Source organism: Clostridium sp. AF19-22AC, assembly GCF_003479085.1.
In the GTDB taxonomy this organism is placed as follows: Bacteria; Bacillota; Clostridia; order Lachnospirales; family Lachnospiraceae; genus Faecalicatena_A; species Faecalicatena_A orotica.
Genome location: NZ_QUGN01000010.1, coordinates 115,343 through 173,013 on the forward strand (window position 1 = coordinate 115,343; position 57,671 = coordinate 173,013).

At 45.3% G+C, this 57,671-nt stretch carries 47 protein-coding genes and 2 riboswitches (2 of these 49 running past the window's edge); of the genes, 37 read left to right on the plus strand and 10 right to left on the minus strand.

What is annotated here, in order from left to right:
• From DWX43_RS13155 to DWX43_RS13210, 12 genes are all read left to right on the plus strand, one after another.
• Window positions 1-1,112, plus strand: partial view of a glycosyl hydrolase-related protein gene (locus DWX43_RS13155; RefSeq protein WP_118620589.1) — the 3' portion only. It extends 1,615 nt beyond the left edge of the window; 1,112 of the gene's 2,727 nt are visible here — the last part of the coding sequence; the start codon falls outside the window, past its left edge; it ends in the stop codon at window positions 1,110-1,112.
• A gap of 1 nt (window position 1,113) precedes the next feature.
• Window positions 1,114-2,193 (plus strand): trimethylamine corrinoid protein 2, encoded by a 1,080-nt coding sequence (locus DWX43_RS13160; RefSeq protein WP_118620590.1) that lies wholly within the window; start codon window positions 1,114-1,116, stop codon window positions 2,191-2,193.
• 2 nt (window positions 2,194-2,195) lie between these two features.
• The gene (gene yicI / locus DWX43_RS13165; RefSeq protein WP_118620591.1) at window positions 2,196-4,241 is read left to right on the plus strand and encodes an alpha-xylosidase; all 2,046 of its coding nucleotides are present in this window, start codon (window positions 2,196-2,198) and stop codon (window positions 4,239-4,241) included.
• On the plus strand, window positions 4,241-5,356 hold the full coding sequence (locus DWX43_RS13170) for a uroporphyrinogen decarboxylase family protein (protein WP_118620592.1): 1,116 nt from the start codon (window positions 4,241-4,243) through the stop codon (window positions 5,354-5,356). Before yicI ends, DWX43_RS13170 begins: the two co-directional genes overlap by 1 nt.
• A gap of 14 nt (window positions 5,357-5,370) precedes the next feature.
• Window positions 5,371-6,636: a hypothetical protein gene (locus tag DWX43_RS13175; protein WP_118620593.1), complete on the plus strand. Its 1,266-nt coding sequence runs from the start codon at window positions 5,371-5,373 to the stop codon at window positions 6,634-6,636.
• A gap of 75 nt (window positions 6,637-6,711) precedes the next feature.
• Window positions 6,712-8,037: an ABC transporter substrate-binding protein gene (locus DWX43_RS13180; RefSeq protein WP_118620594.1), complete on the plus strand. Its 1,326-nt coding sequence runs from the start codon at window positions 6,712-6,714 to the stop codon at window positions 8,035-8,037.
• Between the two features lie 56 nt (window positions 8,038-8,093).
• Window positions 8,094-8,981: a sugar ABC transporter permease gene (locus DWX43_RS13185; protein ID WP_118620595.1), complete on the plus strand. Its 888-nt coding sequence runs from the start codon at window positions 8,094-8,096 to the stop codon at window positions 8,979-8,981.
• 11 nt (window positions 8,982-8,992) lie between these two features.
• Entirely contained in the window at window positions 8,993-9,823 is an 831-nt protein-coding gene (locus DWX43_RS13190; RefSeq protein WP_330582253.1) for a carbohydrate ABC transporter permease, read from the plus strand.
• A gap of 15 nt (window positions 9,824-9,838) precedes the next feature.
• Window positions 9,839-12,514, plus strand: coding sequence for a hypothetical protein (locus tag DWX43_RS13195; RefSeq protein WP_118620596.1), 2,676 nt, complete (start codon window positions 9,839-9,841; stop codon window positions 12,512-12,514).
• A complete protein-coding gene (locus DWX43_RS13200) occupies window positions 12,507-14,582 on the plus strand; it encodes a beta-galactosidase (RefSeq protein WP_118620597.1) in 2,076 nt (691 codons plus the stop codon). Before DWX43_RS13195 ends, DWX43_RS13200 begins: the two co-directional genes overlap by 8 nt.
• A gap of 44 nt (window positions 14,583-14,626) precedes the next feature.
• Window positions 14,627-16,825: a glycosyl hydrolase family 65 protein gene (locus DWX43_RS13205; RefSeq protein ID WP_118620598.1), complete on the plus strand. Its 2,199-nt coding sequence runs from the start codon at window positions 14,627-14,629 to the stop codon at window positions 16,823-16,825.
• On the plus strand, window positions 16,806-17,960 hold the full coding sequence (locus DWX43_RS13210; protein WP_207666092.1) for a glycoside hydrolase family 172 protein: 1,155 nt from the start codon (window positions 16,806-16,808) through the stop codon (window positions 17,958-17,960). The genes DWX43_RS13205 and DWX43_RS13210 overlap by 20 nt, the downstream gene beginning before the upstream one ends.
• A gap of 77 nt (window positions 17,961-18,037) precedes the next feature.
• Here DWX43_RS13210 and mgtE read toward each other — a convergent pair whose 3' ends face one another.
• Window positions 18,038-19,369: a magnesium transporter gene (gene mgtE, locus DWX43_RS13215; RefSeq protein WP_118620644.1), complete on the minus strand. Its 1,332-nt coding sequence runs from the start codon at window positions 19,367-19,369 to the stop codon at window positions 18,038-18,040.
• 157 nt (window positions 19,370-19,526) lie between these two features.
• Window positions 19,527-19,696: riboswitch (M-box (ykoK) riboswitch) on the minus strand.
• Window positions 19,697-19,865: 169 nt separating this feature from the next.
• On the opposite strand from mgtE, the gene DWX43_RS13220 reads away from it, so the two are divergent.
• From DWX43_RS13220 to DWX43_RS13290, 15 genes are all read left to right on the plus strand, one after another.
• Window positions 19,866-20,654 carry a class I SAM-dependent methyltransferase gene (locus DWX43_RS13220; RefSeq protein WP_118620599.1) on the plus strand — a complete coding sequence of 263 codons (789 nt, stop codon included), beginning with the start codon at window positions 19,866-19,868 and terminating at the stop codon, window positions 20,652-20,654.
• Window positions 20,654-21,529 (plus strand): Hsp33 family molecular chaperone HslO, encoded by an 876-nt coding sequence (gene hslO / locus DWX43_RS13225; RefSeq protein ID WP_118620600.1) that lies wholly within the window; start codon window positions 20,654-20,656, stop codon window positions 21,527-21,529. The genes DWX43_RS13220 and hslO overlap by 1 nt, the downstream gene beginning before the upstream one ends.
• A 25-nt stretch (window positions 21,530-21,554) precedes the next feature.
• Window positions 21,555-23,477, plus strand: coding sequence for an NAD(+) synthase (locus DWX43_RS13230; RefSeq protein ID WP_118620601.1), 1,923 nt, complete (start codon window positions 21,555-21,557; stop codon window positions 23,475-23,477).
• Between the two features lie 21 nt (window positions 23,478-23,498).
• Window positions 23,499-24,518, plus strand: a complete 1,020-nt coding sequence (locus DWX43_RS13235; protein WP_109729792.1) for a molybdopterin-binding protein — start codon at window positions 23,499-23,501, stop codon at window positions 24,516-24,518.
• Window positions 24,519-24,789: 271 nt separating this feature from the next.
• Window positions 24,790-25,527, plus strand: a complete 738-nt coding sequence (locus DWX43_RS13240) for a phosphatase (protein ID WP_118620602.1) — start codon at window positions 24,790-24,792, stop codon at window positions 25,525-25,527.
• 259 nt (window positions 25,528-25,786) lie between these two features.
• Window positions 25,787-26,629, plus strand: a complete 843-nt coding sequence (locus DWX43_RS13245) for a MurR/RpiR family transcriptional regulator (protein WP_118620603.1) — start codon at window positions 25,787-25,789, stop codon at window positions 26,627-26,629.
• Between the two features lie 365 nt (window positions 26,630-26,994).
• A complete protein-coding gene (locus DWX43_RS13250; protein WP_118620604.1) occupies window positions 26,995-27,774 on the plus strand; it encodes a PTS sugar transporter subunit IIC in 780 nt (259 codons plus the stop codon).
• Window positions 27,767-28,597, plus strand: coding sequence for a PTS system mannose/fructose/sorbose family transporter subunit IID (locus tag DWX43_RS13255; RefSeq protein WP_109729788.1), 831 nt, complete (start codon window positions 27,767-27,769; stop codon window positions 28,595-28,597). The genes DWX43_RS13250 and DWX43_RS13255 overlap by 8 nt, the downstream gene beginning before the upstream one ends.
• Window positions 28,598-28,658: 61 nt before the next feature.
• On the plus strand, window positions 28,659-29,141 hold the full coding sequence (locus tag DWX43_RS13260) for a PTS sugar transporter subunit IIB (protein ID WP_118620605.1): 483 nt from the start codon (window positions 28,659-28,661) through the stop codon (window positions 29,139-29,141).
• Window positions 29,142-29,149: 8 nt separating this feature from the next.
• Complete coding sequence (locus DWX43_RS13265; protein WP_109729786.1) at window positions 29,150-30,070, plus strand: sugar phosphate isomerase/epimerase; 921 nt, start codon at window positions 29,150-29,152, stop codon at window positions 30,068-30,070.
• Window positions 30,071-30,096: 26 nt separating this feature from the next.
• The gene (locus DWX43_RS13270) at window positions 30,097-30,513 is read left to right on the plus strand and encodes a PTS sugar transporter subunit IIA (protein ID WP_118620606.1); all 417 of its coding nucleotides are present in this window, start codon (window positions 30,097-30,099) and stop codon (window positions 30,511-30,513) included.
• Complete coding sequence (locus tag DWX43_RS13275) at window positions 30,497-31,123, plus strand: HAD-IA family hydrolase (protein WP_118620607.1); 627 nt, start codon at window positions 30,497-30,499, stop codon at window positions 31,121-31,123. The genes DWX43_RS13270 and DWX43_RS13275 overlap by 17 nt, the downstream gene beginning before the upstream one ends.
• Window positions 31,120-31,947 (plus strand): sugar phosphate isomerase/epimerase family protein, encoded by an 828-nt coding sequence (locus DWX43_RS13280; protein ID WP_118620608.1) that lies wholly within the window; start codon window positions 31,120-31,122, stop codon window positions 31,945-31,947. The genes DWX43_RS13275 and DWX43_RS13280 overlap by 4 nt, the downstream gene beginning before the upstream one ends.
• A gap of 13 nt (window positions 31,948-31,960) precedes the next feature.
• Complete coding sequence (locus DWX43_RS13285; RefSeq protein WP_118620609.1) at window positions 31,961-32,710, plus strand: MurR/RpiR family transcriptional regulator; 750 nt, start codon at window positions 31,961-31,963, stop codon at window positions 32,708-32,710.
• A 66-nt stretch (window positions 32,711-32,776) separates the two neighbouring features.
• A complete protein-coding gene (locus DWX43_RS13290; protein WP_118620610.1) occupies window positions 32,777-33,310 on the plus strand; it encodes a hypothetical protein in 534 nt (177 codons plus the stop codon).
• Window positions 33,311-33,425: 115 nt separating this feature from the next.
• On the opposite strand, the gene DWX43_RS13295 is transcribed toward DWX43_RS13290, so the two are convergent.
• Complete coding sequence (locus tag DWX43_RS13295) at window positions 33,426-35,510, minus strand: 3'-5' exonuclease (protein ID WP_118620611.1); 2,085 nt, start codon at window positions 35,508-35,510, stop codon at window positions 33,426-33,428.
• Window positions 35,511-35,587: 77 nt separating this feature from the next.
• A complete protein-coding gene (locus DWX43_RS13300; RefSeq protein WP_118620612.1) occupies window positions 35,588-36,421 on the minus strand; it encodes an AraC family transcriptional regulator in 834 nt (277 codons plus the stop codon).
• Window positions 36,422-36,552: 131 nt separating this feature from the next.
• A riboswitch (purine riboswitch) is annotated at window positions 36,553-36,648 on the plus strand.
• 49 nt (window positions 36,649-36,697) lie between these two features.
• Here DWX43_RS13300 and DWX43_RS13305 point away from each other — a divergent pair.
• From DWX43_RS13305 to xdhC, 4 genes are read left to right on the plus strand one after another with little or no spacing between them, the layout of a single operon-like run.
• Window positions 36,698-37,978: an amidohydrolase family protein gene (locus DWX43_RS13305; RefSeq protein WP_118620613.1), complete on the plus strand. Its 1,281-nt coding sequence runs from the start codon at window positions 36,698-36,700 to the stop codon at window positions 37,976-37,978.
• An 18-nt stretch (window positions 37,979-37,996) separates the two neighbouring features.
• On the plus strand, window positions 37,997-40,294 hold the full coding sequence (gene xdhA, locus DWX43_RS13310) for a xanthine dehydrogenase subunit XdhA (protein ID WP_118620614.1): 2,298 nt from the start codon (window positions 37,997-37,999) through the stop codon (window positions 40,292-40,294).
• A gap of 54 nt (window positions 40,295-40,348) precedes the next feature.
• On the plus strand, window positions 40,349-41,236 hold the full coding sequence (gene xdhB / locus DWX43_RS13315) for a xanthine dehydrogenase subunit XdhB (RefSeq protein WP_118620645.1): 888 nt from the start codon (window positions 40,349-40,351) through the stop codon (window positions 41,234-41,236).
• Window positions 41,229-41,720 (plus strand): xanthine dehydrogenase subunit XdhC, encoded by a 492-nt coding sequence (xdhC, locus tag DWX43_RS13320; RefSeq protein WP_118620615.1) that lies wholly within the window; start codon window positions 41,229-41,231, stop codon window positions 41,718-41,720. Before xdhB ends, xdhC begins: the two co-directional genes overlap by 8 nt.
• Before the next feature lie 85 nt (window positions 41,721-41,805).
• Here the strand turns inward: xdhC and DWX43_RS13325 are convergent, their stop codons facing one another.
• From DWX43_RS13325 to DWX43_RS13355, 7 genes are all read right to left on the minus strand, one after another.
• Window positions 41,806-43,161, minus strand: a complete 1,356-nt coding sequence (locus DWX43_RS13325) for a nucleobase:cation symporter-2 family protein (protein ID WP_109729775.1) — start codon at window positions 43,159-43,161, stop codon at window positions 41,806-41,808.
• 14 nt (window positions 43,162-43,175) lie between these two features.
• Window positions 43,176-44,123, minus strand: coding sequence for a carbamate kinase (gene arcC, locus DWX43_RS13330; RefSeq protein WP_109729866.1), 948 nt, complete (start codon window positions 44,121-44,123; stop codon window positions 43,176-43,178).
• Between the two features lie 45 nt (window positions 44,124-44,168).
• On the minus strand, window positions 44,169-44,549 hold the full coding sequence (locus tag DWX43_RS13335) for a RidA family protein (protein WP_109729774.1): 381 nt from the start codon (window positions 44,547-44,549) through the stop codon (window positions 44,169-44,171).
• 60 nt (window positions 44,550-44,609) lie between these two features.
• Window positions 44,610-45,803, minus strand: coding sequence for a knotted carbamoyltransferase YgeW (gene ygeW, locus DWX43_RS13340; RefSeq protein ID WP_109729773.1), 1,194 nt, complete (start codon window positions 45,801-45,803; stop codon window positions 44,610-44,612).
• Between the two features lie 70 nt (window positions 45,804-45,873).
• A complete protein-coding gene (locus DWX43_RS13345) occupies window positions 45,874-47,184 on the minus strand; it encodes a YgeY family selenium metabolism-linked hydrolase (protein ID WP_118620616.1) in 1,311 nt (436 codons plus the stop codon).
• A 58-nt stretch (window positions 47,185-47,242) separates the two neighbouring features.
• Complete coding sequence (gene dpaL, locus DWX43_RS13350) at window positions 47,243-48,448, minus strand: diaminopropionate ammonia-lyase (protein ID WP_109729771.1); 1,206 nt, start codon at window positions 48,446-48,448, stop codon at window positions 47,243-47,245.
• Between the two features lie 74 nt (window positions 48,449-48,522).
• Complete coding sequence (locus DWX43_RS13355; RefSeq protein WP_347559303.1) at window positions 48,523-49,179, minus strand: helix-turn-helix transcriptional regulator; 657 nt, start codon at window positions 49,177-49,179, stop codon at window positions 48,523-48,525.
• 327 nt (window positions 49,180-49,506) lie between these two features.
• Here DWX43_RS13355 and ssnA point away from each other — a divergent pair, with 327 nt between their 5' ends.
• From ssnA to xdh, 6 genes are all read left to right on the plus strand, one after another.
• Window positions 49,507-50,838 (plus strand): putative aminohydrolase SsnA, encoded by a 1,332-nt coding sequence (gene ssnA, locus DWX43_RS13360; RefSeq protein WP_109729770.1) that lies wholly within the window; start codon window positions 49,507-49,509, stop codon window positions 50,836-50,838.
• Window positions 50,839-50,910: 72 nt separating this feature from the next.
• Window positions 50,911-53,904, plus strand: coding sequence for a putative selenate reductase subunit YgfK (gene ygfK, locus DWX43_RS13365; protein WP_118620617.1), 2,994 nt, complete (start codon window positions 50,911-50,913; stop codon window positions 53,902-53,904).
• Window positions 53,905-53,975: 71 nt separating this feature from the next.
• Complete coding sequence (hydA, locus tag DWX43_RS13370) at window positions 53,976-55,346, plus strand: dihydropyrimidinase (protein ID WP_118620618.1); 1,371 nt, start codon at window positions 53,976-53,978, stop codon at window positions 55,344-55,346.
• 72 nt (window positions 55,347-55,418) lie between these two features.
• A complete protein-coding gene (gene yqeC, locus DWX43_RS13375) occupies window positions 55,419-56,168 on the plus strand; it encodes a selenium cofactor biosynthesis protein YqeC (RefSeq protein WP_118620619.1) in 750 nt (249 codons plus the stop codon).
• 31 nt (window positions 56,169-56,199) lie between these two features.
• Window positions 56,200-57,558: a selenium-dependent molybdenum cofactor biosynthesis protein YqeB gene (yqeB, locus tag DWX43_RS13380; protein WP_118620620.1), complete on the plus strand. Its 1,359-nt coding sequence runs from the start codon at window positions 56,200-56,202 to the stop codon at window positions 57,556-57,558.
• A 77-nt stretch (window positions 57,559-57,635) separates the two neighbouring features.
• On the plus strand, window positions 57,636-57,671 hold the beginning of the coding sequence (gene xdh, locus DWX43_RS13385; RefSeq protein ID WP_118620621.1) for a selenium-dependent xanthine dehydrogenase. It continues 2,529 nt past the right edge of the window; only the first 36 of its 2,565 coding nucleotides appear in the window; the start codon lies at window positions 57,636-57,638; the stop codon falls past the right edge of the window.

Sequence of the window (57,671 nt, forward strand, 5' to 3'; positions counted from 1 at the left end):
TACATTTAACGCTTTTGGATAAACGTACAGGGAGAGAACTGGACGGGTTTGCCAGATTGATTGACAGGGGGGACGCAGGGGATGAGTATACCTATTCCTGGCCACAGGAAGACAGGGAGTATACGGATATGTTTCAGGAACTTGAGGCAGAAAAGGTGATACAGGAGGGTATCTGTCAGAGTCTTTGTTTGCGGGGAACTATGATGCTTCCTGAATCTCTCAGTACTGACCGGAAGATGAGGAAAACAGAATTGGCTGCCTGTCCCTTTTTTATGAAATTTACCTTAATAAAAGATATCAATAGAATTGACTGTCACATTGAGTTTGACAATCATGCAAAGGATCACAGGCTGCAGATACAGTTTCCGTCAGAGATATGTACAAAAACAAGTGAATCCTATCATATCTTTGGTTTGGCAGAAAGACCTGTTGAACCGGAGATACCTGTTGACTGGATGGAATATCCCCAATCGACACACCCGGCGCAGGGCTACATCAGTGTGCACGATGAACAGGAAGCAATGAGTGTTGGAACGCTTGGACTGCCGGAATTTGAAGCTGTCCAGACGAATGCGGGAACTGCCCTGAACATTACACTGCTTCGGTGTGTAGGCTGGCTGTCGCGGACGGATCTGCTTACAAGACATGGCAATGGGGGCTGGACTATTGAAACGGAAGAGGCACAGTGTCAGGGAGAGAACAGCTTCGATTTGTGTGTCATATATCACTCAAATGAGATGGAGGAGGCTTTCGGTATGATAGAGAAATTCAGATATCCATCTTACACGCATCCGATGAAAATTCATGAGAAGATCCGGTTCATGCAAGGGGACATGGCGGGCTTTCTGGATACGCTTCCCCGGGGGGTTCAGCTTTCTGCATTAAAAACAGCAGAGGACCAGCAAGGAGTCATACTCCGGATTTACAGTATCTATGATAAGAAGCAGAATATAAATCTGGACATACCAGGCAGAGTGAGAAGCGTGTACCTTGCAAATCTGGCGGAAGAAAAGAAAACGGAATTAGAAATTGTGGATGGAATGGTTGCATTAGAGATCAGTCCATACCAGATAATCACCATATATATGGGGACTGCGGCAGGGGAGGCTTAAAATGAGATTTAAAGAAGATATAGAAACAGTAAGAAAAAGACTGTATGCGTTTTGGGACAGAGAAATCATAGACAGGGTCCTGATATCTGTAATCGCACCTAAAGAAAAGGGCAGGAATATCTCTATGTTCCATAATCCCAGAGATCTTGCCAGGCAGCCGGAAGAGCTTGTGAAGTATTGGGAAGACCCGGAAACAATTTATAAAAATAATATGGAAAGGCTTGAGAATACATTCCTTGGAGGGGAAACCCTTCCAGTCATCTTTCAAAATTATGGGACGAGCGGACATTGTAATTATTATGGAGCTGTACCATCATATGGAAATGATACGATTTGGTTTGATCCTGTCTGGAAGGATCTGAATGAGGCTGGGTACAGTTATACTGAAGACCGGTTGAAAAAACATCTGGAGATTACAAGATATCTGACGGATCGTGCAAAGGACAGTTACTTTATAGGAATGCCGGACAGCTGTGGGACTCTGGATGCCCTGGGGCATCTTTATGGTACGGAAAATGTTCTGGTGGATATGCTGACAGAGCCGGAAGCGGTAAAAAAGGCTGTCAGCTATCTGAATGAAGGATGGATCAGGACCAATGAGATGTTTTATAGAATAACGGAAAAACTGAACAGTGGCGGCGCTCATGCCTGGATGCACCTTCTGGCTCCGGGACGGCTCACACATATGCAGTGTGATATGTCTGTGATGTTCTCGAAGGAGATGTATCGTGAGTTTGTTGTTGATGAGCTGAAACAGCAGATGGAGTGGCTGGAATATCCGGTTTATCATTTCGATGGTATTGAGCAGGAACAACATCTGGAACATATATTAAGCCTTGATAAACTAAAGGCTGTTCAGTGGACTCATGTGGCAGGGCAGCCATCAGCATCACATTATCTTCCAGTTCTTAAGCGCATACAGACAGCAGGAAAAGCACTCATAGTCATGGCTCCGGCAGACGATGTTCCAATATTACTGGAACATTTATCCGGGAGGGGGCTGTATATACATACTGAGACAGATGATGTGCAGTCTGCAAAAGAAATTTTGAAATATGTAGAGAAGAATGGAAGGGAATAAGTATGGAGAAAAAATATAAGGAATATCAGCATCATTTCCCAATGGTCTTAAAGGATCTGAGACAGGAAGGTAATCAGTTTACTGTTGAGGCATTTGATCAGTATATGAAACCAATCATATTTGAATTTACAGTCTTTGAATCTGGAATCATCCGGTTCAGGCTTGCGCATAAACATTTTCATAACACTTCTTACCCGGTAGTTTGCGAGGAGATTCTACACGAAGCGCAGGTCAAAATGAAAGAAACAGAAAGTAGATACTGTATTAGGTGTAAAGAATGTCTCATTGAGATTGAAAAGGAGAACTATGCATTTCGAATTAAACATTCAGACGGAAGACTTGCGGTGGAAGAAAGTATGGGGGATGTGGATTCTGTAGGCGACGGATATAATCAGGTCCCGCCGATGGGGTACAGTCTGGATGGGAATGAAGTGATGGGGATGAACTTAGGTTTCCAGCTTCATTATGACGAAAGTATTTACGGTTTTGGGGAACATTTTACAAGGTTTAATAAGGTTGGTCAGACAGTTACAATGCGTAATTTTGATACTCTTGGCTGCAGGGATGAAACATCATATAAAAATATTCCATTTTATATAAGCAGCTATGGTTACGGTCTGTTTGTACATCATCACGGGATTTTTGACTTCCATGTCGGGAGTGAATCGACTGCAACACTGAGTGCGCATATACCAGATACATCACTGGAATATTACCTGATTGTAAATGATTCCCTGAAAAAAATAATATCAACTTATGTTAAGCTTACAGGACCTGCCGCACTGCCCCCGAAGTGGTCATTTGGGCTTTGGTATTCTACAGGATTTAAAGGGAACAGCAGAAAAAATGTGGAAGAGGATGCACAGCGCTTTCGAACGGAAGAGATACCATGTGATGTAATGCATTTCGACTGCTACTGGCTGCGGGAAGATAAGTGGTGTGATTTTGTGTGGGATGAAGAGCAGTACCCGGACAGGGCAAATATGATTAGACAGCTGAAGGATAACGGGTATAAGATTTGTCTTTGGATCAATCCGTACGTGACCATTACCTCAGAAATGTATCAGGAAGGTAAAGTAAACGGGTATTTTGCCAGAACAGAGAATGGTGAACCTTATCAGGCAGATTTGTGGCATGGTTTATTATCTCCTTGTGTCCTGCTTGATTTTACAAATCAAAATGCAGCAGAATGGTTTCAAAATAAAGTAAAAAGGCTTCTCTTGGAAGGCGTGGATGTTCTCAAAACGGATTTTGGGGAAGACATTCCATATGATGCCATATTTGATAACAAAATGACAGGAAAAGAACTGAGAAATGTGTATTCAAGGCTTTACAATCAGGCAGTATTCGAAGTTTCGCGTAAATACCGTGGAGAAGGAAATGCACTCGTTTGGGCAAGGAGTGGATGTGCCGGTATGCAGCAGTTTCCAGTGTGTTGGTCAGGAGATCCTTGCTCCAGTTATGAAGGAATGGCCGGTACCCTCCGCGCAGGTCTGTCAATGGCAATGTCAGGTGTATTATTCTGGAGTCATGATATGGGCGGATTTTATGGGAATGTGACAAAAGAGGTCATGATCAGGTGGGCTCAGTTTGGTCTGTTTACGTCACACAGCAGACTGCACGGGACGACTACAAGACAGCCGTGGGCATACGACGATGAGACAAAAAAGATTCTCAGAGATTTTATAAGACTCCGTTACAGTATGATGCCGTATATCTGGGATACTGCCAGGAAATGCGTTGAAATGGGAGTTCCGTTTATCCGGCCAATGGTGCTGGAGTATCCTGATGACAGAAATGTCAGGGAAATGTACGATCAATATTTCTTTGGAGATGACATACTGGCAGCCCCTGTCTTTGGAGGCGCAGGAGCGAAAAGGCAAGTATATCTTCCTGAAGGGGTCTGGGTGGAGATGCTTGGTGAGAAACGAACATATCAGGGAGGGGAGTGGTACACTTTTATATGTCCATTGAATTATTTCCCTTTATTTAGAAAGCATGGATCGGTGATTGAACTAGAAGATGCGAATCTATATGTGGAGGATTAATGATGACATCGAAAGAAAGAATGCTCTGTGCATTAGAGAGAGGAATACCGGACAGGCTTCCAGTGACAGTCCATCAGTGGCAGCCCTATCACCTGAAAAAGTATATGGGCGGGATGAGCGATATAGAGGCTAATAAGGTTTGTGGACTGGATGCATCTATCAATATATATGAAGTAGGTAAAGATACATGCAATACATGGAAGGTAAGCAGTACCTCGAATATGGAGAAAGGCTGCTTTGTGACACACTATACAATAAAAACTCCCGGGGGGATATTGACTACATCAGAAGGATCTGACCCTATGACAACATGGGTGTTGGAACCTCTAATCAAAAACGAAGAAGACATCCGGCTGATCCAAAAATACCGTCCCGTTCCCAGACTAAACCGAAGGATGGTAATGGATACTTATACTGCTCTGGGAGACGGGGGAATATTAAGGACATTCGTATGGGGCAAGCAGAGTGGCTGCTGGCAGGATGCTTGTGAATTGTACGGTGTGGAGAATCTGATTCTGCAGACGTATGATGATCCGGACTGGGTGCATGAACTGCTGGAAATTCTTTTAGAACAAAAATTAGAATATATAGAGGAAAACCTTCCGGGGCTCCCGTTCGACCTTGTTGAAACCGGGGGAGGGGCATCCAGTAATACCGTGATATCACCCAGCATTCATAAAGAATTTTGTCAGCCTTATGACAGAAGGATGCATGATGCTTTGAAAAAACATGGGTTCAAATCGGTATATCATACATGTGGAGGAATGACACAGATCGCAGATCTGGTTGCAGGAAACCACTGTGATGTATCGGAGACACTTTCTCCGGCAGCAGTAGGCGGTGATATAAAAAACCGGGCAGATGAAGAGAAGGTATACAATGCTCTCCATCAGACTGTTGGTCTGATCGGAGGAATGGAGCAGTTTCATATTCTGGAAACCGGAACCAGAGAAGAGATTGAGTCGGAAGTAAGCAGATTGTTTGAGAGTTTTGGAAAAGACGGAGGCTATATTCTTTCAGCCTGTGACCATTTCTTCGAAGTCCCGCCTATGAATTTAAAATACTTTGCAGAAGCTGCGAAAAGAATAACTTATAGTACAACGGACAGGTCTTAGAACGGAGGAGGAAGATGCACGATTATAAAAGTCAGACTGCCTATATCCGTGAACTTGCAAAAAATCTTGCCGAGTTACCGTTTACGGAAGAAAATATGAAAAAGAAACAACGCTGGGCTGACCACAATGAATTGAAATCCCGGCAGCAGCCTCTCATATGGGTATGCCCTGATGATGACGGAGGATGGCTGGAGCTATTGCCGGAGTCTTCTCTCAAATGTGAAGACCCGCTGCTTCGTGTTATAGAAAGAAAAATAAAAAAATATCTTTATCAGAACAAATATTTCAAAGATGATTTTGTATTTGAGAAGTGCCTTTATTTTAATTACCCCGGGACTTATACCGGTTATCTGTACGGAAATACCGGGCAGAAAACTGCGTGGGGAATACCTATTGAAAAACCTAAAATAGGGAAGAAAGCATATCATCTGAACAACTTTCTGAAAACAGAGCAGGATTATGAGCTTCTTTTCAATCATGAGGTGGACTTTATTCCTGATGAGGAAAAGAAATATGCGCTTAAAAAGGAAATAGAGGAAGCACTGGACGGGATACTGGATTATGAGTTTCAGCTTCCATACAGTGTATTGGTCCAGAGCCATTTGATTGAGATGGTACATCTCAGAGGTCTGGAAAATCTGATGTTTGACCTGTATGATGAACCTGAACTGCTGAATAAAGTATTCCGTCATATGGGCGAGAGTAAAGCGAGACTCCTCAGGCGTCTGGAAAAGAAAAAGCTTCTCTTTGATAACAGGACAAATATTTACACAGGTTCAGGGAGTCTGGGGTATACAAATGACCCGAAGAAGAAGCCGGAAGATGTCAGACTCAAAGATATGTGGGGATTTGCAGATGCACAAGAGTTCAGTAGTGTTTCTCCGGAGATGTTCGAGGAATTTGCCATAGCCAATCAGAAGATCGGGCTGAACCTTTTTGGAAAGGGATGCTATGGATGCTGCGAACCTTTGGACCATAAGTATGAGGCTGTCTACAGGCACATTACTAATATCAGGAGACTTAGTGTAAGCCCCTGGTCAGATATAGATGAAGCCGTGGAGAAAATTGGCAGAAAGGTCATATTTTCCTGGAAACCAGATCCCGCTAAAATCTGTACAGGATTTGATGAAGACGACTTAAGACAGTATTTAAGAACTGTAGCTGAAAAGACACAGGACTGCTTTGTAGAAATCATCCTGAAGGATATTCGCACATGTAAAAGCACAAATACATATCTTGTGAAATTTATTGAACTAGCCAGAGAGGCATTTGGAGAATAGAATTGATAAACAATTCTGAAAATGGAGCGCAAAGGGGTCTGACCCCCTTGCAATATAAAAAAGGAGGATTCAGTTATGAACAACAAGAAAAAGAAATGGATCGCGTTAGGACTTGCAACATTGATGACGGCATCCCTTGCAGGCTGTGGTGGCGGCTCGAAGGAGGCAAAGGAAAGTAAAGGTGGGGAGGAGTCAGGAGGAGAAGTGGTTGTTACAATGCCGACTTATCGGTCAGGAGAAGATGTCGGTGCGGTTTTCTTCCTGCCTCAGGTAGAAAGATTTAATGAGAAGTATAAGGGACAGTACAGGATTGAGATTGAAGAATCACCATCTAATTCACACACGGAAAGAATTAAACAGCTTGCACTGCAGGATGATCTTCCGGCAATTTTCCAATGTTCTGATTCTAAATGGGTGGAGGATTACCTCATAGCAAACGATAAACTTCAGGATCTGAGCGAATTCATAGATTCTAAACCGGAGATAAAAGATTTGATGATTCAGGATTCTACAGACTTCTGTACGAAGGACGACGGAGTTTACGCCATGCCGCTGACCGTACTGAAACCTACTGGTTTATATTATAATTCTGCGTTATTTGACCCGGAAAAGGCAATTACTGAAATGTCCTGGGATGAATTCTCTAAAGCGCTTGGCGATAACAAGATTGCATATCAGACAGCAGAGGGTGGCTGGACTGTGAACCTTATGCTGACAGCAATCCTCGGTTCTCTGGACGGCGGAGCAGAGCTTCTCCAAAAAGGTGTTCAGGAAGGCGGATTGAAAGATTTTACAGATCCGGCAATGGTCGAAGCGTTTACAATTCTTCAGGAGTCGTTCTTAAAGAATGGGACAGACAACGCAGTAGGTGCAGTATATGCGGATGCAGCCAATACTTTTTATGCAAATATGACAGCTGTGCTTCCTGACGGAACATGGATTATCGATAAAATCAACGATCCTACAGACTGGGCAAATGGATTTGACGGAGCAAAAGTTGTCGGCGATTACTATCCGGGAAATGTTGCAATTGCAAATCCGTGTGTATATGACTGGATGGTTCCGGCAGGACTTCCGGAAGAAGAATTAAATCTGGCATATGCATTCCTTGAATTTATTAACAGCCCTGAAGAAATAGAAGCCTATATACTTGCAGAAGGCGGAAGCGCACCGAAACTGACTTACTCTGAGGACTTTACGTCAGCCCTCTCAGAGAAAAAACTTTTGAATGATTTTGCTACGAAATTAAATGATGATACAACATACGTTCCGTATTTTAACAATGCTATAACGGAAAGCCTGTTCCTTGGAGATTTTACAAATCTGATGACAGAGTTATACAATGGAAGCAGCACACCGGAAGAATTCTGCGAGAAGCTGACAGCGGCGGCCCAGCAGTAATAACAGACAGGGCGGGGGAGGGGATATCCCCCGCCTTTTAATAGGAGGTGTTTGCAATGAAGAAGAAAACAGCAGCCACTAGGAACTCACCAAAGGTAAAGTTCTGGATATGCCTGTTTATTTTACCCAGTCTTGTAATATTTGTAATGTTTTATATGATGCCGATTATCACGGCAGTACTTACTTCATTTTGTGAATGGGACGGCTTTAACGATCCCCAATTTATCGGGGTCCAGAATTATATCAAGTTATTTTCAACGCCTGCATTTGGTGAGTCTCTGAAAAATCTTCTGGGGTGGTCGTTGATCGCGGCTACACTTCATGTGGGATTTGGAGTACTGGTAGCTCTTGTATTGTATCAGAAGCCTTTCGGCTGGAAAATTACAAGAACTGTTTTTATGATTCCGAATGTAATATCAATTGCCGCGTGGGCTATGATTTATAAATATTTTTTCAGAAACGATATAGGGATGCTCAACACATTTCTGAGAGTATTTAATCCGAAAATCAATATCAACTGGTTCTTTGAGGAACCATATGCATTCTGGGCGATAACTTTGACTTGGATTTTCTATTCTGTGGTGGTCACACTGCTAGTTATGGGGGATTTGATGGCGATCCCGGATTCTATACATGATGCGGCAAAAATCGACGGTGCCTCATGGATACAGACGACACTCCGGATTGATCTGCCACTTTGCAGAAATGCGATAGGAACAGGTGTGATCTGCTCTATAACAGCGAGAATAGCTATGTATGAAAGTATATATCTGACGACCAACGGAGCAGGCGGAACAATGAACTTCCCAATGATCCTTGTACGTGCCGTGCAGGATTCGAGGTACGGTTATGCCAATGTCAGTGCTGTAATTATGATTATCATCGGTCTGATTACCCTGGCACTTGTCAATAAACTGTTCAGAATGAACGAGAGTGTATATTAGGAGGGATAACTGTGAAAGGGAAAAAAATAGCAGGAAATATTTTTAAATACTTTATCATGATTTTTACAATAGCAGTATCTGTCTTCCCGATCTTGTGGGTAATCATGTCCTCCTTTAAAAGCAATGGAGAGATATTAAGCGGACCATTCACGCTGCCGTCACAGATTAATTTTGACGCGTATGTATATTTGTTTGAGAAATATGACTTCCTTACATATACGCTGAATTCTGTGATAGTCTCTATCGTACCGACACTGATCTCCCTTTTGTTTTTTACAATGGGAGCATATGTGATTGCGAAATACCAGTTCAGGGGAAAGGGCCTGTTCTATGCGCTGTTTACTGTTACACTTCTGGTGCCGGCTCATTCCAGAACCCAGCCGATCTTCTCTCTGATCTCTAACATGGGGCTCTATAACACGAAAACAGGGCTGATGCTCGTTTATCTTTCCAGTGGAATGGCAATGTCCATGTTCATCCTGAAAGCAGCTTTCCAGTCTGTACCTGATGAACTGACTGAAGCAGCGAGGCTGGATGGTGCCAGCTTTTTTAAGGTATTCTGGAAAGTGAATCTCCCTCTGGCAAAGAACGGACTTGTTACAGCCGGAGTATTGATGTTTTTAGCAAACTGGAACGAATTTTATTATGCAAATCTACTGATAACATCTCCTGAGAACAGAACGCTTCCGGTCATTACAATTTTATTTAATTCCATGTTTGCATACAACTATACGAATACATTTGCAGCACTTACAGTTGTTGTAATACCCGGTATCATTATATATGCTTTTGCACAGAAACAGGTACAGCAGGGCCTGGCCTCTTCTGCGGTTAAAGGCTAGCAAAGGAGGAAAACTATGGAACTGAATCTGAATGGAAACTGGAAGTGTGGTTTTTCGGATGGACGTGAACTTATGATACAGGTCCCGGGCTGTTGGGAAACATATATACAGGAAAAGGATATTGCAGATAAGGTGCGTCTCATCAGGCTGTTTGAAGTGGAAAAACTCCCGCATGGCCGTTCCCGCCTCTGTTTTGGGGCGGTCAGCTATTACTGTGATATCTTCCTGAACGGAATATTGATCGGGGCCCATGAAGGCATGTGGGACGAGTTCTCTGTCGATACTACAGAAACCCTGAGAGAAGGATGCAATGAATTGATACTTGATATATGGAAACCGGGATATCACGCAGGTGACAGATATCCCCTCCGGGAAGTGCTGTCCGGCTTTCTGCCGGACGTTTTGTGCACATTTGGCGGTATTTGGAAAGGAGTCCGACTGGAGACTAATGAAACAGCCAGAGGGTATTTCATTGACAGGCACTGGGGTGAGGGTGACGGACAGGGAAATGCACAAATTACCATAGCTGCAGATCTTGTGGAAAAGCTAAATACGCTTCATCTGACGGGAGAAATACTGGATCCAGATAACATTTGTGTGGCACAGATTAACCAGAAGGTAACAGCCGGAAAAGAATTTACTGTCCGTGCGAAAGTAGCCCATCCTGTGCTGTGGTCTGCTGGAAGACCTGTTCTTTACCGGTATAGGATTACAGTGGACAATGGGGTAGAAAAAAGAACAGTGGCAGGAACTCTGGGGTTTCGGGAAATATCTGCAGAAGGGACGAAGATTCTGTTGAATAAAGAACCTGTTTATGCAAGAGGAATCCTTCACTGGGGATATTATGAAAAGATCATACCAACACCTGATGATATGACCGTCTTAAGTGAGATTCAGAATGTGAAGCAGTACGGCTTCAATATGATAAAACACTGTCTGTACCTACCGGGGGAAAATTATCTGAGAATTGCCGATGAAACCGGGATGCTGCTGTGGATAGAGCTCCCACTCTGGCTGCCTGAGCGGACAGACAGGCTGGAAGGTAGAATTCGCAGGGAATTTCCGGCCATGCTGGATCAGCTTGCGGGACACCCGTCAGTGGTGGCGGTAAGTCTGGGATGCGAGCTGGACTCAAAAGTTGACAGTCATGTGCTTCGGGATATGTATATGCTGGCAAAAGAGAAGCTGCATGTACTGGTGAGGGATAATTCCGGCTCAGGTGAATGCTATGGAGGCCTTGCTGTAGACTATGCGGATTTTTCTGATTATCACTTTTATGCGGAACTGCAGAATATGGAAAATCTTCTTGAGACATTTACCCCGGTATGGAAACGGAACAGGCCCTGGGTATTCGGTGAATTTTGCGACAGTGATACGCTTCGGGATATGCAGGTTCTGAGAAATGAAAAGGGGGTTGGATGTTTCGATTGGGAAAAGCAGGATGAAGTCATAAACCCTGTAAGTTTACTTAAGCCGGATTTCTTTCTGGGAAGTCATGATGAAAGAATGGTCAAAAGCGGAATCAGAGAGGCGTATCCGGAGCTTAAAAACCTGTCCTATCATCATTCTATGGTCCACAGGAAAACAACACTGGAACAAATCAGGGCATTCCCGGAGATTGGCGGTTATAATATCACATCAATCCGAGATGTGCCGATTGCGACAAGCGGACTGTTTGATGATTTTATGAGGAATAAGTTTGACCCGCAGACATTTAGGACATTCAATAATGAAGTTATGCTTCTGCCGGCCTGGGATTTGACCAGAATCTGGCTTAACTCTGACCGGGTAATGTCTGTAGAACGTTATGGATTCTTTAGCGGGGAGCGATACGGGCTTCACCTTCTTGTATCAAATTATGGAGCAAATGACTTGAGGGAACCGGTCATTACTTATGAACTGAAGAAGAACGGGAAAAAGACCGTCAGGCAGGGGACTATATCAGGGGAAACAGCAGAAAAAGGAAAGGTTGTCCAGACATGCTATATGAACTTTCACCTGCCGCCGGCTGAAAAGGCGGATAATTATATTTTATCGGTTGTTCTGGAGTGCGGCGGAGAAATTTTCAGGAATGAATGGCCTGTTTTTTTGTATCCGAAGCCTGCAAAAAGGAACCGGAGGATGGGTGTGTTTGACCCTGTACATGTATTTGATACCATAGAAAACATTTATGAAGGCATAGAGAAAACTGACGGAAGAAACAATCTTGAACACTATGAACTCTTTCTTTGCTCCATGCTTACACCTGAGATAATCCGGTATGCAGAAAACGGAGGGGCGGTTTTTTACGTCCAGCGCGGGGAGGGGAGTATTCCGGTTTCCCATATTGCATTCTGGAGAGAGGGGATGATACGAAGATTTCCACATCCCTTGTTTAAAGAATTGGAGGAAGGAAACTGGATGGAGGATCTCAGATATTTTTCCTGTGCAACAGATACGGCATTTTCCGATATAGCAGATACAAGATTTCATACACGCAGGCCGATTCTGCGCCGGTATGACTGCCGTGAATGGCGGGCAGATGATTACCTGATGGAATTAGGGTGCGGGAAGGGCAGAATCATTGCGACAACACTGCGTCTGGAAGGGGGGATGGGAAAACAGCCCATGTTCCTTGAAAACAACAGATTTGGCAGATACTTATTGGATAAAGTATGTGACTGGCTTCTGACAGGAGGTGCAGATGAATAAGGAGTGGGATTTTAGAATATATAAAGAAAGGTTTTATATAGACGGGAAATGGTCTCCTTTTTTATGTGGGGAGATTCATTATTTTAGGGTCCCCAGACAATACTGGGGGGAAGTACTGGACCGTCTTAAAGAGTCTGGATGCAACGCCGTTGCATATTATGTTCCCTGGTTTGTACATGAATATGAAGAAGGGAAGTTTGATTTCCGCGGAGAGATATGTCCTGAAAATGATCTGCATGCCTGGATTCATATGACGATGGAACGGGGGCTTCTGGCATACTTTCGTCCGGGACCGTATGTATATGCAGAGACTGCCGATCTTGGAATTCCAAAGTGGTTTACAGAAAAGTATCCGGATGCCCGTGTAAAACGTTATCGAAACGGCGTTTATGAAGAAACCTGTTTTGCCAACAGTGCGGCACATAATCATCCGGACTTTCTGCATGCCGTAGAACGCTGGTATGAAGCTGTATGTGCAGAGATAAGGAAGTATCAGGCTCCGGCAGGTAATATTGTCATGTTTCAGCTCTGTAACGAGATTCCGGGAGATGACCACGACGATGAAAATCCGGTTACCCTGGGCATTGGAAGCCCTGACGGCCTGTGGCCGTCTTATTTAAGAGAAACGTATGAAAATCTGGAACACTTGAATGAAGCGTATCATGCTGATTTTAAGAACTGGGAATTCATAGAGCCTTATATGCTTAGAGCGGCGGATGCCGGCAGATACGCGCAGGAGCATCTCCGTTATTATTACGAAACATACTTTCCTGTCTACTTCAGGCGCCTTTATGAGATAGCCAGAGGAAATGGAATCCATGTACAACTGACTCATAATGCTTATAATCCAAGAGCCGTATCTCTTCATTATCAGAATAAACAACAGAATCCGTGGCTTCTGGTTGGTACGGACTGCTATTATTCTCTGAACGGCAGACTGGGGATGAAGGATGCGTCCTACTACTGTGAATTCGGGGCCGGGTATTTGAAACAGTTTCTGCATAATACGCCCTGGGTGATTGAACAGGAGAGCGGGTACTGGCAGGATTATCCTGTGGTCTATGGCCCGGAACTATATATATGGAATATCTGGACGATGGCATGTGGGTATCAGGGAATGAATATGTATATGTTTGCAGGAGGAATAAACAGGCCGGGAATGGGTTTCTACGGGACAGAACATAACTGGCAGGCACCGGTTGATTTCCGGGGGATTCCAGGGGAAAACTATGAGTATATCTGCAGATCAATTTCTGACATCCGGAAATATCAGAACGTATTTTTGGAGGAAACTCAGCATGACATCGGTCTGGGAATTAAACATAGTCCGGGTTTGATCTGGAAACCGGTTGCCAAGGCCGGTAATGAAGCCTACTTTGCACTGAAGGAGGCCGGATTCACACCGCTTATCTGTGATTTCGAAAGCATGACAGCGGCAAAACTGGCGGAGTACTCTGCTTTGTGGGTAGTATCAGATGAGTATATGGATGGAAAGGTCCAGATGAATCTGGAGGAATATGTAAGAAACGGAGGCAGGCTGATTTTAAATGGCCGTATACCGGACCGGACGGAAGAGGGAGAACCATGCATGATTTTGGCGGAAGCTCTGGGGATGCGGGTATACCGAACGCCGTTTCAGGATGAATGTCAGCAGCGGATTGTTCTGGAAGAAAAAGAATATTTTATCGGTAAGAATATACAGAAGTTTGAGAGTGTTTCTATGCGTACACTTGCAGTAGATAAAGATGGAAAGGCGGCAGTGCTGGCGGGGAAACTAGGGGCGGGGGAAGTATTGGTTCTGCCGTTTGCACTCGAGGTGAACTTTATAGGACTCTCAGAAGCAGTTAAAAATCTGCTTGGCGGGATGAACATTATTCCCTTAATGGAATATGCAGCCCGGCTGCGGGTAATCCCTAAAAAGAATGGTGAATATATCATTTTGAATCTGCACCCGGTAGAAGTAAGAGAGGAAATAAAGTGCCGGACAGGCGGGAAAGAATGTATACATAAGGCTGTACTTGCACCGCATTCATTTCAAATATTCTCTTTTGACACGACGGAGACTTAAACAGTAACAAATACCGATCAACAAAAGAACAGCGGGGATAAGATATGATGCAGAAAAAACAGACAGACTATATAATTGAAGAGAAACTGGATTCCGGCCTGACGAAACATTATGAAGGGGTATTTGCCCAGGGGTCGGGATACCTACAGATCCGAGGAACATTTGAGGAAGGCATCTCAGGTGTAAGGCAGGATGAGGAATATATGCGTCTTCCGGCCAATGTAACGCTTGAAACACCAAGACATGCAAGGTCAAAATGTGGAACCTATATTCCGGGAATAACAGGAAATCACCCACTGTTAAAGGAAGAGATTGTAAATCTTCCAAATCCGTTAGCCTTTACAGTCGAAGCAGACGGCACTTTTCTGGATATGGATCAGTGCCGGATCAGACAGTATGTCCGCAGACTAAATCTGAAAAATGGAATTCTGGAGAGGAAATTCGTATGGGATATCCCACATGGTAAAAGCTTGAAGTGCTGTTACAGACGGTATGTATCCAGAACAGAGGATCACCTCATTGTCCAAAAGATTTCTTATACGGCTGAGCGGGGGGACATTACCCTGAGTATGGTAAATGATATTGATGAAAATGTAAGGACAAACGGATACCAGCATTTTACAAGCATAAAGAAGCAGGCGGTAAACGGAGGTTGTTTTGTTGAAACCATGACAGATAACAAAGACTGCATAAGGATGCTGAGCAAAGCGGCCATACAGGGCAGTCTGTTTGATAAAGAAGAAAACAGAGCTGTTAAAACATTGGTTCTTCCAGAGGGAGAATCTCTTGAAATACAGAAGATGACCGTTGTTTCTACTTCCCGTGATCCTGAGGGGCTTAGGACTTCGGAGGAACTGGGGGAGATGGCGGAGGAGTATCTGAAAGCAGAACCAAAACTGTTTAATGAGCATACCCGTGAATGGGAACGGCTCTGGACGAAATCGGGGGTAGAGATTACGGGTGATGAGCCGGTGCAGAGGGCTGTGAATTTTTCTATTTACCACCTTTTGCGCTGTGAAAGTGGGAAAGACAGCAGAGCCGCTATCTGTGCGAAAGGATTTGCCGGGGAGGCATACTTTGGACATTTTTTCTGGGATACAGAGATTTATATGCTCCCGTTTTTTCTATATACTCAACCGGAGCTGGCTAAAAAGCTGGAAGAGTTTCGGGTTCGTACACTTAGGGGGGCCATGACGAATGCCAGTGAATATGGGTATCCGGGAGCACGTTATCCCTGGGAATCGGGAGTAACCGGATTGGAGCAGTGCCCAAACTGGCAGTATGCGGATCATGAGGTCCATGTTACAGCCGACGTGACATTCGGGCTTTGGCATTATTATGAGAATACAGGGGATATCCGTTTCTTAAAAGCTGCTGCACCGGTTTTTACGGAGACTGCACGCTACTGGATGAAGCGGATGTACAGGGACAGGGATGGAGGCGTTCATATTAACGGAGTTATGGGACCAGATGAATATGTCTGTATTTGTGATGATAATGCATACACCAATTATATGGTGGCACTGTCACTGAAAAACACAGGCCGGATTCTGGAAATATTAGAGCAGGTGTATCCGGAAATCGGTATGGAACTGAATGTGGACAGTTCATTTATCCGGGAAGTGAAAGAGACGGCTGAAAAGATTATCATATGTAGGAATAAAGAGGGGATAATACTCCAATGCAGACACTTTGAAGAACTTGAGGAACCGGACTTTGCATCTGTCTGGAAGGATCCCGGAAAACCATTTGGCCGGTTTATTTCCCAAGAGAGAAACTATAGGACGAAAGCACTTAAACAGGCTGATGTATTAATGCTGTTTTATCTATTTGAAAAAGGATTACAAGGCGACTCCCTGAAGAAAAATTATGAGTACTACCTCCCCTATACGACACATGATTCCTCTCTGTCCAGTATCATTCATGCAATCCTTTGCTGTAAAACCAAAGATCTGGATGAAGCATACAGGTTTTTTGGGTCAGCGGTCCGGATCGATACGGATGAAGAATTAAAAGGTGCTGCGGAGGGAATCCATATCGCGAACTGCGGAGGTATCTGGCAGGCAGTTATATTTGGATTTGCAGGTCTTCGCTGGGCTTATGAATGTGACGGTCCCCGGTTTTCCCCAGCCTTACCAAAGCATTGGGAAAAAATCAGCTTCCCGCTTTTTTTCAGGGGAAAAGAATATTTTGTAAAGGTAACCAAGGAAGGGGTGTGGGTGAATGATGAAAGATATGAATAGAGGTCATGGAATTGACGGTCTGTATGAATTAAACAGCGTAAAGAGTAAAAGAATTTCCAGCTATGACAGGAGTGGAGGCAATCATGACTGGATGGATCTGGAAGCAGGAGAATGCCGGACCTTTGCGGACATCAGTGGAGCCGGTGTTATACGGCATATCTGGTGTACAAACTGGACCGCCGGGGAAGACGGGAAAGAGGAAGCTTATGCCCTGCGCCGTCTGGTGCTGAGAATATATTGGGATGAAGAAACAGAACCAAGTGTAGAAGTACCTTTGGGGGACTTCTTTGGAATCGGTTTCGGGATGCACAGGAACTATAGCAGTGCAGTCCTTTCTATGAATCCAGCTGACGGAAGGGGAATGAATTGCTACTTTCCTATGCCATTTTTAAAAAGGGCTAAAATGACAATAGAGAGTAACTGCATCAGCCATACAAATTTTTATTTTTATGTTGATTACGAAGAATGGGAGCCTGATACGGATAAGGGAGACCTCGGCTACTTTCATGCACAGTGGAGAAGAGAGGCTGACACCAGGGGGTGGGCGCCTAAAGAGCCGGGACTGCTTGACAGAGAAAAGGCAAATGTGGAAGAGGAACCTGCATGGTTTCCAAAGGCATGGCTTAAGAAGAATACAACAGGAAAAGATAATTATATTGTGCTGGAAGCCGTGGGAAAAGGAAAATATGTGGGATGTAATTTAAACATTGATGTTTTCACGCCGCAGGCTAACGAATGGTACGGGGAAGGGGATGATATGTTTTTTATTGATGGAGAGCCGTGGCCCCCGTCCCTGCATGGAACCGGTACGGAAGACTACTTCAGTACAGCTTTCGGACCGGCCGAAGAGTACTGTACTTTGTACAGCGGTATTACTGTTTACAGCGGAGAGAAAGCGGGATTCAAGTATGGCGGGAAGAACAGCATGTACCGATATCACGTGCACGATCCGATTTCATTTGAAAAGTCTCTGATATTCAGCATAGAGCATGGGCATGCTAATAAGCTGTCTAATGATTACAGCAGCACTGCATATTGGTATCAGACGGAGCCGCATGCCCCATTTCATAAGTTACTGCCTGTTGAGAAGCGGATTCCCAGAGTACACCCTTGGGAGCTTAAGGATCAGATATAAATAAGAAATGCTCCTGAATAATAATGATTCTGTTCGGATCAATATTATTCAGGAGCATTTTACAGGGCTGAATACATTCATAAAGCAAATACATGTGTCGCAATGTTAAAGTATACAAGTATAGAACAAGTATCTACCATCGTAGTAATCAGCGGTGCTGCCATGATGGCCGGGTCCAGATTTACCTTTTTTGCAAGGAGCGGCAGCATGCAGCCGATCAGTTTTGATATAACGATTGTCACAGAAAGGGACAATCCAATGACCAGTGCCAGTGACACATCGTGGTACATAATCAGGATACGCACTCCGTTAGCCAGCGCCAGTACGACTCCGACTATAATCGAGACGCGGAATTCCTTAAACATGACGCGGAAAATATCCCGGAACTGGATTTCGTTCAGCGCGATACCGCGGATAATAAGTGTTGAACTCTGGGAACCACAGTTACCGCCGGTGTCCATCAGCATGGGGATAAATGATACAAGCAGGGGAATCGCGGCGAACGCATCCTCATACTTCGTGATGATGGTTCCTGTGAGTGTCGCGGAGAACATCAGGACAAGCAGCCATGCAATACGGTGTTTTGCGTGGCTGAACACGGATGTCTCAAAGTAACTCTGCTCACTCGGGCTCATAGCGGCCATCTTTGTGATATCTTCAGTTGCCTCTTCTACCATAACGTCCATTGCATCGTCGAAGGTAACGATTCCGACCATCAATCCCTCTGCATCCAGAACGGGAATTGCCAGCAGGTCATACTTTCTGAAAAGCTGTGCAACTTCTTCCTTATCTGTATGCGTGCTGACGGAAATGATCTCTGTTTCCATCAGGTCGCTGATCACGGCATTGTCATCGGAGGTCATCAGTTCTTTTGCAGTGACGATTCCGATCAGTTTTCTTTTATCTGTTACATAACAGGTATAAATGGTTTCCTTGTGGATCCCGGTTCTCTTAATATGGGCCATCGATTCATCAACAGTCATTGACTGTCTCAGCCCCACGTATTCTGTTGTCATGATACTTCCTGCGCTGTCGTCCGGGTAATTTAAGAGAAGGTTGATCATATTTCTCTCTGACTGGCTGACCGTATCCAGAATACGGGTAACCAGATTTGCCGGGAGTTCCTCCAGCAGGTCCACGGTATCATCCATATATAAATCGTCCAGCAGCTCCCGCAGTTCCTTTTCTGTAAACATTTCCACAAGATAAGTCTGCATGGAATTATTCATGTTAGCGAAAACTTCCGCTGCCTTATCTTTGGAAATCAGGCGGAATGCGAGTGCCAGCTCTTTGTCATCTAATTCTGAAAGAAGGGAGGCTATGTCCACTTCGTTCATGACATCCAAAATACTCCTCACAGCCTTGAACTGGTGCTGGATAAGGAGTTCTACAAAAATATTTTTGTCCATCATTATTACATCTCCAATCTGTATTCAATTCTATTAGTTTCTGCGAATGATAACTGGCGCCAGCGTCCATAACCTCACCACCTTTCTACTGATTAAAAAAAGAGTTAAAAAAGCTCCGTCACTGCCTGAACAATGACGGAGCTAAATATGCACTCCAAAAAAATTACTCACCGTTCAAGCTTTAGCATCACAGGGCATATCAATTGCATTAGGTTATGCCTTCACGACATAGCCTGCTAACCAACTTGTTGTGTCTCCACAATCTCGCGGCAGCAATCTTAAGGAAAATCCCAATCCCTGTGGTAGCCTCACCTACCGAAATGATTCTATTCGTACTCATTGTAGAGCAAAGAGCGGGATGTGTCAAGAAAAAAATGATGATGTACCATAAAGCAGTTCTGCCGTGTTCACAGCTCTAAAGCTTTTGCTCAGGTGTTGTTTTATCTGCATGGTATGTGATATACTGAATAAGCCGTGGAAAGAGGTGTGGTGAAGAATGGAAAATACGAATGAATCCAGTGCATACAGCAGTTTTGCCGCTGTTTATGATACGTTTATGGACAACGTGCCATATGATGAATGGGGTGACTATCTGTATGGACTGTTGAAAGAATATGGCATATGTGACGGACTTGTGCTGGACTTGGGGTGCGGTACGGGGACGATGACGGAATATCTTGCCGGTCGCGGATATGATATGATCGGGGTGGACAATTCTGAGGACATGCTCGAGATTGCGATGGAAAAAAGAGTGGAATCCGGGCATGATATTCTGTATCTTGAGCAGGATATGCGTGAATTTGAATTGTACGGGACTGTGCGTGCGATTGTGAGCATCTGCGATTCGCTGAATTATATAACAGAACCTGAGGAACTAAAGCAGGTTTTTCACTGGGCGGATAATTATCTTGATCCGGACGGGGTTTTTATTTTTGATTTTAACACAGAATATAAATACAGAGAGATCCTTGGGGACCAGACAATCGCGGAAAGCAGGGAAGAATGCAGTTTTATCTGGGACAACTATTATTATGAAGAGGAGCGCATCAATGAGTATGAACTGAGCCTGTTTATCCGGGATGAGGAGCTGTCAAAAGGCGGCAGTGAGATTTACCGGCGTTATCAGGAAACTCATTATCAGAGAAGCTATACACTGGAAGAGATGAAAGAACTGCTGTCAGCAGCAGGCCTGCGTTTTCTGGCTGCATATGATGCATTTACCAGAGAAGCACCATCTGAAACAAGTGAAAGAATCTATATTATTGCAGGAAAAGGAGAAGAATAATGGCAGACTATATTGTAAGGGCAACCGCTGCGAATACACAGATCCGTGCATTTGCAGCATCGACGACGGAGCTGGTGGAGCAGGCAAGGCGGCACCATAATACAAGCCCGGTAGCGACGGCGGCATTGGGACGTCTTTTGACAGGCGGTGTGATGATGGGAAGCATGATGAAAAACCCGACTGATGTACTGACACTTCAGGTGCAGTGCGGCGGACCGATCGGGGGGCTGACGGTCACTGCTGACAGTCAGGGAAGTGTCAAGGGATATGTAAATAATCCCGATGTGATGCTTCCTGCAAAGAACGGCAAGCTGGATGTGGGAGGCGCGCTGGGGCCAGGTTTTTTGAATGTTATTAAAGACATGGGATTAAAGGAGCCTTACTCCGGACAGACGATCCTCCAGACAGGGGAAATCGCAGAAGACCTGACTTATTATTTTGCAACATCCGAGCAGGTCCCGTCTTCAGTAGGACTCGGTGTACTGATGGAAAAGGATAATACGGTGAGATGTGCGGGCGGATTCATCGTTCAGGTCATGCCGTTTATAGAGGATGAGGTACTGGACAGGCTGGAGAAAAATATCCAGAATATCCAGTCTGTGACGGCAATGCTCGACAACGGGCATACTCCGGAGGAGATGCTTGAACAGGTGCTGGAAGGGCTGAATGTTGAGGTTGTGGATACACTGCCTGCACAGTTTTCCTGTAATTGTTCAAAGGAACGGATTGAAAAGGCGATCATCAGTATTGGGAAGAAGGATATCCAGTCTATGATTGATGACGGCGAGGACATTGAAGTGAAATGTCATTTTTGCAATACTGCCTACAATTATACAGTGGATGAGCTGAAAGAACTTTTGAAAAAGAGCAGATAGAGGTTATTGAACCAGGAGGTAGGAAATGAATCAGGGATTTGTAAAAGCAGCGGCAGCGACACCGGATATCCGGGTAGCGGATGTCAAATATAATACGGAGAAAATCTGTGAGGCAATCGAAGCAGCCGCAGGGGAAAAGGCGAAGATCGTGGTGTTCCCGGAATTGTGTGTCACAGGGTACACATGCGGGGATTTGTTTACGCAGGATGTGCTGCTGCGCGATGCAAGGGCCGCTCTTCTGAAAATAGCGGATTTCACAGCGGATAAGGATATTCTGGCGTTTGTCGGGGTTCCGCTTTCTGTTGACGGTGAACTCTATAATGTGGCGGCGGCGCTGAACCGCGGGGAGATTCTGGGACTGACGACAAAGACATTCCTGCCAAATTATGCGGAATTCTATGAGATGCGCCAGTTCACGCCCGGCCCGGAAAAGGCCCGTGAGATTTTATTTGAAGGAAAACGGGTCCCGTTCGGTCCCCAGATTTTGTTTCAGGCATCTTCAATGGAAGAACTGATCGTTTCCGCTGAAATCTGTGAGGATGTCTGGTCACCGATTCCGCCGAGTATTCAGGCGGCGATGGAAGGGGCAACTGTGATTGTCAACTGTTCTGCGAGCGACGAAACGATCGGAAAAGACAGGTACCGCCGTGAGCTGATTGCGGGACAGTCTGCGCGGCTCATTGCAGGATATGTATATGCCAACGCAGGGGAAGGCGAATCTACAACTGACCTTGTTTTCGGCGGGCATAACCTGATTACGGAAAACGGCGCTGTACTGAGTGAGGCAAAGCGCTTCAGAAACGATATTATTTACTCCGAAATTGATATATATCGTCTGCTAGGCGAAAGGCGCAAAAATACGACATTTAAAACGTCAGAGGATAGAAAGTTAATCCGCGTTCCGTTTTATATTGAGCGGGAAAAAACTGTGCTGACAAGACATTTCCCAAAGCAGCCGTTCGTTCCGGCAAATGAGGAAGAGAGAGCAAGGAGGTGTGAGGAAATCCTGACGATTCAGGCAATGGGACTGAAGAAGAGGATTGCCCATACCCACGCCAAGAGTGCGGTAGTCGGTATTTCAGGGGGGCTGGATTCTACGCTTGCGCTGATTGTGACGGCGCGTGCGTTCGAAATGCTTGGACGTGACAAGAAAGACATTACTGCCGTTACGATGCCATGTTTCGGGACAACAGACAGGACCTATCAGAACGCGTGCAAAATGGCGGTACAGCTCGGGGCAGAACTCATGGAGGTGCGGATTGCAGATGCGGTCAGCGTACATTTCAGAGACATCGGGCATGACCCTGGGGACCATAGTGTGACCTATGAAAATTCTCAGGCAAGAGAAAGGACACAGGTATTAATGGATATTGCAAATGAGAGGGGCGGTATGGTCATTGGTACGGGCGATATGTCTGAGCTTGCTTTGGGATGGGCGACTTACAATGGAGACCATATGTCCATGTACGGAGTCAATGTATCGGTTCCGAAGACGCTTGTGCGGCATCTTGTAAAGTATGCAGCCGATGTGACGCCGGACGAGCAGCTGAAAGCAGTGCTCTATGATGTGCTGGATACCCCGGTCAGCCCCGAACTTCTGCCCCCTAAGGACGGCAATATTGCACAGAAGACGGAGGATCTGGTGGGACCTTATGAGCTTCATGACTTCTTCCTTTACTACATGGTACGATTCGGCTATGAGCCGAGTAAGATATTCAGACTGGCGGAGGAGACTTTTGAGGGCAGCTATGATAAGGCAACCATATTAAAGTGGCTGGAGATCTTCTGCAGAAGATTTTTCTCACAGCAGTTCAAGCGTTCCTGCCTGCCTGACGGCCCGAAAGTAGGTACGGTTGCACTCTCACCGAGGGGGGACTGGAGAATGCCGAGTGACGCGTGTGCGGCAGTCTGGCTGAATGATCTGGAGCAAATAGCACTGGCAGATTGAAAATAGAAGGAGACTTATCTTATGAAGCTGATCAGAACGGAAGAAGCGGAAGGCTGCGTGCTGTGTCATGACATCACGCAGATCATCCGCGGTGTGACAAAAGATGCGGTATTCAGAAAAGGACATGTTGTAACGAAGGAAGATATCCCAGTCCTGCTTTCTGTGGGAAAAGAAAATCTTTATGTATGGGAAAAGCAGGAAGGGATGCTCCACGAAAACGACGCGGCGGAGGTACTGCGCCAGGTGTGTCAGGGCGATTATATGGAACCTTCCGAGGCAAAAGAAGGGAAGATTGACCTGAAGGCTGCCTGTGACGGGCTGCTGAAGGTAGACCGGGAAAAATTAAATATGCTCAATGCAATGGGCCAGATCGTGATTGCCTCCCGCCACGGGAATTTTGCGGTTAAGAAGGGCGATAAGATCGCAGGGATGCGGGTTGTTCCTCTGGTCATCGAAGAAGAAAAGATGAACCGGGTGAAAGAATCCTGCGGTGAAACACCGGTATTCCAGATCCTGCCTTTCAAGAAGATGAAGGCGGGAATTGTAACAACCGGAAGTGAAGTATATCACGGACGGATTCAGGACAGTTTTACACCGGTCGTGGTTGAAAAACTGGAAGAATGCGGCGTGGAGGTGCTTGGGAATACTGTATGTAATGATGACTCGGATATGGTGACAGGAGCGATTAAAAACTGGCTGGAACAGGACGTGGATATGGTAGTCTGTACAGGTGGGATGAGCGTTGACCCGGATGACAGGACGCCTCTTTCCATACGCAATGCAGCCGACGAAGTGATTACATATGGCGCACCGGTCCTGCCGGGGGCGATGTTCATGCTGGCATACGCGGGAGAAGTCCCGGTGATGGGACTGCCGGGCTGTGTCATGTACGCAAGACGGACGATATTCGATCTGGTCCTGCCAAGAATCGTGGCAGGAGAACGTCTGGGGATCGGGGACTTTACCGTACTGGGACAGGGCGGTCTGTGCCTGAACTGCGAGACCTGTACATATCCCAACTGTGGGTTTGGGAAAGGCTAAGCGACGTCTGGAAGAAAGGAAGAGGATATACTATACATAGTCAAAATATTAAAATTTACGAATGCCGTGGATGGTTCCACGGCATATTTTGGCGTGAGGCTTGTGTATACTGAAACGAGTTTCATTTTTTTAGTATTTTGAAAGATATATATTACCCTTTGAAGGTTTTTGTGAAACAGGAACCAGTCTCGGAGAATACTATTGAAATAATCTTTTAAGCACATATACTTAAAATCAATATAAATAGTATCAGAAAAAGAGAGGGAAAAATATGTCATACATCAAAAAAATACACACGTTAGTTGGAGATTTTCATTGCCATAGTTTAGCATCTGTTCATGCATATAGTACCATTGGTGAAAATATTAAGGCAGCAAAAGTGAAAGGGCTAAAGGCCCTGGCAATCACTGACCATGCAATTGGGACTGAGGATTCCCCCAGTCTTAGCTATTTTGAAAATTTACCTTCACTGCCTAAAGTTGTGGACGGGATTAGAGTCTTAACAGGAGTTGAAGCAAATATAATGAATTTCAAAGGCGAAGTAGACATGCCTGTAGAAACGTTAAAAAAACTAGATATAGTTATTGCATCCTATCATACATCATGTACCAGGCCCGGAACTGTACAGCAGCATACAGAGTCGTATCTGCAATTAGCCAAAAACCCTTACATTAATATTATTGGCCATGCCGGAACTGAAAATTTTGCATTTGATTATGAAAAGGTGGTCCCCGTATTAGGAGAAGCAAAAAAGGTTTTTGAAATTAATGACCATACATTTAAATGCAGAAAAAAATCAATTAGCAATTGCATTACAATAGCTAAATTGTGTAAAAAATATGGGTTCAGAATCATGGTGAATTCAGACGCACATTCCCAATACGATGTGGGATCATGCGATAATGCCTTTGCAATGCTCGAGGATATAAAATTTCCAGAGGAATTGATAATTAACATTAATGAAGATCGAATTGCCGAGTATTTGAATTCGATTAATGTATTGTATTAGTAAAATGGACGTTTTGAAATTCAATATTAAGAAATATTTATTAAAGTAAATACAAGCTATACAGCCCTATTTTGCATATAAAGTGAAATAGGGCTGTATTTATTTAAAAAATTAACATTAGGATACAAGAAAATATAAAATTATTTATTTACAATTTGTATAACATGTGCTATTCTTTAAACAACGGAAGAATAAAATATTCCAAATTAAAAGAAAGAAGGATATTATATTCTAAACAAGCATTAGGAAGGAAAAAAAGATGGGTATTGATATCAGAAAAGAATTATCAAGAAAAGACTCAGAATTTACTCAGACAGAGAAGAAAATTGCAACATATATTTTGAATAAGGGGCACAATTTCTCTCAGATGAGTTCGACAGAAGTAGCAGAAGAATTGGGTGTTGGTCAATCTACGATTATAAAATTTGTTAAGAAATGCGGATTCAACGGATTTATGGATTTCAAAATTCAGTTGAGCCAATCTTTTGTAAGAGATGAAAATATTCTTCCGTTAACCCACGATGATATATCATTGGAGGCACCACTGGAGGATGTGGCAAAAGCAATTGTATCCGAATCTATATCTGCCTTGACAAAATCTTTCGACATCATGGATTTAGACTCGTTTAATCAGGCAATCGAATGGATAGACAGTTCACCAAGAATTTATATTTGTGGAAAAGGTTCATCAACCCTGCCTGCACAAGATTTATCTAGTAAACTGATGAAGCTGGGATTACCTGTATTATGGTATCAAGATTTGGAGTCGGTAGAAGCAGCATCCTTGTCAGCAGACAAACAAGCACTATTCATTGTGTTTTCTTTTAGCGGGGAAACCAAGGAAATAGTCAGGATATTACAGAATGCTAAAAAAAATAATGCAAAAATAATTCTAGTAACTAAAAATGTAAAAAGTACGATGGGAAAGCTTGCTGGTTTAACGCTGGAGATAATCTCTAATGAAACTATATTCAGAACCGCGGCAATGAGTTCCAGAATAGCATTTTTCTCAATTGTTGATATCTTATTTTTAGGAATAATCAAGAAAGATTTAAAGCATCGTTTGAAAATGATAAGGGATGTTTACACTTCTATTGGATAAAAAATGAAAGACTGGGCGGATTCTTAAGCCCTCTGGTAACCATTATAAAAGATGTAGATTAATCACTTATACTATTCTAAAAATTGTAGTACCATGTTGGCCCATGGATGAACACCTTAGAGATAACATCTTTATTTCCGATAAGAAAAGGTTTGGGAACAGATCCGCCCAACTGTACAGCTATAAGACTCAATAAGCAGGAAACACTATTTACTTATAGCTATAGAGCAAAATGTAGCACTTTTTGATACATTTGTCAAGTTTTCATATGCAGAGTTTCGTATGCAGGGGCGGATAAAAATGTCGTTTAAAAATTGAATAATTCAAATTATGAAGGATTCAAAAAGGAAGAGTAGGAGGAATTTATGCATATTCAGGTTTGGCAAATTATATTATTAACTTTGTATTCTATCATTGGTATATATGATGGACTGAATACGAAATTTGAATTGAATAAACCTATGATGGCAGGCGCTTTTGCAGGCCTTGTCATGGGGGATCTTGCAACAGGGCTGATTATTGGGGCCACACTCCAATTGATGATTTTAGGTGTCAGTAATTTTGGCGGGGCCACGATTCCTGATTATACTTCAGCAGCACTTATTGCCACTCCACTGGCGATTGTGGCTGGAAAAGATGTTGACTTTGCAATTGGCCTGGGAGTTCCTATTGGGCTTTTGCTGACACAGCTGGATATCATAGCTAGGACTGTAAATATCTTCTGGAATAAGAAAGCTCAGGCAGCGATAGAGAAAGAGCAATATCATCTATTAGACAGATACAATTTTTGTGGTATGATCGGCTGGGGGGCATCCCGTGGGCTTCCTGTTTTTCTGGCCCTTACCTTTGGCTCTTCATTTGTACAGGCCATTTTGGATGTATCGCCGGACTGGCTGCTCTCCGGACTTAAATTTGCAGGAGTAGTTTTACCGGCAGTAGGTATATCGATGCTGCTTAAATTTATGCCAGTGAAGAAATATTTTCCATATTTAATTTTGGGATTTGTATTGTTCTCTTATGTAAACATGCCAATGTTGGGGGTAGCTTTGATCGGAATTGTAATAGCAGTAGTTACTTATCAGAGGGATTCAGAAAGGGAGCCGGCAGTAGTTCAGGCGAATGCAGGAGGTAATGAAGATGAATAATACAAATGATAATAATCGGCCTCAGGAAGAAATTGAAATCACAAAAAAGGATATTGACAGAGCCTGGTTTCGATGGATAACGAGATCACAGGCAGGATGGAACTATGAGACAATGCAGGGATTGGGATATTGCTGTACAATGCTGCCATTCTTAAAGAAAAATTACAAGGATCCTGCTGAATTAAAAGAAATGGTTAAGCTGCATTCACAGTACTACAACACGAACGTTACGACCGGAGGTTTTGTTATTGGTGCTGACATGGCAGTTGAAGCAGAGCAGGGATACAAAGCCAAGGATATGATTCCGGCACTAAAAACGGGACTCATGGGTCCTTTGGCGGGTATCGGAGACACATTTTTTTCTGTCACTATTAATACAATTCTTGGTTCCATTGCTACATACATGGCTTTGGAAGGAAACCCCATCGGGGTTATTCTGTGGCTGTTGGCTGGATTTGTAAAATTAGGGTTTGCAAGATGGTTTACACATTTAGCATATGCGCAGGGAAAGAAAGCAGTATCTACAGTTAGCGGAGCGTTAAAGAAAATCACAAATGCAGCTACTATTCTGGGGATAACTGTAGTTGGAGCATTAGTCCCCTCAGTAATAAAAGCAACAGTTACTTTGCAGCCCCAGATTGGAGAAAATGTTATTAATATTCAAGAACAAATATTTGATCCAATGATGCCGAACATCATTCCTGTTGGTATTGTCTGTTTTGTTTATTGGCTGCTGGGGCGTAAAAATATGAATTCTACACGTGTTATTTTCATTGTTATGGCCCTATGCGTGATTTTGAATGCATTAAACATTATGGGATAGCTTTCAAAATAAGCAGATTTCATAGAAAACAGAATATACCAAAAAAGAGAGGGATAAAAGAATGGAGTTAAAAGGTTTTGTGCACATTAGAATTGATACAAGACTTATTCACGGACAGGTTGCGGGATTCTGGACAGGCTATTTACAGGCATCCAGAATCATGGTGATAGATGATGAGGTTGCTGTTGATGATATGCAGAAAGAGCTGCTCCGCATGGTGGCACCGGCCGGAGTAGCTACATCATTGTTAGCCAAGGAGAAAGCACTTGAAAATATCAAAACGGGCAAATATGCAAATCAGAGGGTCCTCCTGTTAATTAAAACGCCGTATTACTTAAAATACCTTATGGATAATGGTATTGATATTAAGGCAATTAATGTTGGTAACATGGCTACGCGTGATAATACAAGGGTAATAACCTCTTCTATTAGTATTACACAGGAGGAAGAAGAAATTTTTAAAGAATTGTTAAGCAGAGGGGTAGATATAACTGTGCAGATGGCGCCTGAAGATAAAGCGAAAAAAATTAAAGATCTATTGTAGGTGGCCCTATGAAAACACAATTTGATATCTCATTACATTTTGATTTTAAAGAAGAAGTAAATGGAAATAAAATGTTTTCTGAAAAACGGGCATTAGAAGCATTTACATTAATGAAATCACTTGGAATTAAATATTTTAATACTTGGTGCAATGACGACGTTTATCCCCAGTCTGATGAAGACGATATCCTATTTGCAAAAATATTATCGCGGCGAATGAAAGAAATGGATATCAAAATGTCATCGTTTCATTTTGTCGGATCAGTACTGGATTGTTATGACGAATCACAAAATAAAGTAAGATTTTATATGGAAAGAACACTGAAGATTTTTGCGGATTGTAAACCAGGCAGTATTGTGGTTCATCCGGGAACATATGGTGAAGGGGGCTTTAAATGTAACAAAATAGCTCATCAAAAAGCTGTTGATAAATGGGGGAGAGAAAAAACTCATGCCATGCTAATTGAGAATCTTCGCCATTTTGGAAAATTAGCAGCCAAATATGATATAAAAATAGCTGTTGAAAATTTATTTCAGGGTCGTTTTTATAGCAATGTAGAAGAATTAATTGGCCTGGTTGAAGGAGTTGCCTTAGACAATGTCGGATATTGCTTGGACAGTGGGCATGCCAATCTTGATCATGTGGATATACCGGAGACCATCAGGAGAATGGGTAGTAAACTATTTGAAGTACATTTACATGACAATAATGGAAAGGAAGATCAACATTTGCCTATAGGCTTCGGCAATTTAGAATGGATTAGTATCATCAGGGCTTTAAAGGACATTGGTTATCAAGGGACAGCAACGTATGAATTCTTTAGATGGCCTTATGTAGACCGGGTCGTGGGAATAAAAAATTCTATTATGTTCTGGGAAAGCCTAGAAAAAATTCAGGAAAATGGGTACTTTACGTCGGATTGGAAGTAGGAAATGTTAGATGAAGGAGCAATCGAATGAGTATAGGAGTTATAGCAGTTACACATAAGGAGGCAGCCCAGTCATTACTTGATTCTGTAGAAATGATCTTTGGAAAACAAGAAAACGTTAAGGCGGTGCCATTTTTTGAGAATGAGGACGGACAGATGCTAAAGATAAAACTTGAAGAAGCAGTTGGAGAACTGAATTCGGAGGATGGTGTTTTATTTTTGGTTGACTTGTTCGGAGGCACGCCTTTTAATGCCTCGTTCATGATAGCACAGAAAAGTCATGCAGCAGAAATCGTAACAGGTCTAAACCTGCCCATGCTGGTAGAAGCGCTTATGTCAAAAGGAACAATGGATTTATTAAGCCTTGCAGAAACTGTAAAAAAAGCCGGGATTGATGGAATAAGGAGCGGAAAAGCGGAACGACAGAATGGGGACGATGAATAATAATTCACAAACAAAGTATGTTGTATTTGATATTGGAAATGTTCTTTTAAAAGCGACACACAGAGAGTATTTACAACAGATTTATGAGAAAGATACTGCGGAACAACTCGTTAGTGAAGTATTCCATCAGCCAGAGTTTGCAGAGTATGAAAAAGGGATGTACACCAATGAAGAATTGATTGATATATATGGTAAGCGATTCCCAAGCCATATAAAGGAAATTAAAAGAACAGTCAATCATTGGGAGGAACTTACCACTTATATGGATGAAAGCTGGGAGATGCTTAAAGAATTGAAAGAATATAAAATTCCAGTATATATTCTATCTACGATGGGGAGGGAATGGAAAGAACAAATATTTGATAAGTTTAAAGATTTCGAACTTATTGACGGCAGTGTATTTTCTTATGAGGTTCACTCCAATAAACCTGATTCAAAGATATATTTAGCTCTTTTTGAAAAATATCATTTAGATCCCGGAGAAGGTATCTTTATAGACGATAAAAAAGAGAATATCGACAAAGGAATTCAACTTGGGATGAAAGGGATTGTATTTACCAATATTATTACAGTAAAAACAGAATTGTTTAAGGAGCTGAATTTGGAATGAATTATGGTTTTAATATAAGCATGCGTCATAGCAGAAATGAAATTCTGGAGTTGGGAAAGCTGCTGCTTAAAACGAATGAATTTCAGGCTATTGAGGTGACATACTCAGAGCATATGCGGCATATTGATACTACTTCATATAATCAGGCAATCTTCGAATTAGTTGATATGTATAAAACCAAAGTACTGGTACATATTTCTGATTTTAATCTGTCGGAAGAAAATATAATATTGCAAAATGCTATTTTGGATGAGTTTGAAAATTGCTGTAAATATATTAAAGCATTCAACGGACATGAAATAATAATGCATTGTGGAAGCAGAAAGTTGATGCATATTTCTATAAGGCATAAGGATGGATCAAGGCAGACACACAGAGAAGTATATGAAAAAATGTGGAAACTTTCGGTGGAGACAATGAAAAAAGCATGTCAAATTGCAGCAAAGTATAATATTTTAGTCTACACAGAAAATTTAACGGATAATATGTTAATACAAAATGCAGAACAATTACAACGTTATATCAGGGATGTAGATGAGAAAAATCTTTATATTGTATATGATACCGGGCATGGACATCTCACAAGTCATAATGTGTCAGATGAAATTTTAAAGTGCAATAAATGGTTAAGACATCTCCATCTTCATGACAATCATGGTTCAAAAGATGAACATCTTGCAGTAGGGGCCGGAACGATTGACTGGAGGAGTTTTTGTAAGGCATTAAAGGATGTTAACTATCAGGGGATTTGTATGATGGAGTTGTATCATAGTACGTATGATGAGCTGGTTAAAAGCAAGGAAATTTTAATGAGATATTTATAGAAAGAGTGATAAAATGGAATATTATTATAGCTCTGTTCTGTCGAATATTAAGGAACATTATGAAAACTTTACATCAGTAGAAGAAAAAATAGGTGATTTCTTTCTTTATAACCAGGAAAAAATAGATTTTTCCTCCAAAGCTGTGTCAAACAAATTGTATGTATCAAAAGCATCACTTTCTAGATTTGCACAAAAGTGTGGCTATCATGGATATAAGGAATTAAGATATCAATATGAAGCAGCTTTTAGAAATTATGGAGAAACTGCGAACCAGAATACCTACAAAATTTGCCGTGTATACCAAGAATTATTAATCGAGATATGCAGTAATATTGATAATAAAAAATTGGGGCAAATTCTAAAAAAGATCAAATGTTCTGAAAGAGTCTTAGTTTGTGGAAAAGAGAGCTCTGAGTTTTCTGTAAAGGAAACCGCCCTGCGTTTCATGCAGGAAGGGTTTAATGTGGTTATGCTTACAGGTACAGATATGATTAAAACGCAAATAGCCCGCTTAGATAAAACGGCTATGGTAATTGCATTTGATTTTGAGGGGAACGATCAAGATGTGTTTAGATTGCTTCAAGAGGCAAACTATAAAAAGGCAAAGACTGTACTATTTACCGGAGGTAATACTGGAAATTATAAAAACTTGTGTTCTGAAATAATAGAACTTCCAACAATAGATTGCATCGGTTATAATTATGCGGGTTCATTACAGATTTCAACGTTGGTTATGCTTGATATTTTATTCACAGAACTGTGATTATATTAGAATGTGCGGATATTTCTTCTCATATATTATAAAAGGAGTAATGAAGGGAGAGGATTTATGAACTGGTGCACGGTCTATTATGATGACACGAAGAGCAGCTGCAGGGAATATGCAAAGCTGTTTGGACAGTATGAGGGAATCTTATGCAAACCGGCTTCTGAATATATTGGGTACCCTCTGATTTATGAGGAGAATTCCGCGGTGGGATTTGTTTTTGAGAGCGATAAGGATAATGTACCCTATGCTGTCAGACACATTATATGGCGGATCATCATGAATAAGAAGGGGCAGTACTTTCTGGCTGTCACGGGAGGGAACCGGGAGCTTACGGCGATCCGCTGTGCCGTAGAAGACCTTGAGGTACGCGGGTATGAAGTCAGCAACGTCTATTCGAAGTATATGTTTGAGAAGTACCATATGGAACTGGGAATAAGCGCAGGAAAGATCGTGTCAGATCTGGAAAATGGGGAGGAACAGTTTCGGATTTATGCAAAGGCTGCACAGGGGATGAGCAAAAAAGAGCTTCGGAAAATGCTGCGTAATGAGCTGAAGGAATATAAGAAGCATAAGAAACACAGAAGGACAACATGAGCAGACAGAGGCAGTTACTGCGTAAACCAAGGCGGAAAACAGTAACAGTGAAACAGGCGGCGTTACAGTTTACAGACTTTTCTGTGAGCTTAAGCGCCGCCTGCCGTGTTTCAGGTTATGCGGTTTTGTCGGGAATCAGAGCTGAGAGTTCTTTTGTGTACAGCAGTGTCAGCCGGTGCATCGCCCGGGTACAGGCTATATAAAGGAGATTCCTGTCACAGTCCGTGAAATAGCGGGACTGGTCTGTATCAGGAATGATTACCTCGTCGAATTCCAGCCCCTTCGACATCTGAACAGATATGACGGACACACCGTTCTGAAAACAGCTGCTTTCCGGCGTGATCAGGTGAACTTCCGGTTTCGGCGGCAGCATATCAAAAAGCTCTCTGGCATCTCTGTTCGTTTTCAGTATGATACCCATTGATGTATGTCCGCTGTGGTAAAAATCCTGAATGGCCTTTGAAATTTCCCTAAGCTCTTCCTCTTTACTGCCGCAGTAAATAACGTCCGGTGCATCTCCGTAACGTCCAATCGGTTCAGGTGAGTCCGTGTTTAGGATGCGCTTTGCAAAAGTGATAATCTCGTATGTAGAACGATAGCTTTTTTTCAGCTCTGTAAACCGGGCATCTGTATAAAGGTCCAACAGGTCATTTAGAGTGTGAGAGTGGTTTGGATTCAGAAGCTGGCCGAAGTCCCCGAGAATGGTTTTCCGGCATGGAAAGATTTTGTTGATCACGGCATACTGTATGGGGGTGTAGTCCTGCATTTCATCGATAACCAGATGCTTTGTGCTCCGACTTTCTTTTAACCCTTCAAATTCTGAGTTCAGATACAGGAACGGGAAGACATCGGCCCATTCCAGCGTCTTTTTTGCCGGCAGGCACAGGAGTTCGGGTTTCCCTATGCTTTTATAAAAATATTGATATAGAGTAATCGGTGTTTTAACTGTGAGCATGGAAGTGAGTGCTTTCAGAATCTGTCTTTTTCCGGGCAGGGGGTCTCCCATGATGTTGCCGGATTCAAAATGGCTGCGGATATCCTCTGCCGTCATTGCAAGTCTCTGTTTAACCGGGTATGCTTTGTATGCCAGAAAACGCTTCTGTATCCAGCTTTTGTCCGCGTTAAACCTGCCAAATGTGTAATCCGCAGGCGAAAATATCCTCTCGGGCAGTGTCTCCATAAATGTATTCATCAACCGGACAAAACCGGCAGTAGATTTGAACAGTACCCGCTGTGCCCACGCCCTGTCTTCCGATTCCAGCGGGTCCTTATCCGGCTCGAAACGGAGTGTATTTTGAAGCTGGATTTCCGCAATATCCGGGAAACTTAGCTCATAGACCGGTTCCTCCCCAAGTTCAGGGATGACGCCGGAGATATAGTCTCCGAATACTTTATTTGGGGAGATGATGGCGACATTTTGGGAATTCAGCTGGTTCCTGAACCGATAGAGCAGGAAGGCAATCCGGTGCAGGGCGACAGAAGTCTTTCCGGAACCCGCCGCTCCCTGTATAATCATTGTTCCTGTATTTTCACTGCGGATAATCTGGTTTTGCTCCTTCTGAATGGTCGAGATGATGGACTTCATTCTTTCATCCGAAGTATGGGAAAGCTCCCGCTGTAAAATGTCATCCTGTATATGGGAGGCACTTTCCAGCGCGTATTCCATAATGCCGTCCTTGATTTTAAACTGCCTTTTCCGGATAAGTTTCCCGTCAATCCTGCCCGTTGGTGCGTCATAACCCGCCGGTCCCGGTTCATAATCATAAAACATGCCGGCAGCGGGCGCGCGCCAGTCAATGACTAGCATTTCCTCTTCAAATCTGAATGTAAAACGTCCGATATATAACCGGTCGGCTTCTTTTGATTCCTCCTGAAAATCGATCCTTGCAAAATAAGGGGATTTCTTCAACTTTGCCAGCCTGTCCCGGACACTCACGGCAAAGGCACCTGTACGGTCTGTCTGCCTGAGAAGCAGTTCGTTTTGAAACATTTCATGAGGGTCGATTTCCCCTCTGTATTCCGCCATATACCTTTTTGAATCCCTGTATTCCGTGTCAATCCGGCTGACATCCTCTTCGGCTCTTTTAAGCGCGGTATCCAGTTTCTGCATGGTCTCTTCCAGATGAATGACTTCATCAGGAAAGGGGACCGGGTCTTTTGCTATCTCTTTGTCTTTTGATGGTTGCTGTTGCTCATTCATAGTAGTGCTCCTTGCTGTCTTTGATTTTTAAGTTCAAGTAGGTTTCGGTAAATCTACGGTGGCACATATGTTTTGCTTCATTTCAGGACAAAACGCTGGGTTGGATAACCATACTCCACAAGCATCTCCGCCTCTGCAAAGCCGAGTTCTTTAATCTCACTGCGGTGCCCTGTATCTGCCCGGTCGCCTTCGCGGTAGGTTGTGATGCTGATTTCCTTCCCCTTCAGCAGTTCCCCCATGACCTTATCAAGAAATGCCTTTGGAATCCCCTTTTTCCGATAAAGAGGGTGGGTACCCATGAAATCAATACTGCCGCTGTTTTCAGAAAAAATCATAATCCCGATGGCAGTGTCCCCATCCTTTAAAATCAGGGCCTGCCTTTTTCGGATCATTTCTCTCAGGACATGGATATATTCTTCTTCATCCAGATTCGGAAAACCATCGACCACAAGCCGTACCAGCTCCATCCAGCAGGGAATGTCCTTTTCTTTAGCAAATGCAATATCCTGTTCTGTAAACTCCCGGTTGTCCAGCATATGATAACTCCCCTCTAATTTATATTTAAGCTGCAAGGGATAAAACTTCTCATTTTCCCGGTATTTATTTGGTGGAAGCTTGTACATGGCCGTAAAAATCTTAGTAAATGCCTGCTGGCTGCCGTAACCTGCCGCCATCGCCACATCAAGAACCGGTTTATCAGAAAAAACAAGCAGCTTTGCGGCTTCCGTAAGCCTCCTGCGCAAAACATATTCGTGGATAGTAAGGCCCACAGTATCCGTAAACATCCGGTGTAGATGATATTTGGAATAGTGGAGCGCTTCCGCGGCCATATCAAGATTCGGACAATCAGTTAGATGCGCCTCCAGATAATCAATTGTTGAAATAATATTCTGAATATTTTGGACTGGCATACATATTCCCTCCTTCCAGACTATTATTATAGCCGCAATTAGGGGGATATGTTTAATCTTTCTTGCGGTTTTAAAAATAAATTTGGTTGACATCAATTTTAATAAATGTTAGGATAAAATTAACAAAAAATATATCAAATTTTACTAATACTTATATAGGTTCATAATCGGGTGAACGTTTCTACCAACTACCGGAATAGTTGACTATAAGTATCTGCAGAGGCATCTCTGTAGTTACTTGTGGGCACAGGGATGTAAGGAAGGAGGCGTCAGCAGATGAATGAATCTATTTTTATTTTGAAAGGAAACTTGATCTACAGTAAGAGCGCGAAAGAACTTGAGGTATGTGAGAACAGTTATCTCGTGTGTGAGGATGGCGTGGTAAGGGGGATTTATAAGACACTGCCGTTCGAATACGGAGGATACCCGGTCGAGGATTACGGGGACCGGCTGATTATCCCGGGACTGGTGGACCTGCACGTGCATGCGCCGCAGTATTCATTCCGCGGACTGGGGATGGATATGGAGCTTCTGGAATGGCTGGAGACGAATACATTTCCGGAGGAATCCAAGTTTTGTGATATGGAGTACGCACGCAAAGCTTACGGGATCTTTGTTGAGAATTTAAAGAAGAGTGCAACTACGAGGGCCTGTATTTTTGCGACGATACACAGGCAGGCCACGCTGCTTCTGATGGATATGCTCGAAGAAGCGGGACTCGACACAATGGTTGGAAAAGTGAATATGGACAGGAACAGCCCGGATTATCTGAGGGAGGCATCGGCAGAGGAATCTGCGGCGGAAACGGTGGAATGGATCAAGGATGTTCTGCATAAGAAGTATAAGCATACAAAACCAATCCTGACACCGCGCTTTACACCGAGCTGTACGGATGAGCTGATGGAGAAACTGAAGATGATACAGATGCGCTATAGTCTGCCGTTACAGTCACATTTGTCAGAAAACCCGGGTGAGATATCATGGGTAAAGGAGTTGTGCCCGTGGTCTGAATTCTATGGTGATGCATATGATAAGTTCGGATTATTCGGTGCGGACTGCCCGACGGTGATGGCCCACTGTGTTTATTCCGACGACAGGGAGATTGCAAGGATGAAGGAAAACGGTGTTTTCGTTGCCCATTGTCCGGAATCCAATATGAATATTGCATCCGGTGTAGCCCCGGTCAGGAAGTTTCTGGATGAAGGCGTCCATGTAGGAATGGGAAGTGACGTGGCAGGAGGTTCCACGGAGAGTATTTTCACGGCAATGGCACATGCCATTCAGGCATCGAAGCTGCGCTGGAGGTTACAGGATGAATCGTTAAAGCCTCTGACAGTTGAAGAAGCCTTTTTCATGGCAACGAAAGGCGGTGGGGAATTCTTCGGTAAAGTCGGCAGTTTTGAGCCGGGATATGAGCTGGACGCAGTCGTTCTGGATGATACGCGTCTGAGACACCCGCAGGATCTTGATGTGAAAAAAAGGCTCGAAAGAATGATCTATTTTTCAGATGACAGAGAAATCCGTGCAAAATATGTGGCAGGTGTACAGATTTTATAAATAAGAGGAGATGGGAAAATGGAAGAAAGGGAACATGCAGTAGGTAAAAGTGTGAAGCGTGTGGATGCCTTTGAAAAGGTGACCGGACGCGCGAAGTATACCGATGACCTGTGTGATAAGAGCGCCTATGTAGTCAGAATCCTGCATTCTACGGTGGCACACGGGATTGTGAAGTCGGTGGATACCTCGGAGGCGGAAAAGATCCCCGGAGTTGTGAAGGTCGTGACTTGTTTTGACGTGCCGAAGAATTACTTCCCGACGGCAGGGCATCCCTGGTCTACAGAGCCGGCACATCAGGATGTGGCTGACAGGCTGCTTCTTCAGGAACATGTGAAATTTTATGGTGACGATGTCGCGGCTGTTGTCGCTGAGAATGAAGTGGCAGCTGCACAGGCTGTGCGTGCGATGAAGGTGGAATACGAGGAACTGCCCTTTGTGCTTGATGTACAGAAGGCAATGGAGGATACCGCACCCCAGATTCACGAGGAATATCCGAATAATATCCTAAAACATACGACGATCCGGAACGGCAGCTATGAAGAGGCAAGAAAAGAGCCGGGCCTGATCAAGGTCGAGGGATGGTATGACACGCCAACCGTACAGCACTGCCATATTGAGAATTTTATCTGTTATGCTTATATGGAACAGGGCCGGATTGTTGTCGTATCATCCACGCAGATTCCCCATATCTGCCGGAGAGTTGTCGGGCAGGCGCTTGGCATCCTCTGGGGCAAAGTCAGGGTGATCAAGCCTTATATCGGCGGTGGATTTGGAAACAAGCAGGATATTCTGTACGAACCTCTCTGTGCATATTTAAGCACAGTAGTGGGAGGGAGACTGGTGAAGCTGGATGTCTCAAGGGAAGAGACATTTGTATCCAACAGGGTACGCCATGCTGTCCGTACGCATATCATTTCTTATGTGAGGCCGGACGGGAGTTTTGCGGCAAGGAAGATTGAATGCTTTTCCGACCAGGGGGCATACGCGTCCCACGGGCATAGTATCGCCGCAAAGGGGCTGGGAGCATTTCCACAGCTGTATCCATGCCCGAATGTGGACGGAGACGCCTATACGGTATTTACAAACAAGCCGGTATCCGGGGCCATGAGGGGGTACGGTATCCCGCAGGCAATGTTTGCACTGGAAAGCCACACGGATGATGTGGCAAAGGCCGTGGGCATGTCACCATATGAATTCCGCTGGAAATATCTGATGCCGGTGGGGTATACGGATGGATTTTCAAAGAACGTTAATTATTATGATACCTTCCATCAATGTATGGAAAAGGGAAAGGCTTACATAGATTACGACAGGAAAGTAAAAGAATATGAGAACCAGACCGGGGAAGTCCGAAAAGGAATCGGTGTGGCTGCATTCTGGTACAACACTGGTGTATGGCCAATTTCACTGGAGACTTCTTCCTGCCGTATGGTACTGAATCAGGACGGTTCTATTCAGGTGCAGGTAGGTGAGACCGAGATCGGCCAGGGGGCTGACACCGCATTTGCACAGATGGCGGCCGAGACACTCGGTATTCCCGTGGACCAGGTCCATGTGATGACGGTACAGGATACGGACATTACGCCGTTCGGCACCGGGGCATATGCTTCCAGACAGACGTACATGGCGGGATTTTCCATCAATCAGACAGCGGCCCTGTTAAAGAGCCATATTCTGGATACCGCACAGGAGCTGACGAGACATACAAAGGAAAGTCTGGATATTATCAATGGTAAAATCATACGCAGAGGGGACGGAGAGGTTCTGATGAGCCTTGCCGATCTGGCGATGGAGAAGCTGTACAGTCTGACGAACAACGGTCATCTGACGGCGGAGAGTACTTATCAGGCGAAAACCAATGCTTATTCCTTCGGATGCACGTTTGCCGAGGTAGAAGTCGATATTCCGGCATGCAGGGCAGAGCTTACGAATATCATCAATGTACACGACTGCGGGCAGCTGATTAACCCGTCACTGGCGCTGGCTCAGGTACATGGCGGCATGAGCATGGGTATCGGGTATGGTTTGACCGAGAGACTGATCTTTGATGAGAAAACCGGGAAACCGCTGAATAATAACCTTCTGGATTATAAGCTGTCGACCTTCATGGATCACCCGCATCTGGAAGGGCAGTTTGTGGAAAACTATGAGCCGACCAGTGCATACGGCACAAAAGCTCTGGGAGAGCCTCCGGTATGTTCTGTTGCCCCGGCCATCCGCAATGCCGTTCTGCAGGCGACTGGTGTAGCAGTAGACGAGATACCGCTGACACCGCACATATTGTTTAAACGATTCAAAGAAGAGGGCTTAGTATAGAAAGGGGCAGCCAGTGTGATGCACTGGAATGCCCCGGAAGGGAGGAAAGAAAACATGTATGATATGAAAGCATTATACGAGGCCGAAAGCGTGCCTCATGCCATACAGCTGCTTAAAGAACACCCAGAAGCCCAGATTATTGCCGGCGGAAGTGATGTCCTGGTGCAGATGAGAGAAGGAAAGCGTGCCGGTGCGGAACTGGTCAGCATATATGGACTGGATGAACTGCGCGGTGTAAAAATGGAAGAAGACGGGACGATCCGGATCGGGTCCCTGACCAGTTTTTCCCATATTACGAAGGACCCGGTTATCCAGAAATATATCAATGTGCTCGGGGAAGCAGTAGACAAGGCAGGAGGGCCCCAGATCAGGAATATCGGTACAATCGGAGGAAACACATGCAACGGGGTGACCTCCGCAGATTCAGCGGCTACACTGTTTGCGTGGGATGCCGTCGTAGAACTGACAGGTCCGGAAGGAATCCGCACAATGCCGATCCGCGAGTTCTACATCAAAGCAGGTAAAGTTGCACTGGCGCCGGCAGAGATCCAGACAGGGATTCTCATACCAAAGGCATCTTATGAAGGATATTACGGACACTATATCAAGTATGCAATGCGTAATGCAATGGATATTGCAACACTGGGATGCTCTGTTAATGTGAAACTCTCGGATGACAGGAGCATACTGGAGGACGTCAGGATTGCATATGGCGTTGCAGGACCGGTTCCAATGCGTGCAGTCCATGCAGAAGAGGCCGGAAGAGGAGTTTTAGTCAGTGCAGATTCGATCGAGAAGATCGGGGATACGGTCCTCGAAGATGTTACCCCGCGTGACAGCTGGAGGGCAAGTAAGGCCTTCCGGGAACATATCGCAAAGGTTTTATGCAAACGTGCCTTGAAAGAGTCGGTCAGACTGGCGGGAGGTGTGATTCATGAGTGAGATACAGTATAAGCTGGTAAGATGCACGATCAACGGTGAAAAACGAGAAACAATGGTGGACGTCAGGGCGTCCCTGACAGATATGCTGCGGAATGACTACCGCCTGACCAGTGTCAAAAAAGGCTGCGAGGTAGGAGAGTGCGGGGCCTGTAATGTGATCATAGACGGAGAATGTTTTAACTCCTGTATCTACCTGGCAGTCTGGGCAGACGGAAAAGAAATCCGGACACTGGAAAGCCTTATGGGGCCGGACGGGGAACTTTCAGATATCCAGCAGGCATTCATCGACGAGACAGCTGTACAGTGCGGATTCTGTACGCCCGGCGTAATCATGAGCGCTGTGGAGATACTGGAATCCGGGAAAGAGTATACAAGAGATGAACTGCGCAAACTGCTGTCCGGACACCTGTGCAGATGTACAGGATATGAAAATATCCTCAATGCGGTAGAAAAGACGATGCACAAACGGTTAGAGGGACACTGATTTAAAAAAAAGCAGCCGAAAAAGGAATTTTTCATCCTTTTTCGGCTGTTTCTTTATGCCCGCGGGCTGTTTAACATGAGAGATATTATTTGTCATCTGCCGGTGCAGGTTCCAGTGGTGTTTCTTTATCCTTCGGAAGAATGATATTAAGCAGTACTGCCAGCAGTGTTGCGATAACAACCGGTGACTTTCCGAAGATCATAACGAACCAGTCCGGGAAGGTTGCGAGTGCACCGTTCGCCTGAGAGATTCCCATTCCCAGTGCGGCTGCTAGTCCAACGATGGAAGTATTCCGGTAGGACATATTCTCTGAGGTGATCAGTTTCATACCAGTCATGGCGATGGATGCGAATACGGATACGGTCGCTCCGCCGAGCACGCAGTATGGAATCGTGGTCAGGACAGATGAGAACTTCGGAATCAGTCCGGCTACAAGCAGAATGACTGCTGCAAGGCCGAGTACACAGCGGTTGACAACCTTAGTTGTTGCCACGATACCTACGTTCTGGCTGTAGGTTGCAGTCGGAAGCCCGCCTAAAAGGGCGCCGAGGATATTTGTTATACCATAGCCGACGATACCGCCCTGAAGTTCATTGTCTGAAGGCATACGGTTGAGTCCGCCGCTTGTTGTTGCGGAGAAGTCTCCGATTGCCTGAATGGAGTTGATCGCAAACAGCAGGCCTATTGCCACGCAGGAGGAAACTTCAAACTTTACCCCAAAGTGCAGGGGCATTGGGAGCTGGAATGCAGATGCCTGTGAGATGGCGGTGAAGTCTACCATACCAAAGAACAGCGCGACGATATATCCTCCGATGATACCGATCAGGATGGATGCCAGTTTCCAGATTCCTTTTCCATAGTGGTTTAAAACGGTTACGATGATTAATGTAATAATTGCTACAAGCCAGTTCTGCCAGGAGCCGTAGTCAGGGCTTCCGGTTCCTCCGGCCATGTAGTTGATGGCAGTCGGATAAAGGGAAAGGCCGATTGTAAAAACGACAGTTCCTGCGATCAGAGGCGGGAAAAAGCGGCGGATTTTCTTTATGAAAATTCCTACAAGGATTGCCACACATCCGCCGACGATCTGTGCTCCTAATATGGTCGGGATGTCAAAATCCGAGGCAATGGACTGCATGCTTGGCAGATATGCGAAACTGACGCCCATGATGACTGGAAGTCCGGAACCGATGGCGAGCCATTTTGTCCGGAAGATCGGGAACAGCTGGAGCAGTGTGGACAGTGCCGATACAATCAAAGCTGCCTGTATGAGGATGACGGATTCTTTCTCGGAGAGGCCGCCTACCCCGGCAACAAGTATGGCCGGGGTAACACAGCCTACAATCATGGCGACAACATGCTGGAGGGCAAGTGGAAACGCCTGTTTAAAGCTCGGCACACCGTTTAGTTCAAATATAGTTGAGCGGGTCACTTCTTTTTTCACGCTATAATCCCCCTTTAAGCCTGACTGATTCTGGTACCTGTTGTGCCCTGGATTCCGTCTTTGGCTTTTTCCAGTAAGGTGATCAGAGCCTGGCGGCCCGGTTTTGATTCTGCGAATTCTACGGCAGCCTGTACTTTTGGCAGCATAGAACCGGGTGCGAAATGGCCTTCAGTCATATATTGTTTTGCTTCATCTACAGTTATATGATCCAGCCATTTTACTTCAGGCTTTCCGAAGTTTACAGCAACTTTTTCTACCGCTGTCAGTATAATGAGGAAATCTGCATCCAGTTCGCGTGCGAGAAGGCTGCTTGCAAAGTCTTTATCGATAACCGCGCTGGCGCCTTTCAGGTGGTTTCCCTGGCGTGTCACAGGAATACCGCCTCCTCCGCATGCGATGACAAGGTCACCGGATTCTACCATTGTACGGATCGTCCCGATCTCGATGATTTCCTGAGGTCTTGGGGAAGCTACCACACGGCGGTATCCGCGTCCGGAATCTTCCTTCATGATGTAGTCATATTTTTCAGCCATGCTGTCAGCCTGTTCTTTTGATAAGAAACGTCCGATCGGCTTGGATGGATTTTCAAATGCCGGATCGTCTTCATCCACGCGTACCTGTGTGATCATTGTTGCCACAGGGATGTTATCGATATTGCGGTTCAGAAGCTCTTCGCGCAGGGCATTCTGCAGATCGTATCCTATGTATGCCTGACTCATTGCCACACAGACAGACAGCGGTGTGTTCGGCTGCTGCGGGTCTTCGTGGGTCAGTGCCAGCATTGCGTTGTTTACCATTCCGACCTGGGGGCCGTTGCCGTGGGCAACCACGACTTCACAGCCCTCTTCGATCAGGTCTACAATGGCACGTGCGGTAATCTTTACCGCAGCCATCTGCTCGGGGAGGGTATTGCCGAGTGCATTCCCCCCCAGGGCGATGACAATCCGTTTCTTTTTTGCCATTTTCTTTTCCTCCGATTTTTTCATCGACCTATGATGTAAAAAGAATTATTTTCCTATATAGGCGATTGTCTCTACTTCGCATAAAACGCCCTTTGGCAGGTCTTTTACTGCGACACAGGAACGTGCCGGTTTTCCGACAAAATATTTTGCATAGATTTCGTTGAAGGCTGCGAAGTCTGCCATATCAGCGAGGAAACAAGTAGTCTTTACGACATCTTTGAATTCAGCGTTCTGGCTTTCCAGTAAAGCGGCTATATTTTTCATAACCTGCTCTGTCTGCTCCTGAATCGTTGTGCCTACGACATTCCCGGTTTCAGGAGAAAGCGGAATCTGTCCGGAAAAGAATGCGATATCATTTACTACGATACCCTGGGAATATGGTCCGATTGCTGCTGGTGCGTTTTTTGTTTCAACATAATTTAACATGTCAAATACCTCCTAAATTTTTTTTCTTTCTTATCATACCATAAATACAATGCTTACGGCTTATTCAAAGACTCTTGGGGTGCTTTTTTCTTCCAGTTTTTTTAATACTTCAGCCGGATCAGCGAATTTTGCGAGGAAGATCATGGCAGCGATGATGTATGGTTTGAAGCTTGCTTCTTTATAAAGAGGGGTTCTGTAGCGGTCAAATACGCTTGCATCTACCTCACCGGTCTCACAGCTTACGCCTGTGATGTCTGCGGGCAGGCAGTGCATGTAGAGTGCTTTTCCGTCTTTTGTCGTGGACATCAGTTCTTCTGTACATGCCCAGTCTTTGTGCTCTGCATTCTGTGCAAGCAGTTCTTTTTCCAGTTTATCGATTCCTTCGAAATCACCGTTTCCGTAAAGCTCTGTACGTTTTTCCATAGCTGCGAATGGAGCCCAGCTCTTAGGATAAACGATATCGGCGTCCTTGAATGCCTCAGCCATGTCGTTTGTCTTTGTAAATGTACCGCCGGATTTCTTTGCATTGTCTGCAGCAACTGCTTCTACTTCCGGGAATACCTCATATCCTTCCGGATGTGCAAGGACAACGTCCATACCGAAACGTGTCATCAGGCCGATGATTCCCTGCGGTACAGAGAGCGGTTTACCATAAGAAGGAGAGTATGCCCATGTCATGGCAAGCTTCTTACCTTTCAGGTTCTCGACACCGCCGAATTCATGGATGATGTGGAGCATGTCGGCCATAGCCTGTGTCGGGTGGTCAATATCGCACTGCAGGTTAACGAGGGTAGGCTTCTGCTCGAGAATGCCATCCTTATTTCCCTGTGTTACAGAATCAACAACTTCATGCATATATGCATTTCCCTTGCCGATGTACATATCATCACGGATACCGATGACATCAGCCATGAAGGAGATCATGTTTGCAGTCTCACGGACCGTCTCACCGTGAGCTACCTGTGATTTTCCCTCGTCTAAATCCTGTACCTCCAGACCAAGCAGGTTGCAGGCAGAAGCGAAAGAGAAGCGTGTACGTGTAGAATTATCACGGAATAAAGAGATTCCAAGCCCGCTCTCGAATACTTTTGTAGAGATATTGTTCTCTCTCATAAAACGAAGTGCATCAGCGATTGTGAAGACAGCCTCGAGCTCGTCATCTGTCTTTTCCCATGTGAGGAAAAAGTCACCGTTGTACATTTCCTTGAAGTTAAGCGCGTTCAATTTGTCGATATAATCCTGTAAAGTTTTCATAGTAGTAAATCCTCCTAAATTTTAAGAATATTCTGAATTTGATGGGCAAAAGGGTCTGACCCCTTTGAAATTATTTGCAGTAAAGTGTCGGAAGTGCAGCGTATACAGCAGCGCATACAACTAAATCCTGTTTCCATGTCTTCTCATTCGGTGCATGTGCCTGTGCTTCTGCACCAGGTCCGAAACCGATACATGGAATGCCGTTTCTTCCCATGATGGATACGCCGTTTGTGGAGAATGTCCATTTGTCTGTCAGAGGTCGTGCTTTTCTCATTGCCTCTGTCTCGGCGTTTCCAATTCTGCTCTCTCCGTAGAGGTTCTTATAAGCGTCTTCCAGTGCCTTTGTTACTGCATGGTCTTCCGGGATTACCCATGTCGGGAAGTAGCACTCGATCGGATATACGCATCCTGTGTAGGAAGGACGGTCATAGTTATACATGGAAACGATGACATCGTCGCCGTATTTCTTTACACTTGGGAGTGCGCGGATCTCATCCAGACAGCTTTCCCATGTCTCGCCTGCTGTCATGCGGCGGTCGAGTGAAACGGAGCAGGAGTCGGCAACAGCACAGCGGCTCGGGGAAGTAAAGAAGATCTCGGATGTTGTGACGGTTCCTCTTCCAAGGAAGCGTGCTTCTTTCCACTGCGGATTGTATTTTTCATCCAGCATCTTTACGAGGCCTTTGACTTCGGTTCCGTCTTCTGCATCATTCTCATTCAATGCACGTACATCCTGGAGGATGTCAGCCATCTTGTAGATTGCATTGTCACCACGTTCTGGTGCGGAACCGTGGCAGGAAACACCTTTGACATCGACACGGATTTCCATACGTCCGCGCTGTCCGCGGTAAATGCCGCCGTCTGTAGGCTCTGTGGAAACGACGAATTCAGGGCGTACTTTGTCTTCGTTGATGATGTACTGCCAGCAGAGGCCGTCACAGTCTTCTTCCTGAACAGTTCCTGTTACGAGTACGGTGTATTTGTCACTTAACAGGCCAAGGTCTTTCATGATCTTTGCACCATATACTGCAGAAACAATACCGCCACACTGGTCAGAAACGCCGCGTCCGCCAATTTCTTCATCATTTTCGTATCCTTCATATGGATCGAAAGTCCAGTTGTCAATATTTCCGATTCCCACGGTGTCGATGTGGGCATCGAATCCGATAATCTTTTCGCCTGTTCCCATGTATCCGAGAACGTTGCCCTGCGGGTCGATGATAACTTTGTCAAATTCGAGTTTTCTCATCTCTTCGGCGATGCGTTCGATGTGAGCCTTCTCATCACAGCTCTCGCCCGGGTTTCTTACGATGTCCCGTAAGAATTTTGTCATGTCCGCCTGATAGTTTTGTGCAGCTTCTTTGATCTTGTTAAAATCCATTTTTATACGCTCCTTTTTTATTTATAGAAATAATTGATTTATTGTTTAAACTTATTATTTAGCGGTTGTTTCCGCCCCAGACAATAGATTCATATCTTTCAGGGTCTGTGTCGCCCTCTGTTGAGAAGAGGAGGACTCTTGAATTCTCATCCAGTCCGAGATGTTCTCTTAACTCTTTATATTCATCCATACACATGATGCATGCCAGTGTGCCGAACGGTGCTGCTCCCGATTCTCCTGAAGTGACAGGGGTATCTCCTTTGACAGGAGCTGCCAGCATACGCATTCCCCTTGCAGCTACCCAGTCAGGTGAAGCGATGAATGTATCTACGTGGTTCTTCAGAATATCCCAGGAGATTGTGTTCGGTTCTCCGCAGGCAAGGCCGGCCATGATGGTTACCATATCACCGTCCACGATCTGGATGCTTCCGTCTCCTAATGCGGCTCCTTTATAGAGGCAGGCAGCAGCCTCGGCTTCCACGACGATCACTTTCGGCGGGTTCTCAGGATAACGGTTTGCAAAATATCCCTGAACGGCTCCGGCGAGGGAACCTACGCCTGCCTGGATAAACACGTGTGTCGGTCTTTCACAGCCATATTCCTGCAGCTGTTCGTTGGCCTCCATTGCCATTGTCCCGTATCCCTGCATGATCCATGCCGGGATCTCTTCGTATCCGTCCCATGCGGTATCCTGTACCATGATCCCGTTTTCCGTTTTCGCAGCCATAGCGGCAGCCATACGGACACATTCATCATAGTTATACTCTTCGATCGTAGCCTGTGCACCTTCTGCAAGAATGTTATTCAGGCGGGTCTGTGTCGTGCCCTTCGGCATCAGGACAACGGATTTCTGTCCCAGTTTATTTGCGGCCCATGCGACACCGCGTCCGTGGTTGCCGTCTGTTGCCGTGAAGAAGGTTGCCTGGCCGAACTCTTTTTTCAATTCTTCAGAAGTCAGTACCTGATAGGGAAGTTCTGAGACATCTTTACCGACCTGCTGTGCTATGTAGCGTGCCATTGCGAAAGAGCCGCCCAGCACTTTGAATGCATTCAGTCCGAATCTGTAGGACTCGTCTTTGACATAAACCTCTTTCAGGCCAAGTCTTCCGGCCATCTTGTCAAGCTTTGCAAGCGGTGTGATGCTGTACTGCGGAAAGCTTTCGTGGAAAGCCCTCGCCTTTTCTACCTCGGAAAGTGCCATAACCTTAAGCTGTGCATCGTCTGTCTTAGGCATATGGTTCACTGCCCATTTGATTGTTTCCATGTTTGAAAAACCTCCTTCATAAATAACTGTTAACTGTTCCGTTTCCCGCCTTCTGGTGCGGGGATGTGGCAGGATTATTTGCCCGCATCCATATAGCTGTAAAGTGTAAATTTTGAAATTCCTAAAAGAGAAGCAATCTTGTCTCCGGATTTGGTGATCAGGAAAGCACCTGCATTGTTGAGGTACTGCACCACTGCGACTTTGTCATCCTTGTTCATCAAAGCAACAGGTTTGCCGACGAGTGAAAGTGCCTGTTCGATCAGCGTGTCGAGCAGTTCATTCACGTTATGGGTGATTTTTTGCGGCTGGTTATTTTCATTTTCCTGTTCTTTTTCTGTGTCGGTGCTGATTAATGACTGGATGGCAGTTTCGATAGTGAGCAGTGCGGTGATGTCGTAATTCAGGGAAAATATGTATGCGATCGTGTTGTCCTCGTCCCTGATATACATGGTGCTTGATTTAAGAATACGCCCGTCATCCGTTTTCGTAAGATAAGAGAGACGGTCCTGGATCTGTGAGGGGTCCCGGCTCAGAGTCTCCAAAACGACGCTGGAAGGACCGTCACCTAACTTTCTGTTGGAAATGTGTCCGTTCTCAATGTAGACGATGGAACTTTCCAGTTCTTTCTTTCTCAGATCGTGTATGACAATCTCGCAGGAGCTGCCAAACTGTACGGCCAGGCCGTGTGCGATCTGTTTCAGTAGTTCTAATTTCTGGCTCAAAGTCATCATTCCTTTCGCGTATTTTGCTGCTTCCTGGTTGAGGAATTACCTCGCCCTTAAACCCATCATAGCATAAAAAAAATATAAATCAATACTTTTTCTAAAAATTTTTTAGGTTGCCTAAAAATTATTTAGGATTTGTATTGCAATTATCTTATATTAATGGTATTCTATAGACAACAAAAGCAGTCCAAAATATCTGTTCGAAAAAGAAAGGGCTGTTTTTACAAATATACAAAATATAGTGCGACGTGCAAGGAAAGTAACACCCTTGTAGAATTTGTATACCTGGACAGCTTCAACAGAATTCATGAAAGAAGAAAAGGAGAAGAAAGTATGCTGATTTTAGGAAATGGAAGGGTAATCACACGAGACGGGGAGAATCCGTTTCTGGAGAAAGGTGCCGTGGCGATCGAGGGAACCACAATTCAGAAAGTGGGGGGCCTTGAAGAAGTCAGGGCAGCGTATCCGGATGCGGACTTTATTGATGCAGGGGGAAAGGTGATCATGCCTGCATTTATCAATGCGCATGAACATATCTACAGCGCATTTGCGAGAGGTCTTTCTGTAAAGGGATATGATCCGAAAGGATTTCTTGACATTCTGGACGGCATGTGGTGGACAATTGACCGGAACCTTACACTTCAGGACACATATTTAAGTGCTATGGCAACGTATATTGACTGTATCAGGAATGGTGTCACGACGATATTCGACCACCATGCGAGTTTCGGTTCCATCAGGGATTCGCTCTTTCATATTGAAAAGGCGGCGAAGGAGACGGGCGTGCGCTCCTGCCTGTGCTATGAGATTTCGGACAGGGACGGGAAGGATAAGGCAAGAGATTCCGTCATGGAGAATGCAGAATTCATCAGATATGCACAGAAGGATGACAGCGGCATGATAGCCGGTATGATGGGAATGCATGCACAGTTTACCATCTCCGACGAGACGATGGAACTGGCGGCGGCAAACAAACCGGACGGGGCAGGCTATCACATCCATGTAGCGGAAGGAATCGAGGACCTGCACCACTGCCTGAAACATTACGGAAAGAGAATCGTAGACCGTCTGATGGACTGGGATATTCTTGGGGAGAAGACACTGCTCGGCCACTGTATCTATATCAACGGACATGAGATGGACCTGATCAGGGACACAAATACAATGGTGGTACATAATCCGGAATCCAATATGGGCAACGCCTGCGGATGCCCTCCGACAATGGAACTGGTGCACCGCGGGATACTGACAGGACTCGGAACCGACGGATACACCCACGATATGACAGAATCCTTCAAAGTTGCCAATGTCCTGCACAAGCACCACCTCTGTGACGCGAATGCAGCATGGGGAGAAGTACCGCAGATGCTTTTTTACAATAATGCGAAGATCGCAAACCGCTACTTCAAACAGGAGCTCGGCGTTCTGAAAGAAGGCGCAGCCGGGGATGTCATCATTGTAGATTACAACCCGCTGACACCACTCGGGGCAGATAACGCAAACGGACACATCCTGTTCGGGATGAACGGAAGCAAAGTTGTTACAACAGTTGCAAACGGAAAAGTCCTGATGAAGGACCGTGAACTGCAGGGGATCGATGAAGAAAAAGTAATGGCTGACTGCCAAGAAGCGTCAGGAGCCCTTTGGAAACGAATTAATGGGTAGTTTTTCAAAGGGGTCTGACCCCTTTGCACTCCCATTTTCAGAATATTCAGATTATATAGGAGGTTTTTACAGATGAGTGATATTATGACCCCGATGTCTTTCGGGCAGTTATTGGATTGGATTATGACAGAGCATGAAAAATACGGCACTGTATTCGGAGAGCATGATGCGTATAAGGCGGATGCGAAGTTTAACAGGACCATTTTTGGACGTCCGCTGGAGACACCGGTGGGACCGGCGGCGGGACCGCATACCCAGCTGACTCAGAATATTGTGGCCGCTTATTATACGGGCAGCCGTTTCTTTGAACTGAAGACCGTGCAGATTATGGACGGCGCGGAGCTTTCTGCATGTGTAAGCAAACCATGTATCAAAGCGGATGATGAGTGCTATAACTGCGAGTGGTCAACAGAGCTGTATGTCCCGCAGGCAATGGAAGAGTATATCAAGGCATGGTTCCTTCTGAAAGTTATGGCAAAGGAATATGATCTGGGAAGTATGGACGGATTCCAGTTTAATATCAGTGTGGGTTACGACCTGCAGGGGATTCAGTCTCCGAAGATCGACCAGTTCCTGAATACGATGAAGGATGCGAAGGATTCCGAAGTATTCCAGTCATGCAGGCAGTATCTGCTGGACCATGCAGACCGGTTTAAAAAAGTGACGAAGGAAGACATTGAGTCAATCCAGTCAGAAATCTGTAATTCCGTGACCATCTCCACGCTCCACGGCTGTCCGCCGCAGGAGATCGAGAAGATCGCCATGTACCTGATTACGGAAAAAGGGTTCCACACCTTTATCAAATGTAACCCTACATTATTAGGATACGAATTCGCAAGAAAGACGATGGATGAGATGGGATACGATTACATCGCGTTCGGCGACTTCCATTTCAAAGATGACCTTCAGTACGAAGATGCAGTGCCGATGCTCACCCGCCTGATGGATGTCTGTGCAGAGCGCGGTCTGGAATTTGGAGTGAAGATCACGAATACGTTCCCGGTTGATGTAAAGCAGAACGAACTTCCAAGTGAAGAGATGTATATGTCCGGTAAATCCTTGTACCCACTGTCCATCTCACTGGCGGCCAGGCTGGCAGAGGAATTTGACGGAAAACTGAGAATTTCCTATTCCGGCGGTGCGGACTTCTATAATATCAGGGGAATCGTAGATGCGGGAATCTGGCCGGTAACCGTGGCAACAACACTGCTGAAACCGGGTGGATACCAGAGAATGTCCCAGATCGCACAGATACTGGAGAAAGAAAACGACGTATTTACAGGCGTCAGCGCTAAAGCGGCAAAAATCCTCGCAGAGGAGGCAAAAGTAAGCTCCCACCACCTGAAAGCCGTAAAACCGCTGCCGTCCCGCAAAATGAAACAGCAGGTACCTCTTCTGGACTGTTTTGTAGCACCTTGCAAGGAAGGATGCCCGATCCATCAGGATATCACAACATATCTGCAGTTAGTCAGTGCAGGTGAATATGAAGAAGCAATGCGTGTCATCACAGAGAAAAACCCGCTTCCGTTTATTACAGGAACAATCTGTGCACACAATTGTATGAGCAAATGCACCCGTAATTTCTATGAGGAACCCGTACATATCCGCGCAATGAAACTGGAGGCTGCTGAAAACGGCTATGCAGACTGGCTGAGAACAGTGACTCCTGTGAACGTGACGGAAAAAGGGAAAGCAGCAGTCGTCGGCGGCGGTCCGGCAGGAATGGCAGCAGCTTATTTCTTAAGACGCGGCGGCATGGAAGTGACCTTATTTGAACAGACCGATTCCCTGGGCGGAGTCGTACGCCATGTAATACCCGAGTTCAGGATTGCCGGCGTGGCAATCGATAAAGATGCTGCGATTCTGGAAGCAGCAGGTGTGGAAATCCGCTATAATGTCAGAATCGAAAGTGTACAGGAATTAAAGGAAAAGGGCTATACAGCCGTAGTGCTGGCAGTCGGCGCGTCTGTACCGGGAACCCTGAAGCTGGAAGAGGGAGAGACCGTTAATGCGCTCGAATTCCTTGCACAATTTAAAGACACAAACGGACGCCTCGATATCGGGAAAAATGTAGTTGTTATCGGCGGCGGAAATACGGCAATGGATACTGCAAGGGCGGCGAAACGCACGAAGGGCGTAGAAAATGTTTCCCTTGTATACAGAAGGACAAAACGCTACATGCCGGCCGATGAGGAAGAATTACTGATGGCAGTGGAAGACGGTGTGGATTTCAAGGAACTGCTTGCACCGGTGAAACTATCAGACGGAATGCTGACATGCAAAGTGATGAAACTCGGTGATTTCGATGCATCGGGAAGACGTGGTGTCGTGGAGACCGAAGAAATCCGCGAGGTACCGGCGGACACAGTGATCGTTGCAGTCGGTGAAAAAGTACCTTCAGACTTCTATCAGGCAAATGGAATTCATGTAAATGAGCGTGGGAAAGCCCTTGTAAATGAGGAAACATGTGAGACGAACCAGGCAGATGTCTATATTGCGGGAGACGCGTTAGGCGGGCCGGCTACAGTTGTGGAAGGAATCCGGGACGGAAAGAAAGCAGCCGAAGCCATCATCGGAAAGACACTTACAAGAGACTTTGATAAACAGGCAGATGAGGCAAAGGTTTATGCAAGAAGAGGTGTCCTCAAGGAAACAGAGGAAGGCACAAAAGAGACCGGGCGCTGCCTTGGATGCTCCAGCATCTGTGAGAATTGTGCAGAAGTCTGTCCAAACCGTGCGAACCTCTCCATACGGGTTCCGGGAATGGAAAAACACCAGATTATCCATGTAGATTACATGTGCAACGAATGCGGCAACTGCAGAAGTTTCTGTCCATATGACAGCGCACCATATCTGGATAAATTTACATTATTTGCATCAGAAAAAGACATGGAAGACAGCAAAAATCAGGGCTTCACTGTATTGGATGAAGAAAAGGTAAGCTGTAAAGTCAGATATCTTGGAGAAACCTTCACCTGGACAAAGGGAGAGGAGACAAAGCTACCGGAAGGACTTCAGAATCTGATCGAAACAGTCATTCGTGAATACCCCTACCTGCTTGTATAAAAATAAGCAGGGACGGTATACGGCATAATCAACAGGAAACAAAAGTGCAAAGACAGAAAGAAGGAATGGTTATGAAACGTTTGTTTAAAGGCGGCACAATTGTAAGCGGAGAAGGAATGAAACAGCTGGATATCCTCGTAAAAGGGGAAAAAATTCTGGCAGTAGGAGAAGATCTGGAATTTCGGGATGCCGAGATAGAGGACGTCAGAGGAAAGTATCTGTTCCCCGGCTTTATCGACGCACATACCCATATGGCGCTGGAAGTCAGCGGCACCATAACCGCGGACAAATTTGACACGGGGACAAAGGCCGAGATCGCAGGCGGTACGACATGCATCGTAGATTTTGCAACCCAGAATAAAGGAGAGTCTCTGAAAGAGGCTCTCGATAACTGGCATAAAAAGGCGGACGGTGAGTCCTCCTGTGACTATGCATTTCATCTGGCAATTTCCGACTGGAATGAAAAGGTGAGCGAGGAGCTCGCCCGGGTTGTGGCTGACGGCATTCCTTCTTTCAAATTATATATGACATACGACAACATGATTGTAGATGATAAGACGATGTATGAGATCCTGACCCGTCTGAAAGAACTGGGGGGAATCGCAGGCGTACACTGTGAAAACAATGGTATCATAGCCGCGAGACTCAATGAGGTCCTTCAGGAAAAAGGGAACCGTCTCGACACGGCGGACTATCCGGGCACAAGGCCGCCTGCAGCAGAAGCAGAAGCAATCAACCGTCTGCTGAAAATTGCAAAATGCGTAGATACACCGGTCATAGTCGTACATTTAAGCTCTGCGGAGGGCTACCGTGAGATCCAGCATGCAAGGGAAGACGGGAAGACGGTATATGTAGAAACATGTCCGCAGTACCTGCTGATGGATGAAAGTAAGTATTTCCTTCCCGACGGGGAGGGGCGTAAATACATGATTGCCCCGCCGCTTCGTAAAAAGAAGAACCAGCAGGTTTTATGGGAGGCGCTCTCGGAAGGGCGGATACAGACGATCTGTACCGACCACTGCAGCTTCGATACCGCACAGAAGAACATGGGAGCGGAAGACTTTTCCAAAACACCGTGCGGAATGCCGGGAGGGGAAGAACGTCCTGCACTGATTTACCAGTTCGGGGTAAATGAAGGGCGGATTACGCTGGAACAGATGTGTAAATATCTTTCAGAGAATCCGGCAAAACTGTATCGTATGTATCCGCAGAAGGGTACACTTTCACCGGGAAGCGATGCGGACATTGTGGTGTGGAATCCAGAGACGGAGTGGACGATTTCGAAAGAACACCAACAGACGAATATCGACTACTGCCCAATGGAAGGCACGAAGATCAAAGGACGTGCCGAAAAGGTTTTCCTGAGGGGGCAGCTGGCCGCTGAGAATGGAGAAATTATAGCAGAGAAAACCGGCCGGTACGTGCCGCGCGGTATTTCATAGGCCGCGGATGTGACTCACCAGGGACTCCTGATGGTTGTCCAGATCGTTGAAAGAAGATTAAGGATATCGTTTATGGTAAAGAATTATGAGGAAGGGCTTCTGACAGAACAGGACTCTCTGTCAGAAGCCCTGCATATAAACAGTAAAAACCCGGTTATTTCTGTCACGGGGGCCGGTGGTAAAACAACGCTGATCAAAGCAATGGCGGAGGAATACAGGAAAAGGAAGATACCTGTCATAGTAACGACTTCGACCCATATGCTGGCAGAAGACAGGCCGTGGTTTCTTACGGAGCCGTCTGAAGAGAAGGCGGTACAGATTTTGAAAGCAGAAGGAATGGTGTGGGCCGGTCTGCCGGCAGAACACGGGAAAATAAAGACACTGCCTGAGAAGTTTTTAGACCGTCTGCTGACACTTGGGTATCCGGTACTGATCGAAGCAGACGGCGCGAAAAGACTTCCGATGAAGGTGCCGGCTGACCATGAACCGGTGATCCTGCCAGAAACAACCCATGTACTCTGTGTATATGGTCTGGATGCGGTCGGAAGGCCTCTTTCGGAGGTATGTTTCAGGACAGGTACCGCGGCGGAAATCCTGGATATGAAGATAACTGACCCGGTTAAGGAACGTGATCTTGCAAAACTAGCTTTTGATTCCAGAGGCGGCAGGAAAGGCGTCCTGCCATATATGGAATACCGGGTCATCCTGAATAAAGCAGACAATACAAAAAGGGAACAGACAGCATACCGGATCTGCCGTCTGGCAGAAGCACAGGGGCATACAGGAATCACGGTACTGGCCCGGGGGAACAGTAACCAATAAAGTCATTAAAACAAGAGGAAGGTAGCAGGAAATGAAAATACTAATCAAGGGGGCAGGTGATCTGGCAACAGGGATAGCCTCCCGCCTGTACCGCAGCGGGCATCAGATCATTATGACGGAGATAGAGGTCCCTCTGACTGTACGCAGGATGGTTTCACTGTCCAGAGCCGTTTATGAAGGGGAGGCAGTCGTTGAAGATATGAGAGGTGTTCTTGTATCCTCAATGAAAGAGGCACTCACCATCATGGAGGCGGGGGATATCCCGGTCATTGTAGACCCGTGTGCCCGGACAGCGGATGGATATCAGCCCGATGTAATCATAGACGCGATTCTTGCAAAGAAAAATTTAGGGACAAAAATTACAGACGCACCGTTAGTTATCGGTGTCGGCCCCGGCTTTACGGCGGGGGAAGACTGCCACTGTGTCGTTGAGACAAAGCGGGGGCATACGCTGGGCGATACGATTTACGAAGGCAGTGCCATTCCCAATACAGGTGTACCGGGAAATGTCGGGGGATACACGACAGAACGCCTGATCCGTGCAAGTGCTGAGGGCGTAATCGAACCTCTTGTGTCAATCGGCGATGTCGTGAAAAAAGGGCAGGCCGTGGCACTGACTGGCGGAAAAGAAGTTTGTGCGAAGATGGATGGTATTGTCAGGGGCATGCTCCAGCCCGGGGTCCGGGTATGGGAAAATCTGAAGATCGGAGATATCGATGCGCGGTGCGAAACATTCCACTGCTTCACCATTTCCGACAAGGCAAGGTCTGTCGGAGGAGGCGTGCTGGAAGCCGTGACAAGGTTTGAACATATGCGCAGGAAATACGCGGTCATCATACTTGCCGCGGGAAGAAGTGTACGGTTCGGAGAAAACAAACTGCTGGCGGTCGTTTCCGGAAAGCCGCTGTACCGGCATACGCTGGAACGGATGCGTGCATTCCAGGATTATCCGCAGTATCTGGTGACGGGGTATGAGGCAATAGCAGAGGAGGCAGAAAGACAGGGGATCAGGACTGTAATCAACAAAGAGCCGGAGCTCGGCATCTCCCGTTCTATCCTGCTTGGCCTTGAAGAATGCCTGAGGCAGAATCCGGATATCGAGGGAGTTCTGTTCTCGGTCTGTGACCAGCCAAATTTAAAGACGGCCACAATACAGAAAATTTTGAATATGGCAGGCGTGCATAAAGGTCGGATCATCTGCGCGGGAAATCCGGGCAGGCCGGGAAACCCGGTACTGTGGGACCGTGCATTTTTTGACGACCTGCGTAACCTGACAGGCGATAACGGAGGAAGACAGATCATGTCAGGACTACAGGAAAAAGTCAGATATGTAGAGGCGCAGCCAGAGGAATTAAAAGATATCGATCAAAAAAATGATTTGCAGGAATAAGGTCCGGGACCGACGGACGGCCGCCGCAGGCGCGGGTTTCGCTTGCGAAACTCTATGAAAGAAAGGAAGGTAATATCATGATTACTGTTCATGTAAACGGAAAGGATTATCAG

Coding starts and splice junctions, on each gene's coding strand:
- DWX43_RS13160 (WP_118620590.1), top strand. CDS start 1,114: ATGAGATTTAAAGAAGATATAGAAACAGTAAGAAAAAGACTGTATGCG.
- yicI (WP_118620591.1), top strand. CDS start 2,196: ATGGAGAAAAAATATAAGGAATATCAGCATCATTTCCCAATGGTCTTA.
- DWX43_RS13170 (WP_118620592.1), top strand. CDS start 4,241: ATGATGACATCGAAAGAAAGAATGCTCTGTGCATTAGAGAGAGGAATA.
- DWX43_RS13175 (WP_118620593.1), top strand. CDS start 5,371: ATGCACGATTATAAAAGTCAGACTGCCTATATCCGTGAACTTGCAAAA.
- DWX43_RS13180 (WP_118620594.1), top strand. CDS start 6,712: ATGAACAACAAGAAAAAGAAATGGATCGCGTTAGGACTTGCAACATTG.
- DWX43_RS13185 (WP_118620595.1), top strand. CDS start 8,094: ATGAAGAAGAAAACAGCAGCCACTAGGAACTCACCAAAGGTAAAGTTC.
- DWX43_RS13195 (WP_118620596.1), top strand. CDS start 9,839: ATGGAACTGAATCTGAATGGAAACTGGAAGTGTGGTTTTTCGGATGGA.
- DWX43_RS13200 (WP_118620597.1), top strand. CDS start 12,507: ATGAATAAGGAGTGGGATTTTAGAATATATAAAGAAAGGTTTTATATA.
- DWX43_RS13205 (WP_118620598.1), top strand. CDS start 14,627: ATGATGCAGAAAAAACAGACAGACTATATAATTGAAGAGAAACTGGAT.
- DWX43_RS13210 (WP_207666092.1), top strand. CDS start 16,806: ATGATGAAAGATATGAATAGAGGTCATGGAATTGACGGTCTGTATGAA.
- mgtE (WP_118620644.1), bottom strand. CDS start 19,369: ATGGACAAAAATATTTTTGTAGAACTCCTTATCCAGCACCAGTTCAAG.
- DWX43_RS13220 (WP_118620599.1), top strand. CDS start 19,866: ATGGAAAATACGAATGAATCCAGTGCATACAGCAGTTTTGCCGCTGTT.
- hslO (WP_118620600.1), top strand. CDS start 20,654: ATGGCAGACTATATTGTAAGGGCAACCGCTGCGAATACACAGATCCGT.
- DWX43_RS13230 (WP_118620601.1), top strand. CDS start 21,555: ATGAATCAGGGATTTGTAAAAGCAGCGGCAGCGACACCGGATATCCGG.
- DWX43_RS13235 (WP_109729792.1), top strand. CDS start 23,499: ATGAAGCTGATCAGAACGGAAGAAGCGGAAGGCTGCGTGCTGTGTCAT.
- DWX43_RS13240 (WP_118620602.1), top strand. CDS start 24,790: ATGTCATACATCAAAAAAATACACACGTTAGTTGGAGATTTTCATTGC.
- DWX43_RS13245 (WP_118620603.1), top strand. CDS start 25,787: ATGGGTATTGATATCAGAAAAGAATTATCAAGAAAAGACTCAGAATTT.
- DWX43_RS13250 (WP_118620604.1), top strand. CDS start 26,995: ATGCATATTCAGGTTTGGCAAATTATATTATTAACTTTGTATTCTATC.
- DWX43_RS13255 (WP_109729788.1), top strand. CDS start 27,767: ATGAATAATACAAATGATAATAATCGGCCTCAGGAAGAAATTGAAATC.
- DWX43_RS13260 (WP_118620605.1), top strand. CDS start 28,659: ATGGAGTTAAAAGGTTTTGTGCACATTAGAATTGATACAAGACTTATT.
- DWX43_RS13265 (WP_109729786.1), top strand. CDS start 29,150: ATGAAAACACAATTTGATATCTCATTACATTTTGATTTTAAAGAAGAA.
- DWX43_RS13270 (WP_118620606.1), top strand. CDS start 30,097: ATGAGTATAGGAGTTATAGCAGTTACACATAAGGAGGCAGCCCAGTCA.
- DWX43_RS13275 (WP_118620607.1), top strand. CDS start 30,497: ATGGGGACGATGAATAATAATTCACAAACAAAGTATGTTGTATTTGAT.
- DWX43_RS13280 (WP_118620608.1), top strand. CDS start 31,120: ATGAATTATGGTTTTAATATAAGCATGCGTCATAGCAGAAATGAAATT.
- DWX43_RS13285 (WP_118620609.1), top strand. CDS start 31,961: ATGGAATATTATTATAGCTCTGTTCTGTCGAATATTAAGGAACATTAT.
- DWX43_RS13290 (WP_118620610.1), top strand. CDS start 32,777: ATGAACTGGTGCACGGTCTATTATGATGACACGAAGAGCAGCTGCAGG.
- DWX43_RS13295 (WP_118620611.1), bottom strand. CDS start 35,510: ATGAATGAGCAACAGCAACCATCAAAAGACAAAGAGATAGCAAAAGAC.
- DWX43_RS13300 (WP_118620612.1), bottom strand. CDS start 36,421: ATGCCAGTCCAAAATATTCAGAATATTATTTCAACAATTGATTATCTG.
- DWX43_RS13305 (WP_118620613.1), top strand. CDS start 36,698: ATGAATGAATCTATTTTTATTTTGAAAGGAAACTTGATCTACAGTAAG.
- xdhA (WP_118620614.1), top strand. CDS start 37,997: ATGGAAGAAAGGGAACATGCAGTAGGTAAAAGTGTGAAGCGTGTGGAT.
- xdhB (WP_118620645.1), top strand. CDS start 40,349: ATGTATGATATGAAAGCATTATACGAGGCCGAAAGCGTGCCTCATGCC.
- xdhC (WP_118620615.1), top strand. CDS start 41,229: ATGAGTGAGATACAGTATAAGCTGGTAAGATGCACGATCAACGGTGAA.
- arcC (WP_109729866.1), bottom strand. CDS start 44,123: ATGGCAAAAAAGAAACGGATTGTCATCGCCCTGGGGGGGAATGCACTC.
- DWX43_RS13335 (WP_109729774.1), bottom strand. CDS start 44,549: ATGTTAAATTATGTTGAAACAAAAAACGCACCAGCAGCAATCGGACCA.
- ygeW (WP_109729773.1), bottom strand. CDS start 45,803: ATGAAAACTTTACAGGATTATATCGACAAATTGAACGCGCTTAACTTC.
- DWX43_RS13345 (WP_118620616.1), bottom strand. CDS start 47,184: ATGGATTTTAACAAGATCAAAGAAGCTGCACAAAACTATCAGGCGGAC.
- dpaL (WP_109729771.1), bottom strand. CDS start 48,448: ATGGAAACAATCAAATGGGCAGTGAACCATATGCCTAAGACAGACGAT.
- DWX43_RS13355 (WP_347559303.1), bottom strand. CDS start 49,179: ATGATGACTTTGAGCCAGAAATTAGAACTACTGAAACAGATCGCACAC.
- ssnA (WP_109729770.1), top strand. CDS start 49,507: ATGCTGATTTTAGGAAATGGAAGGGTAATCACACGAGACGGGGAGAAT.
- ygfK (WP_118620617.1), top strand. CDS start 50,911: ATGAGTGATATTATGACCCCGATGTCTTTCGGGCAGTTATTGGATTGG.
- hydA (WP_118620618.1), top strand. CDS start 53,976: ATGAAACGTTTGTTTAAAGGCGGCACAATTGTAAGCGGAGAAGGAATG.
- yqeC (WP_118620619.1), top strand. CDS start 55,419: ATGGTAAAGAATTATGAGGAAGGGCTTCTGACAGAACAGGACTCTCTG.
- yqeB (WP_118620620.1), top strand. CDS start 56,200: ATGAAAATACTAATCAAGGGGGCAGGTGATCTGGCAACAGGGATAGCC.